The organism is Flavobacterium sedimenticola, assembly GCF_030053345.1.
In the GTDB taxonomy this organism is placed as follows: domain Bacteria; phylum Bacteroidota; class Bacteroidia; order Flavobacteriales; family Flavobacteriaceae; genus Flavobacterium; species Flavobacterium sedimenticola.
This window is the reverse complement of the sequence record NZ_JASGBP010000011.1, coordinates 57,672-113,354: the sequence shown is the minus strand read 5'-3', so window position 1 is coordinate 113,354 and position 55,683 is coordinate 57,672. Positions and strand designations below refer to the sequence as shown.

At 40.6% G+C, this 55,683-nt stretch carries 51 protein-coding genes and 1 tRNA gene (1 of these 52 cut by a window edge); 23 read left to right on the top strand and 29 right to left on the bottom strand.

Annotated features, from left to right (window positions below):
- Positions 1–1,383, bottom strand: a 1,383-nt coding sequence (gene fumC / locus QHT84_RS13465) for a class II fumarate hydratase (RefSeq protein WP_283240095.1), incomplete at its 3' end; no start/stop codon positions are given.
- Between the two features lie 320 nt (positions 1,384–1,703).
- On the opposite strand from fumC, the gene QHT84_RS13460 reads away from it, so the two are divergent.
- Positions 1,704–1,877, top strand: coding sequence for a hypothetical protein (locus QHT84_RS13460; RefSeq protein WP_283240094.1), 174 nt, complete (start codon positions 1,704–1,706; stop codon positions 1,875–1,877).
- A gap of 53 nt (positions 1,878–1,930) precedes the next feature.
- On the opposite strand, the gene QHT84_RS13455 is transcribed toward QHT84_RS13460, so the two are convergent.
- Together QHT84_RS13455 and QHT84_RS13450 are read right to left on the bottom strand one after the other, a co-directional pair.
- A complete protein-coding gene (locus tag QHT84_RS13455; protein ID WP_283240093.1) occupies positions 1,931–4,390 on the bottom strand; it encodes a TonB-dependent receptor domain-containing protein in 2,460 nt (819 codons plus the stop codon).
- Positions 4,391–4,481: 91 nt separating this feature from the next.
- Positions 4,482–4,829 carry an arsenate reductase family protein gene (locus QHT84_RS13450; protein WP_283240092.1) on the bottom strand — a complete coding sequence of 116 codons (348 nt, stop codon included), beginning with the start codon at positions 4,827–4,829 and terminating at the stop codon, positions 4,482–4,484.
- Between the two features lie 68 nt (positions 4,830–4,897).
- Between QHT84_RS13450 and QHT84_RS13445 the strand changes: the two genes are divergently transcribed.
- Together QHT84_RS13445 and QHT84_RS13440 are read left to right on the top strand one after the other, a co-directional pair.
- Entirely contained in the window at positions 4,898–5,863 is a 966-nt protein-coding gene (locus tag QHT84_RS13445) for a CPBP family intramembrane glutamic endopeptidase (RefSeq protein WP_283240091.1), read from the top strand.
- Complete coding sequence (locus QHT84_RS13440; protein ID WP_283240090.1) at positions 5,844–6,899, top strand: AMP-binding protein; 1,056 nt, start codon at positions 5,844–5,846, stop codon at positions 6,897–6,899. The genes QHT84_RS13445 and QHT84_RS13440 overlap by 20 nt, the downstream gene beginning before the upstream one ends.
- Before the next feature lie 40 nt (positions 6,900–6,939).
- Here QHT84_RS13440 and QHT84_RS13435 read toward each other — a convergent pair whose 3' ends face one another.
- The gene (locus QHT84_RS13435; RefSeq protein WP_283240089.1) at positions 6,940–7,365 is read right to left on the bottom strand and encodes a DoxX family protein; all 426 of its coding nucleotides are present in this window, start codon (positions 7,363–7,365) and stop codon (positions 6,940–6,942) included.
- A gap of 80 nt (positions 7,366–7,445) precedes the next feature.
- On the bottom strand, positions 7,446–9,059 hold the full coding sequence (locus QHT84_RS13430) for a M1 family metallopeptidase (protein ID WP_283240088.1): 1,614 nt from the start codon (positions 9,057–9,059) through the stop codon (positions 7,446–7,448).
- Between the two features lie 446 nt (positions 9,060–9,505).
- Between QHT84_RS13430 and QHT84_RS13425 the strand changes: the two genes are divergently transcribed.
- Positions 9,506–9,892: a GreA/GreB family elongation factor gene (locus tag QHT84_RS13425; RefSeq protein WP_283240087.1), complete on the top strand. Its 387-nt coding sequence runs from the start codon at positions 9,506–9,508 to the stop codon at positions 9,890–9,892.
- A 65-nt stretch (positions 9,893–9,957) separates the two neighbouring features.
- On the opposite strand, the gene QHT84_RS13420 is transcribed toward QHT84_RS13425, so the two are convergent.
- The 3 genes from QHT84_RS13420 to QHT84_RS13410 form a co-directional block, all read right to left on the bottom strand.
- Entirely contained in the window at positions 9,958–11,592 is a 1,635-nt protein-coding gene (locus QHT84_RS13420; protein ID WP_283240086.1) for an RluA family pseudouridine synthase, read from the bottom strand.
- Between the two features lie 279 nt (positions 11,593–11,871).
- The gene (locus tag QHT84_RS13415; protein ID WP_283240085.1) at positions 11,872–12,303 is read right to left on the bottom strand and encodes a hypothetical protein; all 432 of its coding nucleotides are present in this window, start codon (positions 12,301–12,303) and stop codon (positions 11,872–11,874) included.
- Between the two features lie 8 nt (positions 12,304–12,311).
- Positions 12,312–13,940, bottom strand: coding sequence for an acyl-CoA carboxylase subunit beta (locus QHT84_RS13410; RefSeq protein WP_283240084.1), 1,629 nt, complete (start codon positions 13,938–13,940; stop codon positions 12,312–12,314).
- 193 nt (positions 13,941–14,133) lie between these two features.
- Here QHT84_RS13410 and QHT84_RS13405 point away from each other — a divergent pair, with 193 nt between their 5' ends.
- The 4 genes from QHT84_RS13405 to QHT84_RS13390 all read left to right on the top strand — a co-directional run bounded on the left by QHT84_RS13405 (position 14,134) and on the right by QHT84_RS13390 (position 18,343).
- Positions 14,134–14,778 (top strand): DUF47 domain-containing protein, encoded by a 645-nt coding sequence (locus QHT84_RS13405; RefSeq protein ID WP_283240083.1) that lies wholly within the window; start codon positions 14,134–14,136, stop codon positions 14,776–14,778.
- A 24-nt stretch (positions 14,779–14,802) separates the two neighbouring features.
- Positions 14,803–16,134, top strand: coding sequence for an inorganic phosphate transporter (locus tag QHT84_RS13400; RefSeq protein ID WP_283240082.1), 1,332 nt, complete (start codon positions 14,803–14,805; stop codon positions 16,132–16,134).
- Between the two features lie 121 nt (positions 16,135–16,255).
- On the top strand, positions 16,256–17,479 hold the full coding sequence (locus QHT84_RS13395) for a porin (protein ID WP_283240081.1): 1,224 nt from the start codon (positions 16,256–16,258) through the stop codon (positions 17,477–17,479).
- A gap of 96 nt (positions 17,480–17,575) precedes the next feature.
- Positions 17,576–18,343 carry a dienelactone hydrolase family protein gene (locus tag QHT84_RS13390; protein ID WP_283240080.1) on the top strand — a complete coding sequence of 256 codons (768 nt, stop codon included), beginning with the start codon at positions 17,576–17,578 and terminating at the stop codon, positions 18,341–18,343.
- A 215-nt stretch (positions 18,344–18,558) separates the two neighbouring features.
- Here the strand turns inward: QHT84_RS13390 and prfB are convergent.
- Positions 18,559–19,654, bottom strand: a protein-coding gene (gene prfB, locus QHT84_RS13385; RefSeq protein ID WP_283240079.1) for a peptide chain release factor 2 whose coding sequence is annotated in 2 segments (ribosomal slippage) — positions 18,559–19,590 and positions 19,592–19,654 — 1,095 coding nt in all. Because the reading frame shifts where the segments join, the coding sequence is not laid out codon by codon here.
- Between the two features lie 216 nt (positions 19,655–19,870).
- On the opposite strand from prfB, the gene QHT84_RS13380 reads away from it, so the two are divergent.
- Positions 19,871–20,896 (top strand): threonine aldolase family protein, encoded by a 1,026-nt coding sequence (locus QHT84_RS13380; protein WP_283240078.1) that lies wholly within the window; start codon positions 19,871–19,873, stop codon positions 20,894–20,896.
- Here the strand turns inward: QHT84_RS13380 and QHT84_RS13375 are convergent.
- On the bottom strand, positions 20,893–21,216 hold the full coding sequence (locus QHT84_RS13375; protein ID WP_283240077.1) for a YbaB/EbfC family nucleoid-associated protein: 324 nt from the start codon (positions 21,214–21,216) through the stop codon (positions 20,893–20,895). The genes QHT84_RS13380 and QHT84_RS13375 overlap by 4 nt on opposite strands.
- Before the next feature lie 127 nt (positions 21,217–21,343).
- Between QHT84_RS13375 and QHT84_RS13370 the strand changes: the two genes are divergently transcribed.
- Positions 21,344–23,407, top strand: coding sequence for a S9 family peptidase (locus QHT84_RS13370; protein WP_283240076.1), 2,064 nt, complete (start codon positions 21,344–21,346; stop codon positions 23,405–23,407).
- Between the two features lie 79 nt (positions 23,408–23,486).
- Positions 23,487–24,527, top strand: a complete 1,041-nt coding sequence (locus tag QHT84_RS13365) for a PLP-dependent cysteine synthase family protein (RefSeq protein WP_283240075.1) — start codon at positions 23,487–23,489, stop codon at positions 24,525–24,527.
- A 310-nt stretch (positions 24,528–24,837) separates the two neighbouring features.
- Here the strand turns inward: QHT84_RS13365 and QHT84_RS13360 are convergent, their stop codons facing one another.
- The 5 genes from QHT84_RS13360 to fahA all read right to left on the bottom strand — a co-directional run bounded on the left by QHT84_RS13360 (position 24,838) and on the right by fahA (position 31,120).
- Complete coding sequence (locus QHT84_RS13360) at positions 24,838–25,548, bottom strand: YebC/PmpR family DNA-binding transcriptional regulator (RefSeq protein WP_283240074.1); 711 nt, start codon at positions 25,546–25,548, stop codon at positions 24,838–24,840.
- A gap of 68 nt (positions 25,549–25,616) precedes the next feature.
- Positions 25,617–26,651 (bottom strand): LIC11966 family surface protein, encoded by a 1,035-nt coding sequence (locus tag QHT84_RS13355; protein ID WP_283240073.1) that lies wholly within the window; start codon positions 26,649–26,651, stop codon positions 25,617–25,619.
- 4 nt (positions 26,652–26,655) lie between these two features.
- On the bottom strand, positions 26,656–28,605 hold the full coding sequence (locus QHT84_RS13350) for a S41 family peptidase (RefSeq protein WP_283240072.1): 1,950 nt from the start codon (positions 28,603–28,605) through the stop codon (positions 26,656–26,658).
- A gap of 83 nt (positions 28,606–28,688) precedes the next feature.
- Positions 28,689–29,771 carry a glycine cleavage system aminomethyltransferase GcvT gene (gcvT, locus tag QHT84_RS13345; protein ID WP_283240071.1) on the bottom strand — a complete coding sequence of 361 codons (1,083 nt, stop codon included), beginning with the start codon at positions 29,769–29,771 and terminating at the stop codon, positions 28,689–28,691.
- A 65-nt stretch (positions 29,772–29,836) separates the two neighbouring features.
- Positions 29,837–31,120, bottom strand: coding sequence for a fumarylacetoacetase (fahA, locus tag QHT84_RS13340; RefSeq protein ID WP_283240070.1), 1,284 nt, complete (start codon positions 31,118–31,120; stop codon positions 29,837–29,839).
- Positions 31,121–31,230: 110 nt separating this feature from the next.
- On the opposite strand from fahA, the gene glyA reads away from it, so the two are divergent.
- The 5 genes from glyA (at position 31,231) to QHT84_RS13315 (ending at position 36,299) form a co-directional block, all read left to right on the top strand.
- The gene (gene glyA / locus QHT84_RS13335; RefSeq protein WP_283240069.1) at positions 31,231–32,505 is read left to right on the top strand and encodes a serine hydroxymethyltransferase; all 1,275 of its coding nucleotides are present in this window, start codon (positions 31,231–31,233) and stop codon (positions 32,503–32,505) included.
- A 66-nt stretch (positions 32,506–32,571) separates the two neighbouring features.
- Entirely contained in the window at positions 32,572–33,165 is a 594-nt protein-coding gene (gene miaE, locus QHT84_RS13330; RefSeq protein ID WP_283240068.1) for a tRNA-(ms[2]io[6]A)-hydroxylase, read from the top strand.
- Positions 33,166–33,270: 105 nt separating this feature from the next.
- Entirely contained in the window at positions 33,271–34,365 is a 1,095-nt protein-coding gene (locus QHT84_RS13325) for an efflux RND transporter periplasmic adaptor subunit (protein ID WP_283240067.1), read from the top strand.
- On the top strand, positions 34,365–35,621 hold the full coding sequence (locus QHT84_RS13320) for an ABC transporter permease (RefSeq protein WP_283240066.1): 1,257 nt from the start codon (positions 34,365–34,367) through the stop codon (positions 35,619–35,621). The genes QHT84_RS13325 and QHT84_RS13320 overlap by 1 nt, the downstream gene beginning before the upstream one ends.
- A complete protein-coding gene (locus QHT84_RS13315; protein ID WP_283240065.1) occupies positions 35,622–36,299 on the top strand; it encodes an ABC transporter ATP-binding protein in 678 nt (225 codons plus the stop codon).
- On the opposite strand, the gene QHT84_RS13310 is transcribed toward QHT84_RS13315, so the two are convergent.
- Positions 36,296–36,871, bottom strand: coding sequence for a pentapeptide repeat-containing protein (locus tag QHT84_RS13310; protein ID WP_283240064.1), 576 nt, complete (start codon positions 36,869–36,871; stop codon positions 36,296–36,298). The genes QHT84_RS13315 and QHT84_RS13310 overlap by 4 nt on opposite strands.
- A gap of 61 nt (positions 36,872–36,932) precedes the next feature.
- Between QHT84_RS13310 and QHT84_RS13305 the strand changes: the two genes are divergently transcribed.
- Both QHT84_RS13305 and QHT84_RS13300 read left to right on the top strand, forming a co-directional pair.
- On the top strand, positions 36,933–37,460 hold the full coding sequence (locus QHT84_RS13305; RefSeq protein WP_283240063.1) for an NUDIX hydrolase: 528 nt from the start codon (positions 36,933–36,935) through the stop codon (positions 37,458–37,460).
- 15 nt (positions 37,461–37,475) lie between these two features.
- Positions 37,476–38,891: an MATE family efflux transporter gene (locus QHT84_RS13300; protein WP_283240062.1), complete on the top strand. Its 1,416-nt coding sequence runs from the start codon at positions 37,476–37,478 to the stop codon at positions 38,889–38,891.
- A 59-nt stretch (positions 38,892–38,950) separates the two neighbouring features.
- Here QHT84_RS13300 and QHT84_RS13295 read toward each other — a convergent pair.
- The 6 genes from QHT84_RS13295 to QHT84_RS13270 all read right to left on the bottom strand — a co-directional run bounded on the left by QHT84_RS13295 (position 38,951) and on the right by QHT84_RS13270 (position 43,799).
- Positions 38,951–39,024, bottom strand: a tRNA-Arg gene (locus QHT84_RS13295).
- A 56-nt stretch (positions 39,025–39,080) separates the two neighbouring features.
- A complete protein-coding gene (locus QHT84_RS13290; RefSeq protein ID WP_283240061.1) occupies positions 39,081–39,239 on the bottom strand; it encodes an SsrA-binding protein in 159 nt (52 codons plus the stop codon).
- 60 nt (positions 39,240–39,299) lie between these two features.
- The gene (locus QHT84_RS13285; RefSeq protein WP_283240060.1) at positions 39,300–40,178 is read right to left on the bottom strand and encodes a hypothetical protein; all 879 of its coding nucleotides are present in this window, start codon (positions 40,176–40,178) and stop codon (positions 39,300–39,302) included.
- 90 nt (positions 40,179–40,268) lie between these two features.
- Positions 40,269–42,086, bottom strand: a complete 1,818-nt coding sequence (locus tag QHT84_RS13280) for a M56 family metallopeptidase (protein WP_283240059.1) — start codon at positions 42,084–42,086, stop codon at positions 40,269–40,271.
- 1 nt (position 42,087) lies between these two features.
- On the bottom strand, positions 42,088–42,447 hold the full coding sequence (locus tag QHT84_RS13275; RefSeq protein ID WP_283240058.1) for a BlaI/MecI/CopY family transcriptional regulator: 360 nt from the start codon (positions 42,445–42,447) through the stop codon (positions 42,088–42,090).
- A 119-nt stretch (positions 42,448–42,566) separates the two neighbouring features.
- Positions 42,567–43,799, bottom strand: coding sequence for an MDR family MFS transporter (locus QHT84_RS13270; RefSeq protein WP_283240057.1), 1,233 nt, complete (start codon positions 43,797–43,799; stop codon positions 42,567–42,569).
- A 116-nt stretch (positions 43,800–43,915) separates the two neighbouring features.
- Here QHT84_RS13270 and QHT84_RS13265 point away from each other — a divergent pair, with 116 nt between their 5' ends.
- The 4 genes from QHT84_RS13265 (at position 43,916) to QHT84_RS13250 (ending at position 46,655) form a co-directional block, all read left to right on the top strand.
- On the top strand, positions 43,916–44,503 hold the full coding sequence (locus tag QHT84_RS13265; protein WP_283240056.1) for a DUF1684 domain-containing protein: 588 nt from the start codon (positions 43,916–43,918) through the stop codon (positions 44,501–44,503).
- Positions 44,503–45,150, top strand: a complete 648-nt coding sequence (locus QHT84_RS13260) for a TatD family hydrolase (RefSeq protein ID WP_321169635.1) — start codon at positions 44,503–44,505, stop codon at positions 45,148–45,150. Before QHT84_RS13265 ends, QHT84_RS13260 begins: the two co-directional genes overlap by 1 nt.
- 92 nt (positions 45,151–45,242) lie before the next feature.
- The gene (locus QHT84_RS13255) at positions 45,243–45,965 is read left to right on the top strand and encodes a tRNA threonylcarbamoyladenosine dehydratase (RefSeq protein ID WP_283240055.1); all 723 of its coding nucleotides are present in this window, start codon (positions 45,243–45,245) and stop codon (positions 45,963–45,965) included.
- Positions 45,966–45,989: 24 nt separating this feature from the next.
- Positions 45,990–46,655 carry an HAD family hydrolase gene (locus QHT84_RS13250; RefSeq protein WP_283240054.1) on the top strand — a complete coding sequence of 222 codons (666 nt, stop codon included), beginning with the start codon at positions 45,990–45,992 and terminating at the stop codon, positions 46,653–46,655.
- Between the two features lie 7 nt (positions 46,656–46,662).
- Here the strand turns inward: QHT84_RS13250 and QHT84_RS13245 are convergent, their stop codons facing one another.
- The 5 genes from QHT84_RS13245 to QHT84_RS13225 are packed head-to-tail and all read right to left on the bottom strand — an operon-like array spanning position 46,663 to position 50,986.
- A complete protein-coding gene (locus tag QHT84_RS13245) occupies positions 46,663–48,120 on the bottom strand; it encodes a deoxyribodipyrimidine photo-lyase (protein ID WP_283240053.1) in 1,458 nt (485 codons plus the stop codon).
- Positions 48,120–49,406, bottom strand: coding sequence for a cryptochrome/photolyase family protein (locus QHT84_RS13240; protein WP_283240052.1), 1,287 nt, complete (start codon positions 49,404–49,406; stop codon positions 48,120–48,122). Before QHT84_RS13240 ends, QHT84_RS13245 begins: the two co-directional genes overlap by 1 nt.
- A 9-nt stretch (positions 49,407–49,415) precedes the next feature.
- Complete coding sequence (locus QHT84_RS13235) at positions 49,416–50,114, bottom strand: SDR family NAD(P)-dependent oxidoreductase (RefSeq protein WP_283240051.1); 699 nt, start codon at positions 50,112–50,114, stop codon at positions 49,416–49,418.
- 2 nt (positions 50,115–50,116) lie between these two features.
- Positions 50,117–50,515, bottom strand: coding sequence for a hydroxyisourate hydrolase (uraH, locus tag QHT84_RS13230; RefSeq protein WP_283240050.1), 399 nt, complete (start codon positions 50,513–50,515; stop codon positions 50,117–50,119).
- Positions 50,516–50,521: 6 nt separating this feature from the next.
- Entirely contained in the window at positions 50,522–50,986 is a 465-nt protein-coding gene (locus QHT84_RS13225) for an SRPBCC family protein (RefSeq protein ID WP_283240049.1), read from the bottom strand.
- A 134-nt stretch (positions 50,987–51,120) separates the two neighbouring features.
- Here QHT84_RS13225 and QHT84_RS13220 point away from each other — a divergent pair, with 134 nt between their 5' ends.
- Positions 51,121–51,975: a DUF2911 domain-containing protein gene (locus QHT84_RS13220; protein WP_283240048.1), complete on the top strand. Its 855-nt coding sequence runs from the start codon at positions 51,121–51,123 to the stop codon at positions 51,973–51,975.
- A 49-nt stretch (positions 51,976–52,024) separates the two neighbouring features.
- Here QHT84_RS13220 and QHT84_RS13215 read toward each other — a convergent pair whose 3' ends face one another.
- Together QHT84_RS13215 and QHT84_RS13210 are read right to left on the bottom strand one after the other, a co-directional pair.
- On the bottom strand, positions 52,025–53,746 hold the full coding sequence (locus tag QHT84_RS13215) for a sodium:solute symporter (RefSeq protein ID WP_283240047.1): 1,722 nt from the start codon (positions 53,744–53,746) through the stop codon (positions 52,025–52,027).
- Between the two features lie 110 nt (positions 53,747–53,856).
- Positions 53,857–55,683, bottom strand: the 3' portion of a protein-coding gene (locus QHT84_RS13210) for a PIG-L family deacetylase (RefSeq protein WP_283240046.1). 675 nt of this gene lie beyond the right edge of the window; the window shows 1,827 of its 2,502 coding nt (coding positions 676–2,502); its start codon lies beyond the right edge, outside the window; its stop codon occupies positions 53,857–53,859.

The following is a 55,683-nucleotide window of genomic DNA, read 5'->3' as shown; positions in this document are numbered from 1 at the left end:
TACCATATCTTCCGGTCTTACCCATTGGTCAAATTCATCGGCAGAAACATAACCCAATCGAATGGCTTCTTCTTTTAAAGTAGTTCCGTTTTTGTGTGCAGATTGCGCTATTTCGGCCGCTTTGTAATAGCCTATTTTAGCATTCAATGCCGTAACTAACATGAGTGAATTGTCTAATAATTCTTTAATCCTCTTATAGTTGGGTTCCAATCCGCGTATGCAATGTTCTTCGAACGACAGACAAGCTTCGCCTAACAATTGTGCCGATTGCAGAAAATTAGCGGCGATAACCGGTTTGAAAACATTGAGTTCATAATGGCCTTGCATACCGCCAATAGTGATAGTGGTATCGTTGCCGATGACTTGTGCACACACCATAGTTAGAGCTTCGCATTGCGTAGGGTTCACTTTTCCCGGCATAATGGAAGAACCGGGTTCGTTTTCGGGAATCAGGATTTCGGCTATACCGGAACGCGGTCCGGAGGCCAACATTCGGACATCGTTGGCTATCTTGTTGAGTGCTACCGCCAGCTGCTTTAAGGCACCGTGTGTTTCTACCATAGCATCGTGGGACGCCAAGGCTTCGAATTTGTTGGGAGCTGTTATAAACGGATGACCGGTAAACGCAGCTATATATTGTGCCGCTTTGGTGTCGTATCCTTTGGGTGCGTTGAGACCGGTGCCCACAGCCGTGCCGCCCAAAGCCAATTCGGACAGATGCGGCAATGTCTTTTGGAGCGCTTGGAGTGCATAGTCCAATTGAGCAACGTAACCCGAAAGCTCTTGCCCCAGTGTAATGGGCGTCGCATCCATTAAGTGCGTGCGTCCGATTTTGATGACCTCTCGAAATGCCGCAGCCTTTTGGTGTAGCGTATTACGGAGCTTAGTCACTCCGGGTACGGTAGCTTCAACCACCATTTTGTAGGCTGCAATGTGCATAGCCGTGGGAAAGGTATCGTTAGACGATTGTGATTTATTGACATCATCGTTGGCTTTAAGTATAGGTTCGCCTTCACCAATTTGGAATCCGGCCAAAACTTGGGCACGGTTGGCAATCACTTCGTTGACGTTCATATTGCTTTGTGTTCCGGAACCGGTTTGCCAAATCACCAAAGGGAATTGGTCATTGAGCGTGCCGGTTAGCATTTCGTCGCAGACTTGAGCAATAGCGTCTCGTTTTTCGGGAGAAAGCACTCCTAAGTCGGTGTTGGCATAGGCTGCGGCTTTTTTGAGATGCGCAAAAGCGTGGATGATGGCGATAGGCATGGAAGCCGGTGGTCCGATTTTAAAATTGTTTCGGGAACGTTCGGTTTGTGCGCCCCAATATTTGTCGGCGGGAACTTGTACTTCACCCATGGTGTCGTGTTCAATTCGGTAATTCATAACGTTTCGGGTTTGTGATTAGCCCCGATGGCAGCGGCATCCTTTTTTACGTCAGTTCGAGTATTTTGTTTCGCTTCTCGATACATTCCTGTCCCGAGTTTCGGGACGGAACACTCGAAGTGACAGCTTTAGCGTATGCGGTGGCAGGAGAAACAAAATGTATCGAGAACGGTAAAAAAGATATAGCGGACAGCGGGAAACAGCTCCTTAAAAGTACAATAAAAATGTGGATAACATCGGGAATAAAATGTGTAGTGTTGTTTGGTCAGCAGAAATATTAGCGTTACATTTGCGTATAATTCAAAAAAATTCCGGAAAACATGTTTGAATTTCAACAGTATTTAGGTTTCTTAGCTTTCTTAACCATTTTGACCATTGGTTTTTGGTTAATGATTTTCTTGATTACAGCGATTATTCCGTATTGGGTAATTGGCGGTACCAGAGAGCTTTTGAAAGAAAGAAAAGCTAAAAAAGAAGCCGAACAATCAGCTTAAATTGTTAAACTTATTGTTATGAAAAAGCCCCGAATTTCGGGGCTTTTTTATGTTTATCCGGGAAAATCTCCGCCGTCGTCTTGCTGACCGCCGTTGCGTGGTTTTCTTTCTTTTTCGTTTTTCTGTACGTTGAATCGGTACGTAAACGAGAAGTTGATTTGTCGCACACGCCATTGCATTTCGCCATACGAATCGACTACACCCGGAATATAGGTTTCCATCATTCGTTTGCGTGAGTTAAAAACGTCGCTTACGTTAAGCGAAACCGTTCCTTTGTCTTTCAGCACATCTTTGCTGAAGGCTAAGTTCATGCTGAAGTTACCCAGGTTTTTTCCTTGCGCAGTGCGTTGTGCTCCGTTGTAGGTGGCATTGGTTTGCCAATCAATTTTGTACGGCAATGTAATTTTAGACGTTAAACGCGTGAACCAAGAAGTAGCGCTGTTGTCGAAGTTTTGTACCACTTCGTTACCGTTGAAATCGGTGTAGGTGTAATCGCCATCGGTTTCGGCATAAAAGAAATTGAAATTTCCGTTGAGCTTCCACCATTTGTATGGAGAATAATTTAGCGTAAACTCGAAGCCGCTGCGGTATTCGGTGGCTAAGTTGATGGGCGAACTGATGATGATGGGAATACCGTTTTGGAAATCGCCGCTTTCTCTGCGCACAAATTGAAACGCTCCGGTGGTTTTATTGCCGTAAAGCGAAGTGTTTAAGGTGAGTTTATCCCAACGTTTTAAAAATCCTAAGTCGATGGCGTCGGTGAGTGCCGGATTCAAATCGGGATTCCCCACAAAGATATTAACGTTACTCGACAAGTTGTTGAACGGATTGAGCTGACGACCTCTGGGTCTTTGAATTCTTCGGCTGTAGCTGATGGAAGCATTGGTTTGATCTCCGATTTCGTAGTTTACAAAAGCACTCGGAAAAAAGTTGTCGTATTTTTTGTTGTTGAAATCGTTAGTGGCCAATTGGTTCACATCAATATCGGAGTCTTCCCATCGGGTTCCGAATAGGAACGAGAATTTTTTGACTTTGAATCCGTAATTCACATACAAGGCATTCACTTTTTCTTTGTATTCTAAGATGTTGGTGAATTCGGGTCTCGGTGTACCATCGGAAATTACACTGTAGTTGGTGGTGTTTTTCACGAAATCGCCTTTGTAACCCATTTCAAACTGACTGCCTTTTCCGAACGGATACACATAATCGGTTTGGAACAAGTTTCGACTTTGTTCTTGGAGATTCGCCGTTTCGTCGAAAGAGACATCGGTTGAGTTGGTATTGGTGTCCGAAATAAACGCAAAGTTTTTATCCCAGTTGGAAGAAAAGGAACCGTCAATGGTTAGTTTGTGTCCTTCTTTTTTAAAGTTCTTGGTGAAGTTGGTTGAGTATTCAATATTCTTACTGTTGCTTTCTTCTTTGTTGATACGGTTTCGGGTGTAATCGTATACAAAATCGACATCATAATAATTTTGAAATACATTATCGATATTATCACCGCTACTTTTTCTGAAGTTAACAATATTGGTCCATGTCCACGTTTTATCCAAAAACCAATCAAATCCGAAGTTTCCATTGTACGACTTGTTTACACGATCGTTTTCGCGGGTTTCGTTCATGTAATCACGGGTGCTGTTATCGTCATTTAAATAACGAGAATTAGTTAAAGCATTTCCGGGATTGTTCCGGTTGCTGTATCCTTGTGTCGTAAAAAGGTTGAATTGGTCGGATTTGTAGTTTAACGTACCACTCAATCCGTTGTTGCGCGGTTCTCCTAAAGTTCCGATGAAAGTTCCGTTGACCCCTTTATTTTTTCCTTTTTTAAGAATAATATTCAAAATTCCGCCACCGCCTTCCGCATCATATCGTGCCGATGGGTTGGTGATAACTTCTACTTTTTCGATGGCATCTGCCGGAATCAGGCGTAAAGCCTCACTCACATTTATAGCATTAGATGGGCGTCCGTCGATTAAGACCCGTACGTTTTCATTGCCCCGTAGACTGATGTTTCCTTCCACATCAACGGAAACCGAAGGAATATTGTCTAACACATCACTTACGGTTCCGCCTTTCACCATTAAGTCGTTGCCTACATTATAGACCTTTTTGTCTAACTTAATTTCCACTGTTGTTTTTTCGGCTCGGACAACCACTTCGTTGAGTTGTGTGGCATCTTCGGCCAAAGCAATGGTGCCCAAATTGGTGTTTTCGGTGAGCTGTTTGCCTTTGATTTCTGTAGGTTTGAAAGAAATAAATTCAACAATAATATCATAATTTCCTGCAGCAGCCTCAACGGAAAAACCACCTTTACTGTCGGTTATCCCTCCAAAAATTAACTTCGGATTTCGCGTATTTTTAAGTGTGATGGTAGCATATTCAAGCGGTGTATTGCTTGTTTTTTCAATAACATTCCCCGTAATAATAATTTTAGCTCGTTCGGGTCTTTGTTGAGAAAATACGAAAACAGATTGACAGAGTAGTAAGAGTGTTGCGAGGATTTTAATTTGTCTCATTGATGTATTTTTCGGATTCTTTTTGTATGAATGCAAAAATACAGTTTGGTTTACCTGACATTTCCCAAATCTTTGTTAAAAATGCCGCAACCTATTTTTCCAGGATTTTTTCCAAAGTTTCGGGCTCTCGACCAATAAAGGCGCGATTGTCTTGGACGATGATAGGTCGTTGAATCAATATCGGAAATTTGACCATGGCATTAATGATGGCAGTATTGGTAAGCTTTTTTCCTTTGTAGTTTTCAACCCAAACGGTTTCGTTAACCCGAACCAATTCGATAGGTTTCATGTCTAACTTTTGGAGTAAGATTTTGATTTCTTCTTTAGTCAGCGGATTTTCGATATAATTTCGAATTTCATAGGCAATGGTATTGTCATCCAAAAAAGCCAGGCAGGTTCTCGATTTTCCGCAGCGCGGATTGTGTAGAATTTGCAACATTATTTTTTTTACAAAGTAATTGATATTTGCTGAAAAAAGTTAATTTAGGCGAAACAAAATAGAAAAGTATGTTTTTAGAAAACGGATTTTATCCTCAGAATAAATTTTGGAAATACCTGGTAGGTTCGATAATTATTTTTTCAGCGTCATTAATCGGACAAATTCCGTTTGGAATTGCCGTGGTAGCAAAAACAATAATGGCAGGAAAACCATATCCTACAACTAACGAAGAAGTTATGACTGTTTTTGAACCCAACATGACACTCTTTTTACTGTTATTGTCTTTTGTTTTTGGACTTTTCGGGATTTTTTTAGTGGTAAAATATTTTCATAAGCAAACCTTTTTATCGGTCACTACTTCCCGGTCTAAAGTGGATTGGGGCAGGGTGCTTTTTGCGTTTTTTGTATGGACCCTTTTCACAGCCGGCGCTACGCTGTTGGCCTATTTTGACAGCCCTGAAAATTTCACGGTAAATTTTAAACCTATTCCGTTCTTTATTTTAGCGATTATCGGTATAGTGATGATACCCATACAAACCAGTACAGAGGAGTATGTATTTCGGGGTTATTTGATGCAAGGGTTTGCGGTGTTAGCCAAAAACAGATGGTTTCCCTTAGTCATGACTTCGTTGATATTCGGTATGATGCACATAGCCAATCCGGAAGTAGAAAAAATGGGCTACATTGTTTTAATTTACTATATCGGAACCGGATTTTTCCTGGGAATTATTACGTTAATGGACGAAGGGATGGAGTTGGCTTTGGGTTTTCATGCCGCCAATAACTTAGTCACCGCCTTATTAGTCACATCGGATTGGTCGGCATTTCAAACGCATTCTATTTTTAAAGACAATTCAACACCATCAGTAGGTTTTGAAATTTTAACTCCGGTGCTGGTTATTTTTCCGATACTGTTGTTTATCTTTAGTAAAAAATACCAATGGACCGATTGGAAAGAAAAACTCACCGGTAAAATTGATGTAACTGTAAAGTCAAATCAAATAGATGAAATAAATGAGCAGCCCAACGTATAAGAATGTACACAATCAATTTAAGTTAAACGGATTCCATTTGAATCGCGAAGATTTGTGCCGTGTAGCCTACAGTTTCATTAAAGAAGGGGAAGATTTTGAAAAACCCGTAGGTGATTTTTTATTGGATTGGTTCGATGATAAAGAATACATCGAAATGCAAACCTCGGGCACAACCGGACCGCCAAAATGGATTCAAGTGAGCAAGAAGGCAATGGTAGAATCGGCTTTGGCCACAGGCGATTTTTTTGATTTACATCCGGGCGATAAGGCCTTGCAATGTTTGCCTGTAAAATATGTAGCCGGCAAAATGATGCTCGTCAGAGCCATGATTTTAGGACTCGATTTAGAGTTTGTAGCCCCGAGTTCTCATCCGTTGGATCACAACGAAACCGAGTTTGATTTTGTGGCTATGGTTCCGTTGCAGGCTCAAAATTCGTTGTCGGAATTAAAAAAAGTAAAAAAGATGATTGTGGGCGGTGCGGCACTCAATAAAGCACTCGAAAAGCAATTGTTGAAATTGCCCACCAAAGTTTATGAAACCTATGGTATGACGGAAACCATTACGCACATCGCCGCCAGAAAGATAGGCGAGAAGGCGTTCACGGTTTTGCCTAACGTGACGGTATCCTATGATGATCGGAACTGTTTGGTGATTCACGCGCCACGAATTTCAGAAGAAGTAATCGTTACCAACGATATCGTGGAATTGATTAATGAAAACCAGTTTGTGTTTTTGGGTCGAATGGATAATGTCATAAACAGCGGTGGCATCAAATTATTTCCGGAACAAATAGAGGCAAAACTCAGTGCTAAATTGCACCAACGCTTTTTTATTGCTTCAAAACCTGATAGTGAGTTAGGTGAAAAAGTAATTTTAGTAATGGAAGGAACTCAACAGGAGTTAGATAATGCTGTTTTTGATGTTTTGGATAAATATGAAAAGCCTAAAGAAATGGTGTTCGTTGATACGTTTAAGGAAACCGCAAGCGGTAAGATACTGCGGAAGGAAACTTTGGCTCAACTAAAAACGCACTAACTCGTTAGTGCGTTTTTTGTATCCTAATGTTATGGATTTGCTATTTCTGCATTTTAAAATAATAGTCCGCCGAGTGTTTTCCGCTTCCGTAAATGGTGTAAAATACACTTAGTCCTAAGGTTACTGTAGCAATCAAGAGGTTCATGGCATTCATTTCTCCAATAAAATTGATGAGTACGGCCCCAAATAAAATGGGCAATTGTGCAATGAGCGCCCAACGGGTGAGCAGTCCGAAAATAATCATGATGCCGCCCATAATATGGGCTGAAGCAATGTAGTGAAACGTAAGCATTCCGCCCAAGAAATTACTCACCGGCGCAATTAAATCTTCAAAATCCCTACTGTTGCTGATGAAAAAAGCACCTTTGTAGATTAGGAATACGCCAAGCAGAATTCTGAAAGCGTCAAACCAAATGGTAGAATGAGCATTAGCCCATTTGTTCAAACCTTTTACTGAAGTATCCATAATAAATTCGTTTAAAATTTATCTAAGTTACTATTTATTAATGAGATATGGTTTGTTTTTAATGATTTTTTATCACCTCATTAATTCACATTGATATAAAAATTCTGAGTCAACACTTCAATCTCTTCCGGTTTTTTAATCTTGAGACTCGATTTTGTCCAGGTTGTCGTAGGCTGAATTCGTACTTTTTTTCCGTTTATTTTGAGGTCAATCGGCATGGTAAAATCATTTTCCGAGGCTAGCCAGCGGTATTCTAATTTGTTATCGGTGATTCGGTATTCCAAATGCGGAATAGCAGTATAACGTAAGTATTGGTTAAAAACAGGTGTCAGGTTGATACCGCTTTCTTTCGAGAAAAAGTCAATCACCGTTTTGGTGTCTATGATTTGATGACGGTAGGTAACCGAATAATCATACAGTATTTTCCACCATTTGGTTTCGTCATTGATAATATGACGGATGGTATTGAGCATTAAAGCCCCTTTGTAATACATATCGCCGGACCCTTCTTTGTTTACGCCGTATGGCCCGATAATAGGTTGGTCATTATCTACATTTCGCTTCATCCCGTTCATGTAAATCTGCGCCTTCTCGTAGCCATACTGACATTCCATATAAACCACTTCGCTGTACATGGTAAATCCTTCATGAATCCACATATCAGCGATATCGGCTGAAGTAATACTGTTGCCAAACCATTCGTGACCACTCTCATGAATGATGATGTAATCGAAAAGTAAACCAAGCTGCGTTCCCGATAAATCAGCTCCCATATAGCCTTTCATAAAATAATTGCCGTACGCTACTGCACTTTGGTGTTCCATCCCTAGGTACGGGGTTTCAACCAACTTGTAGCCGTCTTCTTTAAACGGATATTCTCCGAATTTACTTTGAAAGCAATCCATCATTGGCTTTACTTCTTCAAAATGTTTTTCGGCTTTAGCCACATGGTCGCGAAGCACATAATAATCTAAATCGAGCCCTTTGTAGTTGTCGTGAAGATGCACATAGTCGCCAATATTTATCGTAATATCATAGGTGTTAATCGGGTTCTTCACTTCCCAATCCCAACGGGTGTAACCATTTTTTAGATTTTCACTCCCTAAAAAACGGCCGTTGGAAACATTCATTAGTCCATCGGGAACGGCCACTTTGATACTGGCGCCGCGATCGGGTTCATCGGTTTGGGAATCTTTCACCGGGTACCATAAACTCGCACCGGTTCCTTGTACTGCCACACCAATCCAATCGTTACCATTCAGGTCTTTGGTAAAAACAAATCCGCCGTCCCAAGGCGCACGGCGAGCAACAATGGGTTTACCTGAATAATAAAATCGGAGCGACTGTTCTTCGGTGTTTTTGAATAATGACCGAGGGAAATTGATAAAAACAGCATCGAGTTCCCGGATGTAACTCAACTTTCTGTTGTTGTAAATAATACTGTCAACTTTCATATTTTCAAACAAATCAATTTGAATCGCTGTAGTGTTTTCAACAACTTTGAAAGTGATGGTATTACAGCCAACGATACTCTTTTCAGCCGGATTGATTTTGATATCTAAGTCGTATCGCTGTACATCAAAGCAAGTGCGTTCGGGACGCAATCCGCCTTGTAACGTATCACGGCGCGTAAATTGCGCATTAATTTGTTGGATTCCCGTTATAATCAGGAGTATAAAAAAACTATTTTTCATGTTTGTTGTTTTCAGAACTTAAATATAAGAGTTTGATTTTAAAACACAGTATTTGAACTCCGGAATATCTTTGGCATTATTTTTTGAAATCAAGCGCTGTTGGCATTCTGAATAAAAGAATAATGAATTGTTAAATATTTTTTTATCGCTCTAAATAGTTCTAAGTTTGGGATTATTTCTTTGTTATGAATCATGTTATTCTTTTGAACGCAATTACTGTTCCAAGGGCAATAATTCTAAATTATTTGCACGATGATTCCTTTTTAAAAAGTTCGAAAGACTTCATCCGATAATCCCTGTCAGGCCCATGGCAGGGAAATCCGTATTTCTTACATTCAATAACTAATAATCATTTGTCTTGTTGATGCTTTTGCGCTGCATTCTCTAAAAGGGATTCGGTTGGGCATTGATAAAGCTATCATTGAGGCATTTTAAAAAAATACAAAATGAATCACGATATTGTATTAACCACCGGTATATATGACTTAATAAAAGATAGTATCAGAAGGAAAAAAGTAAGTCAGTTTGTAGAAAATCAACTGGTCAACCAACTCAAAAGAGCGAAGCAAGTCAGACGTAAAGAGCTGCCGCTCGACGTGGTGACTATAGATTGCCGGGTTATGGTCAAAGATCTTCAAACCGCAGCAGTACAAACTTACACTTTTGTAGAACCTTCAAAAGCCAAAAAGAGAAACCATACTGAGTCTATTATTGGTGAAATCGGACTGGCCTTCGTAGGCAATAAAATCGGTGACCACATCAAATGGGATTTTGGTGCGGGTGAAAAAGATTTTGAAATTGTTCAAGTAGAAAGACTACAGAGGAGTAAGTAACTCTGTAACTAAGGCTAAAATCAGATGAAAAAGTGGGTTTCGAAAAGTTTTGGAGCTCACTTTTTTTAAAATTCGGCTTCTTTTACGATAGTCATTTCTTGCTTGCTCACAGGATGTGCAAAGGTTAACGACTCGGCATGCAAATGCAAGCGATGGGCTTTAGTACCGTATAAGTCATCCCCAATTATCGGACAATTGAGTCCAAGCGAATGAGCAGCATGAACTCGCAGTTGGTGCGTTCTTCCGGTAATGGGGTAGAAGTATACCATTGTTTGGTTGTTTCTTCGTTCAACAACTTCCCATTGCGTTTGTGCCGGTTTGCCGTAGTCGAAGCACACAATTTGATTTGGACGATTATCCAAATCCACCCGCAACGGCAAATCGATAACGCCTTTGTTTTCTGGTAATACACCATCGAGCAGGGCGACATAGCGTTTTTTTACTTTTCGTTTGATAAATTGTGCCTGAAGATTTTTGTGAATCGCATTGGATTTGGCAATCAGTAACAAACCGGAAGTAGACATGTCCAATCGATGCACTACTAAGGCATTCGGGTGTAGGGCTTGGACTCGGGTTTGTACCGAATCGGAAACTTGTTTTCCCGGTACCGATAAAAATTCTGCCGGTTTGTTAATGACCAACAAATAATCGTCTTCAAATACGATTTCCAAATTTTTTCCCTCGGCCCAATTCACAGCAAACGGATTATCATCAACAGGCATGTCTTTTAACATGTGTTTTAAGATGGGCTCACATTTTCCGGTACAAGCCGGATAAAACTGTTGGTGTTTGCGAACCTCCGATTTTGGGGATTGTCCCCACCAAAACTCGGCCATGGCAATGGGTTTTAAATCATGTTGGAAAGCGTAATGCAGTAATTTGGGCGCCGCACATTCGCCGGCACCGGCGGGTGGATTGCCGTTAAAAATTTCCCCCAGACTTTTTAATTCCTGATACTGGTTCAAAAAAGCATACTCATTAAAAAGACGTTGCTGTAAGGCTGATGATTTTTCCTTCCGGGCTTCTTTGAGTACATTGATTTGATTGGTATAATTGGCCAATTGTTCCCGTGCATCGTTGATTTTATACTGCCAATACTGATTCATTTTTTTGAGTAAAATGCCTTCGTGCTGACTTTCGGTGTTGAGTTGTTTCAGTTCATCCGCTGTTGCCTTTTTTCTTTTCTCAGCGCGCTCTTTTTTACTTTTTTTAATTTTTATTTTATAGTCAACTATTTCTTTTTCAAAATTTTTGATATATTCTTCTAAAGTGTTTGTTGCTGTTTTGTATTCTTCCGAATTTTCCAAGAGTTCAATGTCTCGGTTGTACTGATTGAGGATTTTTTCTTCTTCTTTAAAATACCCGTCTTGTGTCAACATGTCGTATACGGTAGGAACAAAATTCGGTAAATGATTTCGGTCGGCTAATTTCCCCGAGAACGCCCACAAGTAACCCAAGGTACCATCTTGTTTTTGCACCACCAACACGCCAAACATTTTACCTATAGCTAAACCGTCTTGTTCCGAATTTAAGCCGAAATTATGCTTAAAATCGGTTTGGGCTTCGAGATAATGTTGCAGTTCTTTAGCAGCAATGATGCTTAATTCATGCGGTTCGTAATAAAATGGAAAGGTAAATTTCTCGGGTAGTGGAATACCGGAAAGGTTTTGTTGGAAAGGTTGAAAGAGGGTGCAAGACATTAACGGCTTATCTTAAAATTTTGAGTTTTATCAAGTATTTGATAATTGATTTTGCGATGTGAAAACTCAATACAAAGATAAGCGCAAAATAAAAAAGATTTGCTTCGTAGTGATAACCATCAAAGAAGAAATCCAAAATCCAGGCTAATCCTTTGAATCGGTATTCTATACAATTGCCTTCGTCAATAAAAAAAGTAATGTCTGCTAAAATTGTTATCCCAATAAGTATGGGAAGTAACAGGAACGAAGCTAGTATGTTAATCTGAATTTTGGTCAAAACTATTCCTTCAACAAAAATTTCAAATTTTCTATCGTGCGAATTTCAGATTTGTAAAATTGAAGTGCGGTTGGTATAACCTTGTCAGAAGTATCTCGAGGCGATTTTTTGACAATACGGGCAGTAGTTCCACTAAAATTTAAGGTGTAATCCTGGTTTAAGTCGGTTACCTCTGTAGTGAATTTGATAATTTTATTCTCCACTTTCCAAGTACCTTTTCCTTTTTGGTGAGTATCATGATTACCCCGTATGTCAACTACTCGGTTAAAACTCGTAAAAACAAAAGTTTGGTCGGGATTGAGTTGTATTTTGTAGTCGAGAATATGACCGTCTTTACCTTCAATTAAGAAGAAATAACTTCCGGAACAATCTTCGGTTTGAGCATTGATGCCAAAGCTTGTTATCAGTAAGAGAATGAAGAAAAGTCGTTTCATATTAAAAATTAAACCTGTATCACGCCCAAATTAAACTTCTTCTCAATAGGCGCATGATTGGCCGCTTCTATACCCATCGAAATCCAAGTGCGGGTTTCCAGCGGATCAATGATAGCATCCGTCCACAATCGGGCCGCGGCATAATACGGAGATATCTGAGCGTCATAACGCGCTTTAATTTTATCAAACAATTCCTGTTCGGTCTTTTCGTCTACGGTTTCGCCTTTGGCTTTTAAAGAAGAAGCTTCTATTTGAGCCAATACTTTAGCCGCTTGCGTGCCACCCATAACAGCCAATTCGGCACTTGGCCAAGCCACAATGAGTCGCGGATCGTAGGCTTTGCCACACATGGCATAGTTTCCGGCACCATAGGAGTTGCCGATAACTACAGTGAATTTCGGTACCACCGAATTCGAAACCGCGTTCACCATTTTGGCACCGTCTTTAATGATGCCACCGTGTTCGCTTTTGGAGCCTACCATAAATCCGGTCACGTCTTGCAAAAATACCAACGGGATTTTCTTCTGATTGCAATTGGCTATAAATCGGGTTGCTTTATCGGCGGAATCCGAATAAATCACACCGCCAAACTGAATTTCCCCTTTTTTAGTTTTAGAAACGGTTCGCTGGTTGGCCACGATGCCTACCGCCCAACCATCAATACGCGCGTAGCAGGTAATAACGGATTTGCCGTAATCGGGTTTGTACATATCCATCTCGGAATTGTCTACCAACCGCTTGATGATTTCCATCATATCGTATTGGTCGGCGCGCGATTTGGGTAAAATGCCGTAAATATCTTTTTCTTCTGCTGTCGGTTTATGCGCTTTGTCGCGGTTATAACCGGCTTTTTCATAGTCTCCAATTTTTCCGACAATACTTTTAATCCGGTCGAGGGCCTCTTTATCGTCTTTAGCTTTATAATCGGTAACGCCCGAAATCTCACAGTGTGTTGTGGCACCGCCTAATGTTTCGTTGTCAATATTTTCACCGATAGCCGCTTTCACTAAATAACTTCCGGCCAAAAAGATACTTCCGGTTTTGTCTACAATCATGGCTTCGTCACTCATGATCGGCAGATAAGCACCACCGGCCACACAACTGCCCATAACGGCCGCAATTTGGGTAATGCCCATACTGCTCATCACGGCGTTGTTTCTGAAGATACGTCCAAAGTGCTCTTTATCCGGGAAAATTTCATCTTGCATCGGCAAATACACACCGGCCGAATCAACCAGATAAATAATCGGCAATCGGTTTTCTATGGCAATTTCCTGAGCACGCAAGTTCTTTTTTCCGGTAATCGGAAACCAAGCACCAGCCTTTACAGTGGCATCATTAGCTACTACAATACACTGTTTCCCTTTGATGTAGCCTATTTTAACCACCACGCCACCCGAAGGACAGCCGCCGTGTTCGGCATACATACCCTCTCCGGCAAAAGCACCAATTTCAATGCTTTTCGCTTTGTCATCCAACAAATAATCGATGCGTTCGCGAGCGGTCATCTTGCCTTCGCTATGTAATTTGGTGATGCGTTTTTCACCACCGCCGAGTTTCACTTTGGCCAAACGTTGTTTGAGTTCTGATAAAAGGAGTTTGTTGTGGTCTTCGTTTTTATTGAAGTTAATGTCCATGCTGCTGTATGTGTAATGGTAGTTATTATGCGGCTGCTAAGCTACGAAATCGTTTTCAATAACAGAAATTAGGAACGGGTATAACAGGAGTTAAAACGATGTTAACAAATTGTAAACTTTGGTAAAATCCGGGCAACTATATTTAATATTCACTTAACATTAGAGTAATACATTTGCATCAAATTTTAACACTATGTCTATAAACAGTATTTTCCAGTTTTTGGTTCCGAAAGATAAAAAGTTTTTTCCACTTTTTGAACAAGCCTCATCCAATTTAGTGACGTTAGCCGAAACCTTGCATGAAGCCGTAAATGCGCCCAAAACAGAGCGTGAAGAATATTTCAGAAAGATTGAAGAATTAGAAGCCACTATTGAAGAAATCACCCATAAAACCCATTTGGAGTTGAGCCGCAACTTTATCACTCCGTTTGACCGTGAAGACATTCATGCTTTGGTAAAGGCATTGGATAATGTGGCCGATTACATGCACGGGGCAGCCAGCAGAATGCGATTGTATCAGGTAGAAAAAATTACCAAATCGATTCGAAAGTTAACGGAAATTAACTTAGAGGCCTGTCAGTTAATCAAAAAAGGGATTTTGGAATTGAAAGACATGAAAGATCACAAAGCCATCAAAGATACCTGCAAGAAAATTAACAAATTGGAAAGCAAAGCGGATTCGGTATTTGACAAAGCCGTAGCGGATATCTTCGAAAATGAGACCGATGTAAAAAACATCATTAAATACAAAGAAGTATTATCTGCCTTGGAATCAGCTTCAGACAAGTGTAAAAGTGTTTCCAACGTAATGGAGCAAATTTCAGTAAAACATTCATAATAGTTCCCCCTAAACCTAACTTTTATGGATTTTACGTTATTATTAGTTATCATTTTTCTTGCGCTGGTTTTTGACTACATCAATGGTTTTCACGATGCCGCCAACTCTATTGCCACCATTGTTGCCACTAAGGTACTGACGCCTTTTCAGGCGGTGCTATGGGCAGCGATGTTTAACTTTCTCGCGTATTGGGTATTCGGATTCGGGGTAGCCGATACGGTAGCCAAAACAGCCCATACCTCCAGTATTGATTTGATTGTAATTTTGGCCGGAATTATCGCTGCCATCATTTGGAATTTACTCACCTGGTGGAAGGGAATTCCATCGTCTTCATCACATACGCTCATCGGAGGATTTGCCGGTGCCGCTATTGCCCACGGTTTGGTGGGTGTGACCGATCCGGAACATGCCGGTTTTAAAATCGTAAACTGGTTCAAAGAAGCCAAAGAGGGTGAATTATTACCATCGGGAGTTTTTATCGTCATTTTATTTATTGTTTTCGCTCCATTGTTGGGGATGATAATTTCTTATTTCATATCACTTTGGTTGATGTACTCTTCCAGGAAAAATGTTTGGCCTAAAGTATTAACCGTAGTGTTAATGCTACTGGTAGGTTGGTTTCTATACTCTGTCATGGTCCCTTACGAAGACATCAAAAAACCAAGGTTTGAAAGTGAGTTTTGGAGTGTAGTAACGGAGCCTCACAATATAAAATGGTTTTTAGTGGCCTTTATTTTTTACGCTTTAGCCTTTTTTAATTTGTTTTTCAGTTCGTTCTCTACGGCTACTGCCGAAACGGTTTTAAAAAGAATGCAGTTGCTGTCTTCTGCTGCCTTTAGTTTGGGGCACGGCGGTAACGACTCTCAAAAAGTAATGGGTATTATTGCCGCAGCAGTGGCAGTTTATATCAAATCAAATCCGGATATCAATCTCTCAGAGGGTTGGCTCGATTTGAATGTGGTTTTGCCTTCCGAGAAAGACGGTGTAAAAATTGAAGGGGTAATGCCGGGCTGGATTCCGCTTACTTGTTATACTGTTATTGCTTTAGGAACGTTGAGCGGCGGATGGAAAATTGTAAAAACCATGGGATCCAAAATTACCAAAGTAACGGCTTTTGAGGGTGTTGTTGCCGAGTCGGCCGGAGCACTAACCTTATTCACCACCGAGCATTTTAAAATTCCGGTTTCCACCACTCACACTATTACCGGTTCCATCATCGGGGTAGGCGTAACCAAAAGAGTTTCTGCGGTGCGTTGGGGCGTTACGGTAAAATTATTATGGGCCTGGATTTTAACCATACCGGTTTCCGCTGTTTTAGCAGCTATCATGTATTATATATTGAAACTATTTTTCTAATTACAGTATTCACATAAGAGCCAACTGTCATGGTTGGCTTTTTTTTATAACCTGTTTTACTTTGTTATCAAATCATTTCAAAATCATCAATTAATTGTAAAAACCTAACTACACACACAACATGAAAAACATTTTAGCAATACTTACGCTATTGCTGGCACTGACTACCACGGCTCAAGTTACTATTGAGCAAACCAAACACGACAACGACATTAAATTATCGGCCTTGCCGTATTACAGCTTCGGTAAAGGAATCGGGATGACATCTCCCGACAGTATTTTCCAATTAAACATCCGTTTTCGCATGCAAAACCGCGTGACTTATCTGGAAAATGAAGACGAAAACGGCGCTTACGACGGACAAATTCGTCGTCTGCGGTTGCGATTTGACGGGTATGTAGGGAATCCGAAATTCCTTTACGCTATTCAACTCTCTTTTGCACCCGGCGATGTGGGCGAAATTAAAGAAGGAGAAAATATCAATATCATCAGAGACGCGGTGATTTTTTATCGGCCAAACAAGCACTGGAATATCAGTTTCGGACAAACCAAATTGCCCGGTAACCGCCAAAGGGTAAACTCTTCAGGAGGATTACAGCTTACAGACAGAACCATCAATAATGCCAAGTTTACCATAGACCGTGATTTTGGTTTTCAGGTGCATCATATGAATGAATACAACAATGAATTTTCGTATAACTTTAAAACGGCTTTGTCAGGCGGCGAAGGACGCAATCAAACCGGAAAAACCGATGACGGGATAGCCGTAACCGGAAAAGTCGAATTATTTCCCTTTGGTGCTTTTGCCAAAGACGGTACCTATTTTGAGGGCGATGTCATTCGAGAAAAGAAACCTAAATTGATGGTCTCCGGGGCCTTCCAACAAAACAATCACGCCAGAAGAACGCAAGGTCAATTGGGTGACGATTTGTTTGAGAAACGCACCATGAAGTCGGTTTTACTCGATGCCATGTTTAAATACAACGGTTGGGCCGCCATGATGAGTTATATGTCGAGAACCACCAATCAGAATGCGGTGACTGTGAATCCGGAGGATAGTACCCAAAGTAAGTATGTATTTGTAGGTAATGGGTTTGATTATCAGGCCAGTTACAATACCAAATCGAATTACGAATTTATAGCGCGCTATTCGATACAAAATGTAGGTGAAGACATCCAAACGTTGGCCCCCAATACCCGAGAATATTCGATAGGTGTCACCAAATACATTTGGGAACATGCCTTCAAATTACAAGCCGAGCTCAACTACGACACACTCAAATATTACGACGGATCTACCAAAAATAACTGGTACCTGCGTTTTCAGGTTGAAATCGGGATTTAAAATACAAGCCTCTTCGGAGGCTTTTTTTATTTAATAGCTTCTTAACTTTTGTTTTAGGGTTATATAGTTACCTTTAAACATCCAAAACATATTCCTATGAAAAAAAATATTTTATTCGCTGCGGTTGCCTTAACTATGGTTTTTCAAACTCAAGCCCAACTCAAAGCCATCGACTATCAAGACGGTCAGGAAATTTTAAGTGGCTTTGGGAGTCCCCCTGCTAAAGCACTTAAAGAAAATCCGGGCGTTTTGGTTTTACCGGCTTGGTTAGGTGTGGACGAACACGCTAAAGAAAGCGCCAAAATGCTCTCCGAATTGGGATATTATTCGTTTGTAGCGGATATATACGGTAAAAATAACCGACCGGCCAATACCCAAGAAGCCGGAGCTAAAGCAGGATACTACAAAAAGAATTACCTCGAATATCAAAAACGAATCCAATTGGCTTTAAACGAACTAATCAAGCTTGGCGCCAATCCCGATAAAATTGTCGTTATCGGCTATTGTTTTGGCGGCACCGGAGCAATCGAGGCGGCGAGAGCCAACCTCAAAGTACAAGGTGTGGTTTCATTTCACGGTGGCCTAGGTCGTGATGCCTCGAGAACCATCAACAAAATCACTCCCAAAGTATTGGTGCTTCATGGTGCTGATGACTTTTATGTACCCAAAGAAGAAATCGAAAACTTTCAAAGCGAAATGCGCACCGCCGAGGCCGATTGGCAAATGAATTACTATGCCGATGCGGTTCATGCTTTTACGCACAAAGATGCGGGAAGCGACAAGAAAAAAGGCGTAGCCTATAACGAAAAAGCAGACAAACGTTCGTGGCAAGCCTTATTGAGTTTTCTGAAAGAAGTGTTGTAAAATAATTTTTTTCCATTTGAAAAGCCCAAAACCGTTCTCGTTTTGGGCTTTTCTTTGAGGTTATAAAATACAAAAGCCGACCTGGAGCGATCGACTTATGCGGTGAGGTGTAACTTCCTTTACGGAATCCTCGTGGCAAATATAAGATAAAGTTTTCAGTTAGCAGTCACAGTTTACAGTTATTTTAAATCGTGCCGACTGCGACTGCTAACGGTTTACGCTTCTTTTTGTCCCATCATCATCAAATAGGCTTTCAAAAACTCATCCAGGTTACCGTTCATAACGCCGTCAACATCACTGGTTTCATAACCGGTGCGAACGTCTTTCACCAATTTGTAGGGATGCATTACGTAATTTCGAATTTGCGAACCCCATTCGATTTTCATTTTGCCGGCTTCAATATCGCTGCGCATTTCCTGGCGTTTTTTCAATTCAATTTCATACAACTGCGAGCGCAACATTTGCATCGCTCGTTGACGATTGTCTTGTTGCGAGCGCGTTTCCGAACACTGAATCTGAATGCCGGTAGGTTTGTGAAATAACTGTACTTTGGTTTCTACCTTATTTACGTTTTGGCCGCCCGCACCACTCGAACGCGAAGTAATGATTTCTATATCGGCGGGGTTGATTTCAATTTCAATACTGTCATCCACTAACGGGTATACGTATACAGAAACAAACGACGTATGGCGTTTGGCATTACTGTCAAAAGGAGATATGCGCACCAATCGGTGTACGCCGTTTTCGCCTTTCAAATAGCCAAAAGCAAAATCGCCTTCAATTTCCAAAGTCACCGTTTTAATGCCGGCCACATCGCCTTCCTGAAAGTTGAGTTCTTTGACTTTGTAGCCTTGGTTTTCCGCCCACATTAAATACATCCGCATCAACATCGAAGCCCAATCACAGCTTTCGGTACCTCCGGCACCGGCGGTAATTTGGAGTACCGCACTCAAACTGTCGCCTTCATCCGACAACATATTGCGGAATTCCAAATTTTCAATATGATTATTGGCTAACTCGTACTGATGATCGAGCTCCGCTTCGGTCGCATCGCCGTCTTTAAAGAATTCGTAGGTAATTTGAAGCTCTTCGGTCAAGCTTTCGGCCTTGTTAAAATCTTCCACCCATTTTTTCTTCGAGCGGAGATTTTTTACAATATTTTCGGCTTCCTTAGCGTTGTTCCAAAAATCGGGCGCAAGCGTTTTTTCCTCTTCGTTGGTAATTTCAATCAGCTTGGCATCAATGTCAAAGATACCTCCTCAACGCACCAAGGCGTTCTACTATACCTTTTATTTGTTCGGTATTTGTCATAAATAATGTAGTTTTGTGTTTTTAAAATTAGGAGCTCATCCGGCTGTACACTGTATCTTTTTCCCGGTTCTCGATACTTTTTGTTTCGTCACTTCGAGTGGCCGCTTTGGCGGACGTATCGAGAAGCGAAACAAAAAACTCGAACTGACGGGAAAAAGGATGCCGTTCCCATCCGGGCTAAGGATCCCGTACAAAAATAGACTATCTGACTTTCATATGGAAATAAATTTAATCAGCGATACCGTAACCAAACCGTCTCCCGAAATGTTGCAAGCCATGTTCAATGCCAAAGTAGGGGATGACGTGTTCAAGCAAGACCCTACCGTAAATGCTTTTGAAAAAATGGTAGCCGATTTATTCGGTAAGGAAGCCGCTTTGTTTTTCCCTTCAGGTACGATGGCCAACCAAACCGCTATTAAACTCAATACCAATCCGGGAGACCAAATCATTTGCGATAAATGGTCGCACATCCATTTGTACGAAGCCGGTGGCGCTTCGTTTAACAGTGGCGTGAATTTCAATTTACTCGACGGTAACCGCGGGATGATTACGGCCGAACAAGTCGCTTCCGGGATTAACGATCCCGAATTTTACCACGCGCCTCTATCCAAAATGGTAGGTATAGAAAACACCACCAATAAGGGCGGTGGCGCTTGTTATGATATCGAAGAGCTGCAAAAAATTAAGCAAGTTTGTGTCGACCACAATCTCAAATACCATTTAGATGGCGCTCGTTTGTGGAATGCTTTGGTCGCCAAAAAACAACATCCGAAACAGTTTGGCGTTTTGTTTGATACCATTTCGGTGTGTTTTTCCAAAGGATTAGGGGCGCCTATTGGTTCCGTGCTGATTTCCGATGCCGAAACCATGCACAAAGCCTTACGTATCCGGAAAATATTCGGCGGCAACATGCGCCAATCGGGTTATTTGGCGGCAGCGGGAATTTATGCGTTACAAAACAACATTACACGCTTAGAAGATGATCATCGCCGTGCCAGAGAATTAGGACAGGTATTGGAACAACTGTCTTGGGTAGCCCATGTGGCCCCGACAGAAACCAATATCGTCATTTTTGAAGTCAAATCTCCGCTAACCGAGAAACAAGTCATTGAAACCCTGAAAGCCAAAGGCATACTCATCAGTTCTATGGGTCAAGGGAAACTGCGTATGGTAACGCATCTCGATTACAAACAAGTGTTGCACGAATACGTCTTGGAGCATTTAACTAAAATCAAATTCTAAAAGAACTTATCCATTCCCGGAATATTCGGCATGCCTTCTTTGGCTACGGCCGCTAATTCAGTTTCGTTGACGCTCGAGGCTCTTTCAATAGCCTTGTTCAATACCAAAATCAAATAGTCTTCCAATTGTTCTTTATCGGCCAAAAGACTATCATCAATGGTCACCGATTTCAGAGTTCTGTTGGCGGTTAGGGTCACTTTGAGCAACCCGTCGTGACTTTGTTCATCAATCAAAACGGTATGCAAGCGTTGTTTTGTAGCTTCTATTTTTTGTTGGGTTTCTTTCAGTTTACCCATCATATTCATCATATCTCCAAACATGGTTTCTAAAATTTAGGCTCCAAAAATAAGTAATGTTTGTTAATTTTTACGTTTATAACTTCCGACAGGAACAAAAATATAGGCTTGCATAATACTTATTTTTGTAAATGATTTTAGCCTATAATTCATGACCGATACCAACATACTTCCGCCAAAAGCCAAAATAATTCCCAAACAGCTCGAAAAACACGGGCATGTTCGTACTGATAATTACTATTGGCTCAACGAACGGGACAATCCGGAAGTGATTGCGTATTTAAATCAGGAAAACGACTATTACCGACAAGCGACTGCTCATACCAAAGCGTTTCAGGAAGCCTTGTTTGCCGAAATGAAAGCCCGGATTAAAGAAGACGATGAATCGGTGCCGTATTTCTACAACGGCTATTACTACATTACGCGTTTCGAAAAAGGCAAAGATTACCCGATTTATTCTCGTAAAAAAGGCAGTTTGGAAGCGCCCGAGGAAATTATGTTTGACTGCAATGAAATGGCTAAAGGGCATGCTTACTTCAACTTGTCAGGTTTGAGCGTCAGTGAAGATAATGTTTGGGCGAGTTTTGGCGTCGATACTGTTTCGAGAAGGCAATACACCATTCAGATTAAAAATTTACAAACCGGTGAAATTCTTCCGGTAAAAATAGAAAACACTACCGGTGGTGCTACTTGGGCTGCCGATAATTGCACATTGTTTTACACTCGCAAAGATGCCCAGACTTTGCGTTCGGATACGATTTACAAACACAAGCTCGGGACCGATACTACCGAAGATGTGTTGGTTTTCTTCGAAAAAGATGAGACTTTTGATGTTTCGGTGTACAAATCCAAATCTAAAAAATACATTATCATTAGTTCGAGCAGTACCTTGACGTCCGAGTACCGCATGGTGTTAGCCACCACGCCCGATGCCAAATTTACGGTTTTTCAAAAAAGGACGCGCGGATTGGAATATTCGATGTCGCATTTTGAGGATCATTTTTACATCGTTACCAACAAGGATAAGGCCACCAACTTTAAGTTGATGAAAACACCGGAAACCGCTATGACCAAAGAAAATTGGGTAGATGTGATTCCGCATCGCGAAGACGTATTGCTGGAAGATATTGACATTTTTGCGAATTATTTGGTGGTTTCGGAGCGCTTCAATGGTTTGAATCAAATTCGGATTATAACGTGGAGTGGCGCCGAAGAATATTACTTGCCGTTTGATAGCGAAACCTATACCGCGTACACCACCACGAATCTCGATTTTGATACTGAGGTATTGCGATACAGTTTTCAGTCTTTAGCGACACCTTCCTCGGTGATTGATTTCAACATGAAAACGAAAGCCAAAACGGTTTTAAAAGAGCAGGAAGTTTTGGGCGGAAAGTTTAATAAGGCCAATTATACCGAAGAGCGCGTTTGGGCTACCGCACAAGACGGAACTCAAGTGCCAATCTCTATGGTATACCGAAAAGGGTTGTCTAAAAACGGCAACAATCCGACGCTATTGTATGCCTACGGTTCGTATGGCGCTACGATGGATTGTTATTTTTCGACGGTGCGATTGTCGTTACTCGATCGGGGTTTTATTTTTGCTATTGCTCATATCAGAGGCGGTGAAGACTTGGGCAGAGCCTGGTATGACAACGGCAAGCTGTTAAAAAAGAAAAATACGTTTACCGATTTTATCGATTGCTCCCGGTTTTTAATTGACAGCAAGTATACATCGGTCAAGCATTTGTATGCCGAAGGCGGCTCAGCGGGCGGACTCTTGATGGGTGCCGTGGTCAACATGGCGCCATACTTGTACCATGGCGTTATTGCACAGGTGCCGTTTGTAGATGTTGTCACCACAATGTTGGATGAAACCATTCCGCTTACCACCGGTGAGTACGACGAATGGGGCAACCCGAATCAAAAAAAGTACTACGATTATATGCTTTCGTATTCGCCCTACGATAATGTAACGGCTCAGGATTATCCCAACATGTACATTTCTACCGGATTGCATGATTCTCAGGTGCAATATTGGGAACCGGCCAAATGGGTCGCTAAATTGAGAGTGTTAAAAACAGACAACAATCAATTGTACTTAGATACGAATATGGATGCGGGTCATGGTGGCGCTTCGGGAAGGTTTGAAGCCATTAAAGAAATCGCCAAAGAATACAGTTTTTTGTTAGATTTAGAAGGAATAAAAAGATAGTTTAAAATATTTTATTAAATTTGCAACGTTCGGAGGTCTGTAAATCGGACTTTATAACATGCCTTGACTAATTTATTTTATGAAAGAAGATATAAAAGCTCACGATAATGTGCTAAGTTTAATTGGGAATACCCCGTTAATTAAACTGAATAAAATCACAGAATCTTTACCGGGTAACTTTTATGCTAAGGTTGAAGCGTTCAACCCCGGGCATTCCACCAAAGATAGAATAGCATTATATATCATTGAAGAAGCTGAAAGGCAAGGAATTTTAACTCCCGGCGATACCATCATCGAAACAACATCGGGTAATACCGGTTTCAGTTTGGCCATGGTAAGTATCATCAAAGGGTACAATTGCATTTTAGCGGTGAGTTCAAAATCTTCCAAAGATAAAATTGACATGTTACGCAGTTTAGGAGCCAAAGTATATGTTTGTCCGGCGCATGTTTCTGCCGATGATGAGCGTTCCTATTATAATGTGGCGAAGCGTTTACACGAAGAAACCAAAGGTTCCATTTACATCAATCAATATTTCAATCAACTAAATATTGATGCGCATTACAAATCAACCGGTCCTGAAATTTGGGAGCAAACCAACGGTAAAATCACCCACTTGGTGGCTTGCAGCGGAACCGGAGGAACCATTTCGGGTGCTGCGAAATTTTTAAAAGAAAAAAATCCGAATATCCGAATTTTAGGCGTGGATGCTTTTGGTTCGGTATTAAAAAAATACCACGAAACCAAAGAATTTGATGCCGATGAAATTTACCCGTATCGCATTGAAGGTTTGGGGAAAAACTTAATTCCAACCGCCACTGATTTCGATTCGATTGACCACTTTATGAAAGTGACCGACGAAGAAAGTGCGCACACTACCCGCGAAATAGCCAAGAAAGAAGGTTTGTTTGTGGGCTATACTTCCGGAGCGGTAATGCAAGCCATTAAGCAATATGCCGAAGAAGGTGAGTTTGACGAAAACAGCAATGTGATTGCTATTTTCCCGGATCACGGTTCCCGTTATATGAGCAAAGTATTTAGTGATGACTGGATGAATGAACAAGGGTTTTTTGACAGTATTAATGCTGAAGAAGTACAAAAAGTAGAGTTTATTAAATAGACTGTTCCGTCTGTCTTCAATTTAGATATAGAGAACGCCAAGCTTTTGCTTGGCGTTTTTGTATTTAAAAAATCGTTGCTGAGTTATAGCCCCGATTGCAGCGAAAATCCTTTTTTAGTTGGTTATTCAATGGTCCTCTGACATTGCTTCGACACGCTTAGCCTGATATTGAATTAGCTGACCAACTAAAAAAGATTGCAACGGAAAGCGGGAGCAGGGTTAAAAAAAGCGGAGTTGGTGTGCTCCTAAAAAAAAACTCCAAGCAATAGGCTTGGAGTGGATGGTTTGTGCTGAAAAATGTGACCGTTAATTATTCCTGCATGGTGTGATACACGTTCATCACATCGTCGTCTTCTTCAATTTTTTCCAATAATTTTTCGACATCGGCCACTTGTTCCGGCGTAAGCGCTTTGGTGATTTGCGGAATGCGTTCAAAACCCGAAGACAAGATTTCGAGTCCGCGGTTTTCCAGTTCTTTTTGGATGGCACCAAAGCTTTCGAACGGCGCGTACATCACGATACCGTCTTCGTCGGCGAAGATTTCTTCTACCCCGAAATCAATCATTTCGAGTTCCAGTTCTTCGACATCCTGTCCTTCGGCCGGGATGCGGAAATTACAAGTATGGTCGAACATAAATTCTACCGAGCCTTGCGTACCGAGCGTTCCGTTACATTTATTGAAATAGCTGCGGATGTTGGCTACGGTACGGTTGTTATTGTCGGTGGCCGTTTCGATAAGAATGGCGATGCCGTGTGGGGCATAGCCTTCGAATAATACTTCTTTGAAATTGGCGGTATCTTTGTCGGATGCTTTTTTGATGGCGCGTTCCACATTGTCTTTCGGCATGTTGGCCGCTTTGGCATTCTGAATCACCGCTCTCAAACGCGAGTTGGTTTCCGGATTCGGTCCGCCTTCTTTCACTGCCATTACAATATCTTTTCCAATGCGAGTAAACGTTTTGGCCATAGCCGACCAGCGTTTCATTTTACGGGCTTTTCTAAATTCAAATGCTCTTCCCATTTCTGATAGAATTTTTAATTGCTAAATTGATTGCAAAAATAACGTAATATTCGGTTAATGCAAACAAATTAACCCACAGGAACGTGCGTCGAAATGAAGGTGTCTCCGGCACTGTTCCAACCGTTGATTACAGCATTGTTTTCCTGATAATTGGTATTGTTTATTTTGTTGTAGTTTTCAATTTCTTTATTGATTTGTTTGACCATACCGTTGTAGTTGTCAATCTCTTCCTTGGTTCGGTCTTTATCCGATTTAGATTCGAGTGATTTTTTAGCGCTTTCGAATTTTTCGTTGAACATTAAAAACTCGATTACTTTCGGTGCAAACTGTTGGCCTTCTTTTTTGTAATATTCCAATGCTTTTTTGGTGGCCGTTACCATCGAATTGTCGGCGTTGAACGGTTTGATGGTTTTGAGTTTTTCCAAACCTTCATCGGCATATTGAATTAGGGTTGCCGCATTTTGTTGGATGGCACCGATATCACTTTTCTTGATGGCTTCGGAGAGGTACAAATCGGTTACATTGGCCTTGAAAAAGATTAAGTATAACTGGGTATGGTATTCAAAGACTTCGTTTGAAATCTTGATTTTTTTGCTCAGTTCACTGGAGTCTTCGGTTAGTTTAATGTTGTATTTGGCACAGAATTTTTTCTGCGCCAAATTGGCTTTTTCATTTTCGGCTTCAATCTTTTTGTTCACCAAATCACGCATCATGATATACGCTTCCATAGCGTCGTAGGATTGCTCGGCAACTTCTTGCATGTCGATAATTTTATCGTATTCTTCGTTGATGTTTTTTTCGGAGATGGCCAAATAATCGATGATTTGATCCCGGAATTCGGTATCACCTTGGTAGCCGTTTTGCAACGCAGCAATCTTTTTACTCGCAGTTTGAATGCTCTTCACCAAAAGTTTACGGGTATTGTCGATGCGACGCGCACTTTTGGAATGCGCCACGGCAGAAGTGTATTTCCACATACTTTTGGAAATGGATTCCTGCTCTTTGCCGATGTAATTCAGGTAGTCGAGCGGTGACTTAAATTCTTGCGCTTCTGTATTAAAAGTGATAATAAATATAAAAACAGCTAAAAAATTAAATTTCATTAGTTTACGGTTTATAATTTTTAATGTCATCCAAGATGTTTAACGACTCCAAAATATGGTAATTGGTTTTAACTTCTTTGACTCTTTCAGTAGTACAACTTTTTAAATAATCGTCAAATTTTTGAGATTCCTCATCTATCGAATTTTGGCTTACGTCGACAGGATATACTTTTTCGCTCACGGTTTTGATTTCTTTCCACAAGCTGTTGATTTTTTTGACATCATCAAAAACGGCCGAAAACTGCAATAGAATAGGAGGTAAATCGCCATCGTATAGCGGATTGATGCGGTCGTTTAATTTTTGTATGGCCATAGCATTTTCATCCTTTTCGAGCCGTTTCTTTTCCGCTTCTACCACAGTGCTCTTCATAACGTCATTCGGTAGGCGATTGAATTTGAGCTGGATCGGAATTTCATCATTTTTCAGGGCTGTTTTATAACTGTCTTCACGCGGCATCTGCTTGTCGAATAACAATGGAAGTGTAACATCGGGCGTAATGCCGGAGTATTGATTGCTCTTTCCGGTTACCCGATAAAATTTTTCTAAAGTAAGTTTCAAAAACTCATCGTTTTCATCGGTTAACGGAAAAATGCGTTGCATGGAAGCTTTGCCCAAAGAGCGATTTCCTACGATGATGGCTCTGTTGTAATCTTGCATGGCATTGGCAAAAAATTCACTTGCCGAAGCCGAAAATCCGTTAATCATAACCACCATCGGCCCGGTATAAATACTACCACGGTGCATGTCTTTGATGATTTCTTTCTTGTTTTTATGGTTGTTCATTAAGGCTAAGGGCCCAACATCAATAAATAACCCCGACAACTTGATGGCTTCTTCCATAGAACCACCGCCGTTGTTTTGAACATCGATGATGAGGCCGTCAATGTGATCTTCTTGTAATTTGTAGACTTCTTTGGCAACATCATTACTCACACTGGAAATACCGCTTTCGAACGTGGCGTAAAAACTCGGAATCCGAATGTAACCGTAATACTGATTTCCCTTTTTGAGTTTAAAGCTGAAGACATTGTTTTGATAGTCTCTCATGACTTTTTTGCTCAAGCGCACACTGTAAATTTCTCCGCTTTTTTTACGGAAGGTAAAATCGGCTGTCTTGTATTGATTGGAACTGATGATTTCATCAATTTTTTTCATCGAAGCACAGGCAATTTCATATTCTTCGTTTTGATGTTTTATTTTGAGTAATTGATCGCCTTTGTCAATCTTTTCGGTAAAATAGGCCGAACTGCCCGGAATGATATCATCCACGGTCATTTCATCTTTTTCAGTCATCGAAACATACAGGCCGAATGACAAATTATCGGAACTCACTGCGGAGTAAAATGAGGACTTTTCGCTTTGCGAAAAATATTCGGTATGCGGATCAAAATAAGAACAAAAAGCATTATAGAAAGCCGAGTTGAACTCGTCTCGGGTTAATTCAAGATTATCTGTTTTGCATCTGTATCGGTCTAAAATTTTAGCCTTACCGGCAACAGCCAATGGTTCGAAATGGGCAACTAACGAATCTTTGTTGGTACTCAATTCCGCTATATCTCGAAGAATATTGAATAAAATTCGTTTTTTGTACAAGTGTTTCAGTTCCTTTTCTTCATTAACAAAAGGAAACGCCTTTTTGGAAAATTCAATCTTTTCGGTGCTCGAAAAAGCAAAAGGTTCGTTCTCGATACTTTGCAGGATTCTTTTGTAGCGCTCAACAGTTTTGTTGTAGGCTCCATAAAATTCATCCAAAAAAGCACAATTACCACTGTTGATGTAATCGTCAATTTGAAGCTCATACTTTTTCAGCGCGTTTATTTCAGACTGTAAAAACAGGCGATGGTCTTCGTCAATCGCATCTAAAAAGGTATTAAAAACATAAACCGATAAACTGTCGTCTATCGGTTTGGGTTTGTAGTGATTTTCCTGAATGAGCAGGTTGATTTTGGCCAAGGTTTTGCATGGGTTTTTTGGGGTTTGGCCCAAAAGAAAACCCGGTATACAAACCAATACTGACAAGAATCTGATCACAGTGTTTATTTTTTATAAAAAGGAAGCTTCACTACTTTCGCTTTTACGTTATTATTTCGAATTTGAATATAGATTTCGGAATCAACAGCTGAGAATTCCGTTTTTACATAACCCATGCCAATTCCCTTGCCCAAAGAGGGTGCCATAGTTCCCGAAGTTACGATGCCTATATTGTTGCCGTTGGCATCTACAATTTCGTAATCGTGACGGGGAATACCGCGCTCTAATAATTCAAAGCCTACTAATTTTCGGCTTACGCCGTTTTCTTTTTGTTTTTTCAGATTTTCGGAGTTTACGAAATCTTTGGTGAATTTGGTAATCCATCCCAAACCGGCCTCCAATGGTGAAGTGGTATCGTTGATGTCGTTACCGTATAGACAGAATCCCATTTCCAAACGCAGGGTGTCACGCGCCGCTAAACCAATTGGTTTGATGCCGAAAGCCGCACCGGCTTCGAAGACTTTATTCCAAATTTGTTCGACTTCCGAATTTTTACAATATATTTCAAATCCACCCGAACCGGTATAACCTGTGGCGGAAATGATAACGTTTTCAATGCCGGCAAAGGGTCCGACTTCAAAATGGTAATATTTAATAGCGGATAAATCCACTGAAGTCAGTGATTGCATCGCTTCAACCGCTTTCGGCCCTTGAATGGCCAACAACGAATAATCATCCGACAGGTTTCGCATGTCAACCCCTACATCGTTGTGTGCGCTGATCCAATTCCAATCTTTTTCGATATTAGAGGCATTAACCACCAGTAAATATTGATCTTCTTTCATGCGATATACGATTAAATCGTCCACAATTCCACCTTCATTGTTAGGCAAGCAAGAATATTGGGCACGACCTATTTCGAGTACGGAAGCGTCGTTAGATGTTACTTTTTGAATTAACGCCAAAGCATTTGTACCGGTCAATAAAAATTCACCCATATGAGAAACGTCAAAAACGCCTACGTTATTTCTAACAGTTTCGTGCTCGGCATTGACACCTTCATATTGCACCGGCATGTTGTATCCGGCAAACGGTACCATTTTAGCACCTAATTTTTCATGAACGTGTGTTAAAGCTGTATTTTTCATTTTATTTGTTTGGAATTATATTGAGTTTGTTGTTTGTGTATTGTTATCCTCAGCTTGTCGAAGGATTATTTTCTTACGAATGGCGGCAAGAGTTTAGTACTGACCTCACCAAAACCGATACGAATGGAACTGTTTTGGCAATATCCTTTCATAATTACAGTGTCGTTGTCGTTGATGAATTTACGCTCGGTACCATCATTCATGATTAACGGATTTTTACCACCCCAGGTTAGTTCCAACATCGAACCAAAGCTGTCCGGCGTTGGTCCCGAAATCGTTCCCGAACCCATCATATCGCCCGAATTCACGCGACAACCGTTAGAGGTGTGATGTGCTAATTGTTGCGACATTGACCAATACATGTATTTAAAATTGGATTTGGAAACCAACGTAGGTTCTACATTTTCGGGTTCGATATAGACTTCTAAGTTGATATCAAAGGCGTGTTTTCCTTTTTGTTGTAAATAGGGTAGCGGCATCGGTTCCTGATTTGGACCTTTGCAACGGAACGGCTCCAAGGCATCCATGGTTACAATCCACGGAGAAATCGAAGAGGCAAAGTTCTTGGCCAAAAACGGTCCGAGCGGAACGTATTCCCATTTTTGAATGTCACGTGCACTCCAATCGTTCAATAAAACCATACCAAAGATGTAATCTTCCGCTTCCGTCACCGGAATATTTTCACCCATAATGTTGGCATCGGTAGTAATAAAGGCGGTTTCCAGTTCAAAATCGACTAAACGAGACGGACCAAAAACCGGAGTTGTTTCACCATTAGGAAGGGTTTGTCCCATGGGGCGGTGTACCGGAATACCGGACGGAATAATCGTAGAGCTTCTGCCGTGATACCCCACCGGTATATGAAGCCAATTAGGTAAAAGGGCATTAGCCGGATCTCGGAACATTTTACCGACGTTAGTAGCGTGTTCCCGACTCGAATAAAAATCGGTGTAGTCTCCGATTAGCACCGGCAATTGCATTTCCACATCTTCTATTTTGAAAATAACAATCTCCCGATGTTCCTGATTGTCTCTCAGTTTGGGATTATTGATTTCAAAAATGTCACTGATTCGATTGCGAACCAAGCGCCATGTTTTTTTTCCGTCAGAAATAAAATCATTCAAGGTATCCTGCATAAACATATCATCGGTGAGTTCGATACCTTCAAAGTAGTTGAGCTGTTGCAGCGCGCCTAAATCAATAGCATAATCCCCAATTCGGGTTCCGATGGTAATGACGTCATCTTTCGTTAAAAATACGCCAAACGGTATATTTTGAATGGGGAAGTCACTGTTTTCGGGGACAGTAAGCCATGATTTTCTCTTGGGATTGTTAGTTGAATTGGGCATGGTATTGTTTGTTTTGTTGTTGAAAAATTACGCAATCAAATATATCATTTACTATCAAAGTAACAAACCATTTTTGTAATTTTGACCTCAATTTAACGAAATATATTCAAATGCAACGCGACGAACAAATTTTTGACTTAATTCTTGAAGAACAAGACAGACAAATTCAAGGAATCGAACTGATTGCTTCTGAGAACTTTGTGAGTGATCAGGTAATGGAAGCCGCCGGTTCTGTACTGACTAATAAATATGCAGAAGGTTATCCCGGTAAGCGCTATTACGGCGGTTGCGAGGTAGTAGACGTAATTGAACAAATTGCGATTGATCGTGCTAAAGCTTTATTCGGTGCCGAATATGCTAATGTACAACCGCATTCGGGTTCGCAAGCCAACACTGCGGTTTTTGCTGCTTGTTTGAAACCGGGTGATAAAATTTTAGGATTCGATTTATCCCACGGCGGGCACTTAACCCACGGTTCTCCGGTGAATTTTTCCGGAAAATTATACAGTCCGGTATTTTACGGAGTAGAAAAAGAAACCGGTGTGTTGAATTACGATAAAATCCAGGAAATTGCCACCAAAGAACAGCCGAAAATGATTATTGCCGGAGCTTCGGCTTATTCCCGCGATATGGATTTTAAACGTTTCCGTGAAATCGCCGATAGTGTCGGGGCTTTGTTGCTAGCCGATATTTCTCATCCGGCCGGTTTGATTGCCAAAGGATTGATGAACGATCCGATTCCGCATTGTCATATCGTGACCACTACGACGCACAAAACGTTGCGCGGACCAAGAGGCGGTATGATTATGATGGGTAAAGATTTCCCGAATCCATGGGGATTAACCACACCAAAAGGTGAAATCCGAATGATGTCACATGTCTTGGATATGTCTGTTTTCCCGGGCAACCAAGGTGGACCGTTAGAGCATATCATAGCAGCCAAAGCTGTTGCTTTTGGCGAAGCGTTGTCGGATGAGTTTTTTACCTATGCGCTACAAGTTCAAAAAAATGCCAAAGCCATGGCAGAAGCATTCGTGAAAAGAGGCTACAATCTTATTTCGGGCGGGACCGATAATCACATGATGCTTATCGATTTGAGAAACAAAAACATCACCGGTAAAGACGCTGAAATTGCCTTAGGCAAAGCCGAAATCACGGTGAATAAAAATATGGTGCCTTTTGATGACAAATCGCCTTTTGTCACTTCCGGAATTCGTGTGGGAACTCCGGCCATCACCACGCGTGGTTTGGTGGAAAGCGACATGGAAACGATAGTCGATTTAATCGATCGGGTGTTGATGAATGCAGCCAATGACGAATTGTTAGAACAAATTGCCGACGAGGTAAACGACATGATGAGCGAAAGAGCCATTTTTGTTTACTAAAATAGCATAACCCTTTATTATACCAACCTTCAAAAGTAATTTTGAAGGTTTTTTTAAATCATTTGTATGTCAGTACTCAAACTCAAACTGCCTACCGACCCGAGATGGGTGAATATCGTGGAAAGCAACATCGGAGAAATCCTGAGCGATCATGCCTGGTGTGAGCAAAAAGCCGCCACCAATGCGATTAATCTCATCATCAATAATTCGGAAAAAGAAGATCTGGTGACCGCGATGTTGGCCATTTCCATCGAAGAAATGGAGCATTTTAAAATGGTTCACGATATAATCAAACAGCGGGGTTTAACACTTGAACGAGAGCGCAAAGACGATTATGCTAACGAGTTGGCCAAATACATGAAGCAGTCTTCCGATGGGAGCCGCGAAAGTGGTTTGATTGAGCGCTTGCTTTTTGCTGCCATGATTGAAGCCCGCAGTTGTGAGCGCTTCAAAGTATTGTCTGAAAATATTAAAGATGCCGAACTGGCGAAATTTTACCGCGATTTGATGGAGAGCGAAGCCTCGCATTATACAACTTTTATCGGTTTTGCCCGAAAATATGCCGAGACTGTTGACGTTGATAAACGTTGGCAGGAATGGTTGGATTTTGAAGCCCAAGTCATCGCTAGGTACGGTACCAAAGAAACGGTTCACGGTTAATGATTACAATTCCCTCTTTATGAGGGGTTTTTTATGACAAATGTTAGGCTTCTTACCGGTCAATTATTGTAAATTTGGCTTATTCAACGCGTAATCTCTACAGTAATGAAGTTTTTCCATCCCTGCTGTTGCTCTCTTTTTCTCCTTCTAATTATATCCTGTTCGAAAAGTGATAATGGTGAAATCAAGCCCGTAAAAGGCGACATCACCGAAAGTGTCTATGCGTCGGGTGTGGTCAAGTCCGAAAACCAATATACCGTATATGCTACGGTTAGCGGCGTATTGCAAAAAATAGAGGTTACGGCCGGACAAACGGTTTCGATGGGACAGCCGTTGTTTCAAATTGAAAGTGATAAAGCGGCATTAAGTACCGAAAATGCCCGATTGGCGTATCAGTTGAGCAATGAAAACAGTCGTTATATTCAGGATAAAATTGCCGAGATGGAAGCCAAAGTACAGGCAGCCAAAGACAAGCTGGCATTAGATCAATCGGTTTACAATCGCAACAAGAATATCAAACAATACAACATTATTTCAGAAGTCGAATATGAGCGAGTGGAGTTGGCGTACAAAAATTCTAAATCCAATTATGAAGCGGCTCTGAAGCAGCTTTCTCAGTTAAAATTGCAATTGCAAAACGAACAACGCCGCAGTAACATCAACCTTAAACTCAATGAAGAATCACAGAGTGATTTCACGGTTAAAAGTGCCATTGGCGGTGAACTGTTTGATGTATTGGTTAAAGAAGGTACACTGGTTAATCCGCAAACACCTTTGGCCATTATCGGCGAAAAGAATGCGTACCTGCTCGAATTGGATGTCGATGAAAATGATATGGTTCGGGTGAAATTAGGACAAAAACTAATTGTGACTATGGACAGTTATCAAGGCAAAGCATTTGAAGCTACCGTGGATAAAATCTATCCGATTATGGATGTTCGTTCGCGTACTTTCAAAATAGAGGCGCATTTTGTTACCTTACCGGAAAAGTTATACCCAAACCTCACGGCTGAAGCCAACATAGTAATCAGAACCAAAAAAGAGGCACTTACTATTCCCAGAAATTATTTGATTGATAATCAATATGTCTTAGTCAATGGCGATGAAAAACGCAAAGTAAAAATTGGGCTCAGCGATTACCAGCATGTTGAAATTTTAGACGGATTGACCGCAGAAGAAACCATCTACAGACCGAAATAATGAATTTTAAACTTATCATCAATATTGCATTACACTTGCTGCGGGCGCGATTGAAACAAACGGTAGTGGCCGGCGTAGGTGTTACTTTCGGTATTGCCATGTTTATAACGTTGGTGAGTTTTATGAACGGAATGAATGATTTACTCGACGGTTTGATGCTCAATCGTACGCCACATGTTCGTTTGTATAACGAAATCAAACCTTCTGAAAATCAACCGATATCGTATGCGGAAAACTATAAAAACAATACCAATTTCATCGCTTCGGTCAAACCAAAAGATCGAGGTAAAGCCATCTACAACTGCAAATCAATCATACACGATTTAAAACAGGATGCGCGTATAGTGGATGTAGCCCCGAAAATCACAGCGCCGGTTTTTTTCAATTCGGGTACGATCGAAATTTCGGGTATTATCAATGGTATTGAGGTATTGGCAGAAGAAAAATTATTCAAAATCAGCGAATACATCATTGAAGGTCAGGTAGCCGATTTGCTGCAGAACAACAGTATTATTATCGGAAAAGGATTGGCTGACAAGATGTTATTAAAAAAAGGTGATATCATTAAAGTCACAACTTCCAAAGGCAATTTGGCGTCATTAAAAATTGTCGGGATTTCGCAGGTCGGCATTTCCGAAATAGACGATGTAATGAGCTACACATCCTTAGTTACCGCTCAAAAATTGTTAGGCGAACCTACTAATTATATTACCGATATCCAGGTGAAAACCTATGATATCAGCACGGCGCCGGCTTTGGCTGAGGAGTTTGCCGTAAAATACAATTTGGATACCATAGATTACCAAACGACCAATTCGCAATTTGAAACCGGGAGTTCTATTCGAAGCATTATTTCCTACGCCGTGGGTATCGTGTTGTTGATTGTGGCCGGTTTCGGGATTTACAATATTTTGAATATGATGATTTTTGAAAAGATGGACAGCATTGCGATTCTCAAAGCCACCGGATTTTCAGGAAATGATGTGAAGTGGATTTTTATTTCCCTTTCCATGGTCATAGGTATCGCCGGCGGTATTTTGGGATTGGTGTTTGGTTATATTTTTTCAAGTATTATCGATGCGGTTCCGTTTAACACCGCAGCGTTGCCTACCATCAAAACGTATCCTATCAATTACAATCCGATGTTTTATGTTATCGGAATTGCTTTTGCGTTGGTTACTACTTTTATTGCCGGGTTATTTCCGGCGCTGAAAGCCAGCCGAATAGATCCGGTGGAAATCATTAGAGGAAAATAAATGAGTAATATTGTTTTAGAAACCAAAGGTTTGACCAAATACTTTTACGACCCGATTCAATTTCAGGTCTTGAAATCAATTAACATGAGTATTAATCACGGCGAATTTGTTTCCATTGTGGGAAAATCAGGCTGTGGAAAATCGACTTTACTTTATTTGCTTTCTACTATGGATACCGATTATGAAGGAGAAATCTACATGCATGAAGAATTGGTAACCGGTAAATCTGATAAAGAATTGGCTCAAATCAGAAACGAAAATATTGGTTTTGTTTTTCAGTTTCACTATTTGCTTTCGGAATATAATGTTTTAAAAAATGTAATGCTGCCGGGTATGAAGCTCAATAAATTGTCGGAAGAAGAAATTGAACATAACGCTATGGAACATCTTAAAACGCTCGAGATGCAGGATCAGGCCTTAAAAATGCCCAATCAGTTGAGTGGCGGCCAAAAACAACGTGTGGCCATTGCCAGGGCTCTAATCAACAATCCTTTGATTATTATGGGCGATGAGCCAACCGGAAATTTGGATAAAAAAAACAGCGATATTGTGTTCGATATTTTCAAGCATCTGACTCAGGACCACAACCAAACGATTTTAGTGGTTACGCATGACAATGATTTTGCGAGCCGAACGCAAAGAACCATCACCATGGAAGACGGAAGGATTATCCCTTAATCTTTTATAATCAAATCGTATTTTTCCAACAATCCTTTTAAGCCTTCGGTCGCAAAAACCGCTTTTTTGATTTTGTTTTTTTCGGGATCAAAAGCGTAGTCGTAGCTGGTGTAAAAATCGGCTTTGTTGGCAATGGTATCAATAAAAACGGCTCTTCTTAAATTACAATTATCAAATAACGCTTCAGTTAAATCGCAGCCCATAAAATCAACCGAAATCAGACTGCAATTGATGAATTGAATCTTGCGCAATTTCAACGCATAAAATTTGGCATAATCCAACAAACAATCTTTAAAGTGGAATTCGTGAATGACTTGGTCAGTCATGGCAAAATTTACGTTGGTAAAGTTACATTTGGTAAACCAAACCCCGCGAAACGAAACATAATTGATTTTGGCTTCTTTAAAATTACAATCCATAAAATTACAATCTACAAACGAAACCGTTTTAAAGGTACAATTGGTAAAGTCGCAATGACGAAACGTACAGTTTTCAAATTCCTTGTATTGGGTATTGTCGTCGTCAAAGATGTCGAATTGAAATTCCTGGTCTGTAATATAATCGGGGTGCATACGCTTTTTTTGGTCGATAAAGCTACTAATTTTTGTAATATTGACCCAGAAATAAAAGTGTATGCAACCTATCGGAACCGATTTTTTTAAGTTTTGTCCGCATTGCGGTTCACAAAACGTGCACTATTCCAATAATTTTAAATTGGATTGTAGTGCTTGCGGATTTGTTTTGTATCACAATATTGCGGCTGCGGTGGCCATTGTTTTTACGTTTGAAAACAAGCTATTGTTTACGGTACGCAATGTAGAACCCGACAAAGGGAAACTCGATTTACCCGGTGGTTTTATTGACCCCAATGAAACTGCAGAAGAAGCAGCCTGCCGGGAAATAAGAGAAGAAATTGGGCTGAATGTAATGCCTTCGGAACTTCGGTACCTAACCACGGCACCCAATAATTACTTGTATAAAAATGTGGCGTACCGAACACTGGATATTTTTTATGAATATTCGCTCCAGTCTGAAGTCATCACCGTTAAAGCCGAAGATGAAATCAAAGCGCTGGTTTGGATTAGTCGGGAGGCAATCGACTTGGAAAAAATTGGCTTTGTTTCCGTCAGGAATGTAATTCGGAATTTTTATCAATCATAAAAACAATCAATCAATATGACCATTCATCAATCAAAAATCAGTAAAATTTTTAATCTTATTGTACAATCGCTTAAAGGCGAAGCACACGACTACACCCAAGGCAATGTAAAAATTGCCATTGTTTTGTTGGCGATTCCCATGATACTTGAGCTGAGCTTGGAATCGGTTTTTGCCGTAGTCGATATTTATTTTGTGGGGCATTTGCCCAATGCCGATGTAGCTGTGGCGACAGTCGGACTTACCGAAGCCGTGATTTCCTTGGTGTATACGTTAGGAATTGGCTTAAGTACGGGCGCCACAGCCATTGTAGCGCGTCGTGTGGGCGAAAAAGATTTTGAAGCCGCTTCTCGTTCCGGGGCGCAAGCCATTTGGATTTCATTTTTAATTTCCTTGGTAGTAGCCGGTTTAGGGTTTTATTTTGCCTCCGATATCCTGAGAATCATGGGAGCAAAGCCCGAGGTGATTGCCGAAGGAACGGCTTTTTCGCAAATTATTTTTGCCAGTAGTCCGGCTATTATTTTATTATTCTTAATTAACGGAATTTTTCGGGGTGCCGGCGATGCTGCTATGGCCATGCGAAGCTTGTGGTTGGCCAGTTTAATTAATATTGTTTTATGTCCGTTACTTATTTACGGATACGGTCCGTTTCCCGAATTGGGTTTGACCGGAGCGGCCGTTGCCACAGCTACGGGCAGAACGATAGGAGTAGTGTATCAATGTTGGCATTTGTTTTTGAAAAGCAGAACGATTAAAATTTATAAAAAGTATTTCCAACCCGATTTTGAAATCGTCAAATCGCTGTTGAATATATCAACTCCGGCTATGTTTCAGTTTTTTATCCAAAGCGGCAGTTGGATTATTTTAACGTACATTGTTTCCATTACCGGAAGTACCGATGCGAGCGCCGGCTATCAAATTGCGATACGAAATGTAGTGTTCTTTATTCTTCCGGCCTGGGGCTTAAGCAATGCAGCTGCTACTTTGGTAGGACAAAATTTGGGAGCCAAACAACCCGAACGTGCCGAAAAAAGCGTACTGCTGACTACCCGGTACAACGTGATATTCATGAGTTTGGTGACTTTTTTATTTGTGTGTTTTTCCGAAGCGATTATCGGGATTTACACTGCCAATGAAGTGATACTGCAGTACGGAAGCCAGGCCTTGCGCATCATAGGATTAGGCTATATTTTCTATGGTATCGGCATGGTGATGATTCAGTCGCTCAACGGAGCCGGTGATACTAAAACGCCGACGTGGATTAATATTTTTTGCTTTTGGATGATACAGATTCCGTTGGCTTGGTTTTTAGCCTTGTATTTAGAACTTGGGCCTGTTGGTGCTTTTATTGCCATTCCGGCAGCCGAAACCGTTTTAGCGGTATTGGCGTTTTACTTCTTCAAAAAAGGGAAATGGAAGGTCGTTGAAGTGTAAAATGGAAGCATAAAAAGATTTAAAAATAAAAAACGCTCAAATCTTTGAGCGTTTTTTTGTGACCTCGACAGGATTCAAACCTGTAACCTTCTGAGCCGTAATCAGATGCGCTATTCAGTTGCGCCACGAGGCCTTTTTGTGGCTGCAAATATAGGCATATTTGACAAACTTGCAAATCGATTGTGAAAATTAAAGCAATATTTTTTTGTTATCCAATGCTCTCGAAGTAACATAGTAGCGCCAGGCAATAATCGCCAATTGCCATTTTTTGGCTTTGGTTAAATCTAATTGTTGTTTGGTAAAGCTCGGTAAAATGAGCTTATTGAGTTTTGCTAAAATGGTAAACATAATGGTTTGCTTTGATATTGACCAAGATAAAAAAAAACCGCTGAACAGCGGTTTTCTTTGTTATACTTTTTGTGTTTTCAAACGGGATTTCGTTTTTTGGAGTTCTTTTTTAGCGTTTTCGAGTTCTTCTTTGGCTTTCTCTAATTCCTTTTTAGAATCTTCCAAGGCTTTCTCGTTAGCCTGTTTGTCGTCCTTACTGTCTTTTTGTTTCATTAACTCGTCCAATTGCTGTTGCATTTTTTTCATTTGCTCAGCCAAACCATCAGGGCCATTGAAATTGAAGTGATAAATGTCATCATGGTTAAAGTTTTCTGTTTTGTTATTTTTCTTAATTTCTTCAATCTCTTCCGGGGTGTAATCATCGCCGCCTTCGGTTACTTCACCATTCTCAATAACTAATGGCTTTTTGCCGTCTTTTTTGATAATGATTTTTGAACCGGATTTACCCAAAGCATCTCCGGGGAAATCGAATTTAAAGTGTTCACCGGGAGCTTCACCATCGTTAAAATTGAAGTTGAATTGTTTTAAAAAATCGTTATCCGATATTCCGTTGGCAAAAGGACTTCCGCCGAACGAGTTCTCCGGTTCGCCAAAGCCAACCTCTTCGCCTTGTTTGTAAAATTTAATTACCGAAATGGGTTTCGTGTTGTTGTAGCTCAAAGTGCCTTTGTGTCCGTTTTTGTCTTCAAAGGAAACATCAATAGCAATAATTTCATTGGCCGAATTGCGTTTTACATTCGCGTATTTTATGGTTACACCATACTCACTCAGCGCTTTGATGTCGTCTTTCATTTCCTCTTCGGGTGTGTTCTTGTTCCAGGTCATCACTACATTATCGGAAGCTGCTTTGGGCCTCCAAACCCGAGGCTTGCTTGTTTGTGCAAAACCTACTAAAGTTGACAATAAAAGAATCGATGCTAGGTTCAATACTCTTTTCATAGTGCTAAATTTTGTGTTAGACAGAAATTGCTGATTCAAACTTAAAAAGTTACCGTTCACCGGTATAATTGATTTGCAAAACTTTAACGTTTATTTCTTTTTTTGAAGTTCGGCTTTGGCTTTTTCGATTTCGGCTTTCACTTTTTCCACTTCGTCTCTTGTTTTGAGAAGCTCTGCTTTTGTTTTTTCGAGCTCGACTTTCGTTTTTTCCATTTCCGGACGAGCGCGCTCTAACTCCTCTTTTACACGCTTCCAGTCGCCATTGGCTATTTTGATTTGCTCTTTCATGATGGGTTTCATTTTTTTCATCTGAGCTTTTGCACTTTCCATAGCTTCGGCTCGGATGGCCAACATGTCTTTACCGTTAATGATAACCTTTTTGTCTTTGCCATTCGTATCACTGTCGATGACAATACTGCATTGACCATTGCCTTCTTTTAATGCTTTTTCAATTTCAATTTCGTCAGAGAGTACTTTACCGTTAACAATTACCATTGGTTTTTTATCGCCTTTTTTGATAATTATTTTCGAAGCAGTGCCGTCTTGCCATGTCATATGACCAAGATCTTCGGGCATGTTCGGGATTTCGGGCATTTCAGGGATTTCGACATCAAAATCAAAATTGAAATCTTTTATTCCCGGCACACTGTCGTTGAAGTTGAAGGCATAAACATCACCTTCATTAATTTTCACGCCCGGAACGTTGGCATACACTTTTACGTTGTTTTTGGGTTTGCCAAATCCGACAGCGTCTCCTTTTTTGTAAAAATGAATCGGAGCAATCGGTTCATTTCCGGCTACGTGAGAAACACCTTTGTTTCCGTTTTTATCTTTAAATTCCACTTTAATGGCTGTGATTTCACCATCGGCATTGCGTTTGATTTTAGAGCATTTTAAGGTGATGCCATGATTCTCTTTCAACCGTTTGGCTTCTTTTTTCAATTCGGCTTCGGTCGAATTTTTATTGATTACTAATCGAACTTCTTCCCGGTGTTGCAGGGCTTTACCGAGTTCGATTTCAGTCTCTTTTTCTTGTGCTACGGTTTTGATTTGAAACAAAAGCACAAATCCGATTAATGCCGGAACTACTAATGTGTACTTCCAAGAATTGCTTCGTCGGGATGGATGGGTGTTTAACATAACGATTCGTTTTTTGATTAATGATTGATAAAAATTATTGGTGATGGATAAACAGTTTTGATGAGTAACTGCTTTAAGTAAGGCGCGTTGATATACTTTAGGATCTTCAAGTTGATGCATGGCTTTATGGTCGGCGATAAACTCCAAATTTTGCATGATGGCCTTTTTATACAGCCAAACAAACGGGTTAAACCAAAAGAGAATGCAAAACAGCTTGGCAATCATCATGTCGATAGAATGCTTTTCACTGCTGTGTACCTTTTCGTGTAATAGTATACTTTGTAATTCTTCGGGGGTATACAAAGAAGAGTTAAATACAATATAGTTGAAGAAGGAAAATGGAGCAATATCATGGTTTAAATCGACAAGTGTAAAGTTCTCATTTTTAATTCTTTGCTGTTGATAAAGCATTTGAAATAGAGACACTAAACTAATTACAATTTTCGAAAGTAAAAGCAAAGCAATAATAATGTAACTAACCCAAACTAATTGCATCCAATCAAATGCTTCAACAGCGGTTATTTTTGGTGTGGCATTGGTATCATTAGCATACGCCACTAAGTCTTCCAAGCGAATTTTAGGGCGCTCAACATAGACAATCTTCGTAAACGAAAACAGCGGCAGGAGTAATGACGTAAACAAACCGGTAATCAGAAACCATCGATTGCTGTTAAAAAAGGTTTCTTTTTGCACTAAAAAATAGTAGGCAATGTAAAACAAAGCAATTAAGCCGCTCGATTTTAAAAGGTATAGGAAAAGCGCTTCCATATTATTTTTTCTTTTCGATAATCGCTAAAATCTCTCGGAGTTCTTCGGCCGAAATTTTTTCTTCTTCGGCAAAAAAGGAAACTAAATTTTTGTACGAGCTATTAAAATAATTTTCGATAGCCGTATTCATAAAGCGCTTTCTGTAGTCTTCCATTTTTACAATAGGGTAGTACTGATGGGTATTGCCAAAAGCATGGTGTCCTACAAAACCTTTTTCTTCTAAATTTCTAATGATGGTAGAGAGCGTGTTGTAATGCGGTTGATCTTCGGTAATTTCGGCCAAAACTTCTTTTACAAAAGCTTTTTTCAGCTTCCATAAAATCTGCATAATCTCTTCTTCTTTGTTTGTTAACTTTTGCATGATTCTCTTTTTTGGTCTATCAATTATGACAAAACAAACGTATAACTATTTTTTTAGTTACACAACTATAATTATAGTTATTTAACTAAAATTTAAGGAATTTAAGAGAATTATGGCCTTTAGGATTTGATTGTTTTAAGGTTATTTTCTTGATTTACAAGTCGGTACACCCAAATACCGGAAAACAAGCCAACCAAGCCAAGGCTGCCCATTAGAAGCCAATTGGTTTGATACCCCAAGTTTATTACATGCATGCCGATTTCGGCACTCAGTATATGGGCAAGTCCGTAACTCATGGTGTAAATCGCCATGTATCGACCTTCGTGCCCTTTTGGAGCGCGGCTCAGGGAAACAGAGTTGGAGAATGGAAAAGCGAACATTTCCCCAAAAGTCATAAACAACATCATAATAATCAATATACCGGCCCAAGTATTGATTAGCATCAAAAACAAACTGATGGCCATCATAAAACAACCCAATGCCACCACTTTAATCTTATCGATATGGTTTCGTTCCACATAACTTACGATAGGCATTTCGAGGAAAAAGATTAACAAACCGTTCATGGTGAGCAACAACCCGGTTTGCAATTCGGTTAAGTTAAATTGATCTTTATGATAGAGCGGAATGGTGGTAAAGACCTGAAAAAACAAAATCCCTGTAACCAAACACGTAAACATAAATAGGAGAAAGGGTTTGTCTTTAAATACAGAATGGGTTAGCACTTCTCCCGGATGCTCTTTGTCTCTGAAAGCTGTTTTCTTCTTTTCTTTTACCTTAATCCAAAAAATCAGTATAGCCACAATACAGGTCGCGCCATCAATCCAGAACAAACCATTGTAGCCGATTCCCATGATAATCAAACCACCCAAAGCCGGACCGGCCGCAAAACCAAGATTAATGGCCAATCGAACCAAAGTCAGTGCGCGGGTTCTGTTTTCGGGTTTGGCATAGGCACCAAGTGAAACGAACATCGCCGGGCGAAACATATCGGCAATACTCATCATGAGAAACATACCGATACAAAGTCCTATAAAACTATGGATAAACTGAAGGAAAAACATCAGGACTCCGGTAGCCAACAAACTGAAAATCATTATCTTGTAAAAGCCAATTTTGTCAGAGAGTTTTCCGCCAAGCCACGAACCAACCAAAGAACCAATCCCAAAGCAAGCCAACACCGAACCAATCTGTCCATTGGAAAACCCTAAATCTTCTTTTAAATATTTTGACAGAAAGGGTAATACCATGGTGCCGGCTCTGTTGATAAAAGTGATTAGGGTAAGTATCCAAATTTCACGGGAGAATCCTCTGAAATTATTAATATAGCGTTGGAAAGCCGTTTTAAGCATGGAGCATGATTGATGATTGATTGATGTCGTAAAGGTACGAAGATTGAGAGTTTCTATCAGCGTAAGTTTCTGAGTTTGCCAACATTTTTTGTACTATTTTTGTTAAAAAGTGACCGATGAAAAAATTATGCTTTCTTATCTTGTTATTTCAAGCCTCCCTGTTGCTCTCACAAGAAAAAGCGCAGGAATTTCAAAATAATCTCAATAAAGAATTTGCCACCCGGGAAGACAGTCCGTTGACCGAGGAAGACTTTAAAGTATTCAAGGGCTTGTCTTTCTATCCGATAACCGAAAAGTTCATTGTGCAGGCTCAATTTGTTCGAACACCCAACGAAAAAGTGTTTAAGATGAAAACCACGAGTTCCCGATTGCCGGAATACGTTAAATACGGCGAGCTTCATTTTGCTATTGACGGCCAAGCGTTTCAATTGAACGTATATCAAAATATCGATTTGATTCAGAAAGAAGGTTATGAGGATTATCTGTTTCTGCCGTTTTCCGATTTGACTTGCGGCAAGGAAAGTTATATAGGAGGTCGCTATCTTGATATGCGAATTCCGAAATCGGAAACGGTTGTCATCGATTTTAACAAAGCCTACAATCCATATTGCGCTTACAATCACAAGTATTCCTGCCCGATTGTTCCGTTGGAAAACGATTTGCCGATTGAAATTTTGGCCGGTGTAAAGAAATTCCACGACTGATGTTGTACAATTTACATACCCATCATTATACAAATAATGCCAATATAATCGAATTGGTTAACCAATATCCTTGGGCATTTAATGATGCCATTCCGCAATATTCCATAGGCATTCACCCTTGGTATATCGACGAGAATCGATTGGAAAGCGATTTGCAATGCATCGAAACCCAATTAGCCTTACCCGAATGTTGGGCTTTGGGCGAATGCGGTTTAGACAAACGCATCGACATTCCGATGGAAATTCAAATTGCCGTATTTGAAAAACAAATTGCCTTGGCAGAACACTACCAAAAACCGTTGGTCTTGCATTTGGTAGCCGCGTATCAGGAATTGGTGGCGATTAAAAACCGATTACACATTACGGTTCCGGTTGTTTTACACGGATTTTCGAAGAATGCACAAGTTGCCCAGCAAATGGTCGACCATGGATTTTATCTGTCATTCGGGAAATATTTATTACGGAACCCGGAACTCAAAGACGTTTTTGCATCGGTACCGAATGACCGATTTTTACTCGAAACCGATATGATGGAAGAAACCCTGGAAGACGTCTATCTCAAAGCAGCCCAATACAAAGGCATGACCTTAGAAACCTTGCAACAGCAAGTCGCTGCCAATTGGAAAACGATTTTTAAAGAGTACTAGTTCCAATCGAGCCAATCTTAATGTGAGGAAGTTTTGCACCTTCATTTTTATCCTTATTTTTGCAGCTTCACAATTGAAAATGTATTATTCTGATGGCAAAGTGGCAAGAACGAGCTGAGCTTTTATTTAAAGAAGAAGGATTAAATAATTTAAAAAATGCCAACGTATTGGTTGTTGGCTTGGGTGGTGTCGGTTCTTTTGCAGCCGAGTTTCTGGCTCGAGCCGGAGTAGGAAATATGACCATTGTTGATGGGGATGTGGTTGATATCACCAATATCAACCGCCAGTTGCCGGCCTTACATTCTACGGTTGGTTTGCCTAAAGTAGAGTTGATGGCCGCACGTTTGTTAGACATCAATCCGGAACTTAATTTGGTAGTAGTGAAAGAATTTCTTTCTCCCGAAAGAGCAAATGAAATTGTCACTCCCGAGTTTGATTATGTACTCGATTGCATTGATAGCGTAACCCCTAAACTCAATTTGATCATAGCAGCCAAACGCAAAGGGGTAAAAGTGATTAGTAATATGGGCGCCGGAGGCAAGTACGAAGCTTCGAAAGTTAAAGTAACCGACATCCGCAAAACCGATTACTGTCCGTTGGCCAAAGTGGTGCGCAAGCGTCTTAAAAAAGAGGGTATTTCGAGCGGCGTCAAAGTAGTATATTCGTATGAAAGACCCGATGAAAGCAGTGTTAAAATGACGGATGGTACCAATTTTAAAAAATCCTTTTACGGTACCAACAGTTGGATGCCGTGTCTTTTTGGTTTGCACGCTGCCGAAACTGTAGTGAAACATTTACTCAAAAAACAAAAATAAAGTAAGCCTCAACTCCAAACTGCTATGATTCAGACCGTAATTTTTGATATGGACGGCGTAATTGTGGATACCGAACCGGTACACCATTATGCGTATAACCAACATTTCAAACAACTAAATATTGAAGTTACTCCCGAAATGTATGCCTCATTTACCGGGAATTCTACCAAAAATATTTTTGAACGCTTGAAAGTCCAATTTAACCTGAGCGAGGAGGTCAACACCTTGGTTGAAACCAAGCGGGAACTATTTAATGAAGCGTTTGATCAGAAAGAAGACTTGTATTTGCTTGATGGTGTCGAAGATTTGATTAAAGAATTGCACAGCAAAGACATGCAATTGGTTTTGGCTTCGTCATCGGCTACGGTAACGATTCACCGAATTTTTAATCGGTTTGGATTGCATCCTTACTTTTCGCATATTGTTTCGGGCGAAGATTTCCCAAAATCGAAACCACATCCGGCAATTTTTCAACACGCAGCTTTTTTGGCTCAAACCCCTGTGGAAAATTGTATCGTGATTGAAGACAGCACCAACGGCATTTTAGCGGCCAAAGCGGCCGGTATCTTTTGTATTGGTTACGAAAGTTTTCACTCAAAAATGCAGGATTACTCGAAAGCCGATATGGTCATCCAACATTTTAATGAATTGAGTTTTGATCGAATCAAAACGATAAAAGTCAATTCCTAGTAAGCCTTTATTCGGATCTGTCGGGAAACGTATGCTTTTCTAAAACACGTTTACTGTCGGTTCGCACAGCGTTTTCCTTTCGCATATTCCAAAAGAAGTCGGATGATTTTTTTCGGGATTCTTCCAAGGGCACAATCGGTAACGGATAATCGGCTCCCGGCGTAAACTGATGAAAAATCTGTTCAATAGGAGTCAGTTTCCAAGGTTCGTGAAGTAAAGGAGCAGGCAAGTTAGCCAACTCAGGTACCCATTTTTTGATAAAGAGGCCTTCCGGATCGTGTTCCTGTGAATTTTTAACCGGATTGTATACCCGAAGTGTGTTGATTCCGGTGACACCGGCCTGCATTTGGATTTGCGGATAGTGAATGCCGGGTTCAAAGTCGAGGAATTGTTGCGCCAAGAACGGACTGCATTTTTGCCACGGTTGAAACAAATGATGGGTGTAAAACGAAACGATTAAAGCCCGCATTCTGAAATTGAGATAGCCTGTCGTTTTTAGACAACGGATACAAGCATCCACAAGTGGCACTCCGGTTCTGCCTTCTGTCCATGCCCGGTGCCAATCATCACGAACGGGTTGGTTTAAGCTGCGATAGCCTTTGTTCACCGCTACAAACTCCATTTCACATTCCATTTCAAACTTTTGAATGAAATGCGCTTGCCAACGCAATCGGGAAGCAAAATTGGCAATTTGTCGTTTGAATTTTCCGCTTTTAGATTGTTGCAGCGCCGCTTGATATACTTGACGGATCGACAGATTGCCCCAGGCAATATAAGGCGATAATCGACTACACCCCATACGGGCTTCCTGAGGTTTGGAGATGTGCTTACTGTAATTTTCAACGCGTTGCTCCAAAAACGATTGCAGATAGCGCCAGCCGGTTTTCGTACCGCCTTTTTGGAAAGGCGTATTCTTTTCGGTTTTAAGATTCGGTACGGTAAAAAAGTGTTCAATGGCTTCGAGTTCCCGGTACTTGATAAAACTTCGGCTATCGGCTTTAAACGGAAAGCAGGGTTTTTCCATAGTATCATACCAATCTTCTTTCCAATGCTTTCGATTTTGCAAGCCGCGAATGACACCGTTATTACTGTATTCATACCACGGAATGCCGTGCTCTTTAAATACTTCGGCTACCGCCAAATCCCGTTCGTAAGTGACTTTTATTCCGGTTTCCTGATGCGAGTAAATACCCTGAATAGGGATGATTTCGATTAGCTTTTTAAAAACTGTAACGGCTTCTTCCTCTACAACCAATATTTGGGTATGATAAGGCAGCAGTTCCGCCTGTAATTCTTCTAAAGATTGTTTGATAAAATCGAAATGACGTTGGCTGTAATGGCAATCCTGCTGTAGAGAAGGTTCGAGGATGTATAGTAACAATACCTTTCCGGAAGTTTCTAAAGCCCGAAAAAGCGCTTCGTGATCGTATAATCGCAAGTCTCGTTTCAGCCAAACTATTTTCATTACCCAACGGCTTTTTTATAAAGAAACAAGCACTTATCGCGTGCTGCCTTGTGGTCAACAATCGGTTCAGGATAAGCTGGTGAATGGTATTCGGGAATCCATTTTTTGATGTATCGGTACTCCTTGTCAAACTTTTTAATTTGCTCGGTAGGGTTAAAAATCCGGAAATACGGAGCGGCATCAACACCACTGCCGGCGGCCCATTGCCAATTGCCCACATTACTGGCTTGTTCGTAATCGAGCAGTTTTTGCGCAAAATACGCTTCACCCCAGCGCCAATCAATCAATAAATGTTTGCACAGAAAACTAGCCACAATCATACGCACGCGATTGTGCATGTGCCCGGTAGTATTCAATTCCCGCATTCCGGCATCAACAAACGGATAGCCGGTTTTGCCTTCACACCATTTTTGAAATAGAATCTCATTGTTTTCCCATTCAATTTCATCGTATTTCGCCTTGAAACTTTTGTGAACCGTATGTGGAAAATGCCATAAAATTTGCATAAAAAATTCCCTCCAAATTAATTCTTTCAGAAACGTTTCGTTTTTACTTTGCAACGCTTTGGCTACCATTTTTCGTATAGAAACCGCACCAAAGCGGAGGTAAATCCCCAAATAAGAGGTTTTATTAAGCGCCGGAAAGTTGCGGGTGGCCTCGTAATTATCAATTAAACTGTCTGAAACATCATACGGAGTAACGGTGATGGAAGAAGGAGTAAAGCCAATATCCTTTAGAGATAGAAATGGATAAGAATGAGATGCTATTTTAGACAAAAGCGCCTCCGATTGAAAATGAGCCAAAGGTGTATTTCTGAAGCGCTCTTTCCATTTATTGGAGTAGGGCGTGTATACAACATAGGGTGATCCATCATCTTTAACCACTTCGTTTTTTTCAAATATGACTTGGTCTTTGCAGGTCTTGAATTCAATTCGGTGTTCTTTGAACAATTGGTATAACTCCAAATCTCTTTTGCGGGCGTACGGTTCGTAATCGTGATTGGCATAAACGGCGTTGATGGCGTTCTCGCTTAGCAATTTGCCAAATATTTCAAAAGGCTCTCCGTGAAATACCGCTAACGATTTACCGGTTTTTTGTAGTTGGTTCTGAATGACTGTTAATTGGTTGTGAATGAAGGTCACACGGGGATCATCGGAAGGTAATTGCGATAGGATATTTTTATCAAAAATGAAAATAGGCAACACTCCATCATTGTCGTTTAAAGCATGATAGAGTGCTGTGTTGTCTTCCAATCGCAAATCACGTCTGAACCAAAATACTGTCATATCATAAAATTAAGTATTTACCGATAAAGTTGACATGCCACCATCAACGTGGAAAACTTGTCCCGATATCCAACTGCTTTTCTTATCGAGCAGAAATAGCGCCATTTGAGCCATATCCTCCGGATTGCCCACACGTTTTAACGGATGGCGTTGCGCCGATTTCTCACGTTTTTCATCGCTGCTCAAAAACTTTTCCGCCAAAGGCGTATCGGTAAGAGAAGGTGCAATGACATTGACTCTCATTTTCGGAGCATATTCAGCGGCTAATGCTTTGGCAAAGCCTTCCACAGCACCTTTAGCCGCGGCCACGCTGGTATGAAACGGCATGCCGATTCCGGCCGCCACAGAACTAAAGGTCACAATGCTGGATTGTTCGGCCGCTGTTAAATTGGGCAATAACGCTTGGATTACTTTAATCAATCCCATAACGTTAATTTGCCAGTCGCTTTCAAAGACTTCCGGTTTGAGTCCGCGAAAAGGACGCAGATTAATACTGCCCGGACAATACACCAAACCGTGAACAACGTCGGGTAGTGCAGTGGTGTCTAAAGTATCCGTGGTCACATCAAAAGAGATGTGAGTCACATTCATATCCGCCAATAAGTCATTCGTTCTCGAAGCCACAAAGACTTTACTTTCATATTGTAATTCTTTAGCGATGGCGAGTCCGATACCATGTGAACCCCCAATTATTACTATGTTTTTCATTATTAATTTCCTCTGTAAGTTGAATATCCGTTAGCACTCAAGGTAATAGGCACATGATAATGTTCGTTATCTTTAATTTCAAAAACAACCTCAATAAAAGGATAAAAACTTTCTTGTTGTTGCTTCACAAAATAAGATTGGGTTTTAAAAATCAGTTTATAGATTCCTACATTTGATTTGTTCATGGGAAGAAGTTCTTTAATTCTACCGTTATTATCGGTCATTTTTTTGTCCAGAAACAACCAGTTCTGATTAGTACTGTCTTGTTTTCTGAGTTCTACTTCAACATAGGAGGCACCAATCCCTTTGCTGATATCCAAGATATGAGTGCTTAATTGAAATTTTTCTTGAGCAAAAGCAAAAGAGCTGCAAAATAAAAGGGCAAAGATTATTTTTTTCATGATGTACTATTTATAAGTTCCGAAAAGTTCGGTTAGTTTTTTTTGTCTGTAATCAAAAATCTCCTTGAGTTTAGGCTGCACCAGAAACGGATGAACTATTTGCCCGATAATCCCCAAGGGAAGTTTATAATCAACAATATCTTCCATTTCCACACCCCCGGGAATTTCTCTGAAAAAGTGTTTGTGGTGCCAAAAACTGTATGGCCCGAAGCGCTGTTCGTCAACAAAATAGCGTTTGTCAATAACATGAGTAATTTCAGTAACCCATTTCATAGGGATTCCCAAAACCGGAGTCACTGTATATTGAATAACTTGTCCCGGAAACATGGCTCGGTCATCTCCTGACAAGGTTTTAAAACCCATATAATCGGGCGTAATGATATTTAAATTTTTAGGGTCGGAAAAAAAAAGCCAAGCTTCCTCAAGAGTAATCGGCAACCGCTGTACTGTCTTTAAAGTATATATCTTCATCACTATTTTTTGGTAAAGGTAATATTTGTTTAACTTGCATCAAAAAAGTTTAAACAAAATATGCTTCATTTAGGTTTTAATTAACATTTCAAAAAGGAAGTATTTGTAATTTTGAACAAACTAAATACATAATCATGAGAAAAATTATTTTTTTGTTAGCCGTTTTAATTGCTAACTACACTATTGAAGCACAGGTTAAAACACCACAGCCAAGTCCTAAGGCTACTTTAAATCAGGTAGTTGGACTAACCGATGTAACCGTTGAATATTCAAGACCGAGTTCGAAAGGAAGAGTTGTTTTTGGTGATTTGGTTCCGTTCGGAAGATTGTGGAGAACCGGAGCCAATGCCAATACCACAGTGACTTTTAGTGAAGATGTAGTCATTAAAGGAACAACCTTGAAAAAAGGAAAATACGCTTTATTTACTACCCCTAAAGCCGATATGTGGGAAATTATTTTTTACACCGATACGGACAACTGGGGAACGCCTGAGAATTGGAACGAAAATAAGGTAGCTTTCAAAACCAATGTTGATCCAATTGCTTTGGGCAATAATGTGGAAACATTTACTATTTCCATCAACAACATCACCAATGACAGTGCTACGCTGGATATTTCTTGGGAGAAAACCATGGCTTCGATCAAGTTTGAAGTGCCTACCCAAAAAGCAGCGATGGCCAGCATTGAAAAAGTATTAGCCGGCCCGACTGCCGGAGATTATTTCTCGGCAGCGCAATATTTTTATCAATCTAACGGCGATATGAATAAAGCGTTGGAGTATATCAACAAAGCCGTTTCAATGGCTAAATCTTCCGAGGAAGTTCCTTTTTGGCATTTGCGCTTAAAGTCGTTAATCCAAGCTAAATTAGGAAACAAGCAAGGTGCTATCGAAACAGCTCGTTTATCGTTAGCGGCTGCTGAAAAAGCCAACAATGCCGATTATGTAAAAATGAATAATGACAGTATCAGAGAGTGGAGTAAAAAATAATTGTTTTTTCAATTAATATAAAACCGCAAGTGAATACTTGCGGTTTTTTTTATGCGGTTACTTTTTGTTTTCCGTTGCTTATGCTTTGCAGCAGCACGGATAAAATAATGGTTAATACGGCACCTATGAAGTTCAGCCACAAATATCCCAATTTTTCCTGACCGTTCGGATAGATGTGAATGGTGTAATAATAAATAAAGAAGATGGTGGTTTGGCTGATAACAGCACTATAAAAAATGGCATTGGCTTTGACAAACTTGATGTAAAAACCGACCAAAAACACCCCGAGTACCGTTCCGTAAAAAATGGATCCCACAATATTTACAAGTTGAATCAGGTTCTCGAATAGCGTACCTACACAAGCAAACAGTATGGCAATAACACCCCAAAGCAATGTGAAATATCGGGTGGCATTCACAAAGTGTTTCTCCGATTTCTCGCCTTTTATATTTCGCTTGTAAATATCAATAGCAGTGGTAGAGGCCAAGGCTGTTAATCCTGATGCGGAAGAAGACATGGCTGCCGATAAGATAACTGCCAAAAGCAGTCCGATGAGCCCGGATGGTAAATAATGGAGAATGAAATAAATGAAAACATAATCTTTATCATTGGTCTCCGCTTTGCTGTCTACTTTCGCAATAATTTCTTTAGCTTGGTCGTGCAAATCTTTTTCTTTTCCCGATAAGGAAATGAGTTTTTGACGCAAAATAGGGTTGTCGAAATTTTGATTTAAATGATCGATATACAACAGATTGTATTCCTTTTTTTCTTCGGATAATTGAGCCAATTGCTTTTCGAGCGACTGATATTCGGCTGCGTATTCCGATTTTTCAATCGCATTTTTATTCACCGGATTGAAATGCAACGGCACCGGATTGAACTGAAAAAAAACGAAAACCATCACTCCGGTAAGTAAGATAAAAAACTGCATCGGCACTTTGAGAAACCCGTTCATAATCAATCCCATCTGACTTTCCTTGTCGGATTTGCCCGAGAGATAACGACCCACCTGAGACTGGTCGGTACCGAAATACGACAGCATCAAAAAGAAACCACCGGTAATACCGCTCCAAAACGTATAACGGTTTTCAGGATCTACCGAAAAATCGAGGATGTTCATTTTGTCGTTGGCGCCCGCAATGTGCATGGCGTTAGAGAATGTCATGTCGTTGGGCAGTAAATGTAAAATCAGAAAAAATGTGATAAACATACCGCTCATGATGATAAACATTTGTTGCTTTTGCGTCACATTGACTGCTTTAGTTCCGCCCGCAAAGGTGTAAATAATCACCAAAATTCCGATGATGATATTCAGCAGCGTTAAATTCCACCCTAAAATAGAAGACAAAATAATGGCAGGAGCATAGATGGTTAAACCGGTTCCCAATCCGCGTTGGATGAGAAACAAAATGGCGGTAAAGGAACGCGTTTTCAAGTCAAAGCGCTGCTCTAAATATTCGTAAGCCGTAAAAACTTTTAGCTTGTGATAAATCGGAATGAAAGTCATCGATATAACAACCATAGCGATGGGCAAACCAAAATAAAACTGCACAAAACCCATTCCGTCATGATAGGCTTGTCCGGGTGTGGAAAGAAACGTAATGGCGCTGGCTTGTGTTGCCATAACAGATAAACCTACAGTCCACCAAGGCGTTTCTTTGTTGCCTAGAATATATTCTTCTACATTGGCGCTACCTTTGGTTTTGTACACACCGTAGATGACAATGAAAAGTAGGGTAACCGATAAAACAATCCAGTCGAGTTGTTGCATATTAAAAGAAGAGCTGCATTAAAATAAAAAAGATGATGATGTAAATGGCATTGGCAACCAACACCCAAGTGTAGCTGTTTTTCCACACTGCTTTTTTCTCTGTTTCCATATTATTTTCCAATTGCTAACATGTTGGCCATTAATCTGAAAGCACCGGGAACGCCTTCCGGTAATTCTCTGAAGAAACTCAAACCGGTATAAATGTAGTTTCCTTTTCCGTATTTGGCGACTAAAACGGCTCCGTTTTTCGGTTTTTCGCCTTTGTCATTAGCCGAAAGGATAGGCGTAAAGTTGGCATCCCATTCGCTCGGATAGTACAATCCTTGTTCTTGTTTCCAACCTTTAAAATCGGCCGCGGTAATTTTATTGGGGTAATTCAAAAGCGGATGATTGGGCGCCAAAAAGCGTACTTCGGCGTCTTCTTCGGTGACGCGATCTCTGGAAATTTTGAGCGAGTACGGCGCCATGTCTTTGGTTACCAAATCATCCAACGTGTTGTATTGCACAATCATGGTTTTGCCGCCATACACAAAATCGAGTAAGGTTTTTTGTTTGTACGCTAAAGCATTAACTACGTTATAGGCCCGAATTCCGGTCATGACCACGTCAAATCTTTGCAAACTTTCGGCCGAAATGTCTTCCGGTTTCATGACCGTAACCTCATAACCCATTTGCGATAAACTTTTCGGCACTTCATCGCCGGCACCCATGATATAAGCTATTTTTTCGTTTTTAGTTTTGATTTTCAAACGAATGGCTTTGGCTTCTGCCGGTTTGAGAACCATTTGCTTATAAATATGAGGATAATTGATGTCGATTTTCTCTTTGTCAAAAGTTTGGCTCTCAATCATTACAACGCTTTTGATATTAATTTCACTAGCTTCTTTAGATGGCGAAACACTAAAAACAGCTAACACTTCTTGTCCTTTTTTATCAATACTAAAAGGAATTTCAGTTGGTGAAACTTGCCAATCTTGAGGCAACTCTAATTTAACCGTACCCGCGATATTGTCTTTTCCGGCTTTTACTTTTACCGTTATGGTTTTACTTCGATCGTTATTAAAAATATACACTTTTTCCGCCATAGAAGAAGTAGCAATCGGAACAATGTCAAGCGGCTGATACACTTCCCCTTTGACATCATCGTTGTATTTGTACACTACATTGCGTTCGTAAGGTATAGTGACATTGTTAATGCCTATCCAAAAACCCACTTTAATTTGGCGAAGTACATCGGGAACTCCAATGTTTTCCTGTTGGTCCACCTGATACATACCGGTGGTTCCGGTTTGGTTCAACCAATAGGGGTTGGTATAATTAAAGTCGGACGGAATTTGCAAGGTGTTCGTGGTTGTATAAGGTATATTGTTTTTCAAGGCTACAGTTTCCTGGTTTTCGGTTACATAAACCGGCACAGCACCGATACCTTCTAAATTAATAGCCACAGTACTGCGGTTGATGGCCTCAATTTTTACTTTTAACGGACTTCCCGGTGTAATTTCCTGAACCTCGGCTACGGCTTCCAAATACAAGCCCGCACAAGCAGCAATGATTTTTTTGATTTCCTCCGATTTTATGGCTCTCCAATGTTTGTCTTCCAATTCGTCGATTAAAGCAAAAGCCTTTACCAGCTCGGGGATACTGGCTTCGGGATTTTTAAAATCGAAGTTTTTTTCCACATTATACAATAGGTCGCCAATAGCTTTGCCGCCTTTAACGCGATTCCAAGTTGTATCGATGCCTTCAAACAAATTGGTTTTGGCTGCCGGCATATCACCTTTTAAAAGTTCTAAATATTCATCTTCTTCACCGCGCGTTCCGGTAGAACCGAAGCCTTGTGATTGATGCCGACTTCTGCTCAAAGCGGCTATTTCCTGATTCGATTTTCCGGTCGAGGGGTAATACGTACCGATTTTCAGGTTGATGAGATTGGTTTT

What these genes read in the sequence shown, in the direction of transcription:
- QHT84_RS13460 (WP_283240094.1), top strand. Translation starts at nt 1,704, where the DNA reads ATGTTTGAATTTCAACAGTATTTAGGTTTCTTAGCTTTCTTAACCATT.
- QHT84_RS13455 (WP_283240093.1), bottom strand. Translation starts at nt 4,390, where the DNA reads ATGAGACAAATTAAAATCCTCGCAACACTCTTACTACTCTGTCAATCT.
- QHT84_RS13450 (WP_283240092.1), bottom strand. Translation starts at nt 4,829, where the DNA reads ATGTTGCAAATTCTACACAATCCGCGCTGCGGAAAATCGAGAACCTGC.
- QHT84_RS13445 (WP_283240091.1), top strand. Translation starts at nt 4,898, where the DNA reads ATGTTTTTAGAAAACGGATTTTATCCTCAGAATAAATTTTGGAAATAC.
- QHT84_RS13440 (WP_283240090.1), top strand. Translation starts at nt 5,844, where the DNA reads ATGAGCAGCCCAACGTATAAGAATGTACACAATCAATTTAAGTTAAAC.
- QHT84_RS13435 (WP_283240089.1), bottom strand. Translation starts at nt 7,365, where the DNA reads ATGGATACTTCAGTAAAAGGTTTGAACAAATGGGCTAATGCTCATTCT.
- QHT84_RS13430 (WP_283240088.1), bottom strand. Translation starts at nt 9,059, where the DNA reads ATGAAAAATAGTTTTTTTATACTCCTGATTATAACGGGAATCCAACAA.
- QHT84_RS13425 (WP_283240087.1), top strand. Translation starts at nt 9,506, where the DNA reads ATGAATCACGATATTGTATTAACCACCGGTATATATGACTTAATAAAA.
- QHT84_RS13420 (WP_283240086.1), bottom strand. Translation starts at nt 11,592, where the DNA reads ATGTCTTGCACCCTCTTTCAACCTTTCCAACAAAACCTTTCCGGTATT.
- QHT84_RS13415 (WP_283240085.1), bottom strand. Translation starts at nt 12,303, where the DNA reads ATGAAACGACTTTTCTTCATTCTCTTACTGATAACAAGCTTTGGCATC.
- QHT84_RS13410 (WP_283240084.1), bottom strand. Translation starts at nt 13,940, where the DNA reads ATGGACATTAACTTCAATAAAAACGAAGACCACAACAAACTCCTTTTA.
- QHT84_RS13405 (WP_283240083.1), top strand. Translation starts at nt 14,134, where the DNA reads ATGTCTATAAACAGTATTTTCCAGTTTTTGGTTCCGAAAGATAAAAAG.
- QHT84_RS13400 (WP_283240082.1), top strand. Translation starts at nt 14,803, where the DNA reads ATGGATTTTACGTTATTATTAGTTATCATTTTTCTTGCGCTGGTTTTT.
- QHT84_RS13395 (WP_283240081.1), top strand. Translation starts at nt 16,256, where the DNA reads ATGAAAAACATTTTAGCAATACTTACGCTATTGCTGGCACTGACTACC.
- QHT84_RS13390 (WP_283240080.1), top strand. Translation starts at nt 17,576, where the DNA reads ATGAAAAAAAATATTTTATTCGCTGCGGTTGCCTTAACTATGGTTTTT.
- QHT84_RS13380 (WP_283240078.1), top strand. Translation starts at nt 19,871, where the DNA reads ATGGAAATAAATTTAATCAGCGATACCGTAACCAAACCGTCTCCCGAA.
- QHT84_RS13375 (WP_283240077.1), bottom strand. Translation starts at nt 21,216, where the DNA reads ATGTTTGGAGATATGATGAATATGATGGGTAAACTGAAAGAAACCCAA.
- QHT84_RS13370 (WP_283240076.1), top strand. Translation starts at nt 21,344, where the DNA reads ATGACCGATACCAACATACTTCCGCCAAAAGCCAAAATAATTCCCAAA.
- QHT84_RS13365 (WP_283240075.1), top strand. Translation starts at nt 23,487, where the DNA reads ATGAAAGAAGATATAAAAGCTCACGATAATGTGCTAAGTTTAATTGGG.
- QHT84_RS13360 (WP_283240074.1), bottom strand. Translation starts at nt 25,548, where the DNA reads ATGGGAAGAGCATTTGAATTTAGAAAAGCCCGTAAAATGAAACGCTGG.
- QHT84_RS13355 (WP_283240073.1), bottom strand. Translation starts at nt 26,651, where the DNA reads ATGAAATTTAATTTTTTAGCTGTTTTTATATTTATTATCACTTTTAAT.
- gcvT (WP_283240071.1), bottom strand. Translation starts at nt 29,771, where the DNA reads ATGAAAAATACAGCTTTAACACACGTTCATGAAAAATTAGGTGCTAAA.
- fahA (WP_283240070.1), bottom strand. Translation starts at nt 31,120, where the DNA reads ATGCCCAATTCAACTAACAATCCCAAGAGAAAATCATGGCTTACTGTC.
- glyA (WP_283240069.1), top strand. Translation starts at nt 31,231, where the DNA reads ATGCAACGCGACGAACAAATTTTTGACTTAATTCTTGAAGAACAAGAC.
- miaE (WP_283240068.1), top strand. Translation starts at nt 32,572, where the DNA reads ATGTCAGTACTCAAACTCAAACTGCCTACCGACCCGAGATGGGTGAAT.
- QHT84_RS13325 (WP_283240067.1), top strand. Translation starts at nt 33,271, where the DNA reads ATGAAGTTTTTCCATCCCTGCTGTTGCTCTCTTTTTCTCCTTCTAATT.
- QHT84_RS13320 (WP_283240066.1), top strand. Translation starts at nt 34,365, where the DNA reads ATGAATTTTAAACTTATCATCAATATTGCATTACACTTGCTGCGGGCG.
- QHT84_RS13315 (WP_283240065.1), top strand. Translation starts at nt 35,622, where the DNA reads ATGAGTAATATTGTTTTAGAAACCAAAGGTTTGACCAAATACTTTTAC.
- QHT84_RS13310 (WP_283240064.1), bottom strand. Translation starts at nt 36,871, where the DNA reads ATGCACCCCGATTATATTACAGACCAGGAATTTCAATTCGACATCTTT.
- QHT84_RS13305 (WP_283240063.1), top strand. Translation starts at nt 36,933, where the DNA reads ATGCAACCTATCGGAACCGATTTTTTTAAGTTTTGTCCGCATTGCGGT.
- QHT84_RS13300 (WP_283240062.1), top strand. Translation starts at nt 37,476, where the DNA reads ATGACCATTCATCAATCAAAAATCAGTAAAATTTTTAATCTTATTGTA.
- QHT84_RS13290 (WP_283240061.1), bottom strand. Translation starts at nt 39,239, where the DNA reads ATGTTTACCATTTTAGCAAAACTCAATAAGCTCATTTTACCGAGCTTT.
- QHT84_RS13285 (WP_283240060.1), bottom strand. Translation starts at nt 40,178, where the DNA reads ATGAAAAGAGTATTGAACCTAGCATCGATTCTTTTATTGTCAACTTTA.
- QHT84_RS13280 (WP_283240059.1), bottom strand. Translation starts at nt 42,086, where the DNA reads ATGGAAGCGCTTTTCCTATACCTTTTAAAATCGAGCGGCTTAATTGCT.
- QHT84_RS13275 (WP_283240058.1), bottom strand. Translation starts at nt 42,447, where the DNA reads ATGCAAAAGTTAACAAACAAAGAAGAAGAGATTATGCAGATTTTATGG.
- QHT84_RS13270 (WP_283240057.1), bottom strand. Translation starts at nt 43,799, where the DNA reads ATGCTTAAAACGGCTTTCCAACGCTATATTAATAATTTCAGAGGATTC.
- QHT84_RS13265 (WP_283240056.1), top strand. Translation starts at nt 43,916, where the DNA reads ATGAAAAAATTATGCTTTCTTATCTTGTTATTTCAAGCCTCCCTGTTG.
- QHT84_RS13260 (WP_321169635.1), top strand. Translation starts at nt 44,503, where the DNA reads ATGTTGTACAATTTACATACCCATCATTATACAAATAATGCCAATATA.
- QHT84_RS13255 (WP_283240055.1), top strand. Translation starts at nt 45,243, where the DNA reads ATGGCAAAGTGGCAAGAACGAGCTGAGCTTTTATTTAAAGAAGAAGGA.
- QHT84_RS13250 (WP_283240054.1), top strand. Translation starts at nt 45,990, where the DNA reads ATGATTCAGACCGTAATTTTTGATATGGACGGCGTAATTGTGGATACC.
- QHT84_RS13245 (WP_283240053.1), bottom strand. Translation starts at nt 48,120, where the DNA reads ATGAAAATAGTTTGGCTGAAACGAGACTTGCGATTATACGATCACGAA.
- QHT84_RS13240 (WP_283240052.1), bottom strand. Translation starts at nt 49,406, where the DNA reads ATGACAGTATTTTGGTTCAGACGTGATTTGCGATTGGAAGACAACACA.
- QHT84_RS13235 (WP_283240051.1), bottom strand. Translation starts at nt 50,114, where the DNA reads ATGAAAAACATAGTAATAATTGGGGGTTCACATGGTATCGGACTCGCC.
- uraH (WP_283240050.1), bottom strand. Translation starts at nt 50,515, where the DNA reads ATGAAAAAAATAATCTTTGCCCTTTTATTTTGCAGCTCTTTTGCTTTT.
- QHT84_RS13225 (WP_283240049.1), bottom strand. Translation starts at nt 50,986, where the DNA reads ATGAAGATATATACTTTAAAGACAGTACAGCGGTTGCCGATTACTCTT.
- QHT84_RS13220 (WP_283240048.1), top strand. Translation starts at nt 51,121, where the DNA reads ATGAGAAAAATTATTTTTTTGTTAGCCGTTTTAATTGCTAACTACACT.
- QHT84_RS13215 (WP_283240047.1), bottom strand. Translation starts at nt 53,746, where the DNA reads ATGCAACAACTCGACTGGATTGTTTTATCGGTTACCCTACTTTTCATT.